The sequence below is a fragment of the Flavobacterium shii genome, assembly GCF_025847235.1.
Classification (GTDB): domain Bacteria; phylum Bacteroidota; class Bacteroidia; order Flavobacteriales; family Flavobacteriaceae; genus Flavobacterium; species Flavobacterium shii.
Genome location: NZ_JAOZEW010000028.1, coordinates 1 through 57671, shown reverse-complemented (window position 1 = coordinate 57671; position 57671 = coordinate 1). Strand labels below are relative to the sequence as shown.

Annotated in this window: 39 protein-coding genes (1 of these 39 running past the window's edge); 15 read left to right on the top strand and 24 right to left on the bottom strand. The window is 33.8% G+C overall.

Annotation, left to right across the window (positions count from 1 at the left end; genetic code table 11):
• From OIU83_RS21115 to OIU83_RS21090, 6 genes are all read right to left on the bottom strand, one after another.
• On the bottom strand, positions 1 to 611 hold the 5' portion of the coding sequence (locus OIU83_RS21115) for an RICIN domain-containing protein (protein ID WP_264208251.1). Its footprint begins 2155 nt before the window's first position; only the first 611 of its 2766 coding nucleotides appear in the window; it begins with the start codon at positions 609 to 611; its stop codon lies off the left edge, out of view.
• 232 nt (positions 612 to 843) lie between these two features.
• Positions 844 to 2487 carry a glycosyl hydrolase family 18 protein gene (locus OIU83_RS21110; RefSeq protein WP_264208250.1) on the bottom strand — a complete coding sequence of 548 codons (1644 nt, stop codon included), beginning with the start codon at positions 2485 to 2487 and terminating at the stop codon, positions 844 to 846.
• 88 nt (positions 2488 to 2575) lie between these two features.
• Positions 2576 to 4519, bottom strand: a complete 1944-nt coding sequence (locus OIU83_RS21105; RefSeq protein ID WP_264208249.1) for a beta-1,3-glucanase family protein — start codon at positions 4517 to 4519, stop codon at positions 2576 to 2578.
• Positions 4520 to 4632: 113 nt separating this feature from the next.
• A complete protein-coding gene (locus OIU83_RS21100; protein ID WP_264208248.1) occupies positions 4633 to 8526 on the bottom strand; it encodes a family 16 glycosylhydrolase in 3894 nt (1297 codons plus the stop codon).
• 289 nt (positions 8527 to 8815) lie between these two features.
• Positions 8816 to 11746 (bottom strand): helix-turn-helix and ligand-binding sensor domain-containing protein, encoded by a 2931-nt coding sequence (locus tag OIU83_RS21095; protein ID WP_264208247.1) that lies wholly within the window; start codon positions 11744 to 11746, stop codon positions 8816 to 8818.
• Positions 11747 to 12150: 404 nt separating this feature from the next.
• The gene (locus tag OIU83_RS21090) at positions 12151 to 12645 is read right to left on the bottom strand and encodes a TlpA family protein disulfide reductase (protein ID WP_264208246.1); all 495 of its coding nucleotides are present in this window, start codon (positions 12643 to 12645) and stop codon (positions 12151 to 12153) included.
• 370 nt (positions 12646 to 13015) lie between these two features.
• On the opposite strand from OIU83_RS21090, the gene OIU83_RS21085 reads away from it, so the two are divergent.
• Complete coding sequence (locus OIU83_RS21085; protein ID WP_264208245.1) at positions 13016 to 13612, top strand: class I SAM-dependent methyltransferase; 597 nt, start codon at positions 13016 to 13018, stop codon at positions 13610 to 13612.
• 5 nt (positions 13613 to 13617) lie between these two features.
• Here OIU83_RS21085 and OIU83_RS21080 read toward each other — a convergent pair whose 3' ends face one another.
• On the bottom strand, positions 13618 to 14484 hold the full coding sequence (locus OIU83_RS21080; RefSeq protein ID WP_264208244.1) for an AraC family transcriptional regulator: 867 nt from the start codon (positions 14482 to 14484) through the stop codon (positions 13618 to 13620).
• 174 nt (positions 14485 to 14658) lie between these two features.
• Here OIU83_RS21080 and OIU83_RS21075 point away from each other — a divergent pair, with 174 nt between their 5' ends.
• The 9 genes from OIU83_RS21075 (at position 14659) to OIU83_RS21035 (ending at position 31363) form a co-directional block, all read left to right on the top strand.
• A complete protein-coding gene (locus tag OIU83_RS21075) occupies positions 14659 to 15579 on the top strand; it encodes a dihydrodipicolinate synthase family protein (protein ID WP_264208243.1) in 921 nt (306 codons plus the stop codon).
• Positions 15580 to 15764: 185 nt separating this feature from the next.
• A complete protein-coding gene (locus OIU83_RS21070; RefSeq protein ID WP_264208242.1) occupies positions 15765 to 17348 on the top strand; it encodes an aldehyde dehydrogenase (NADP(+)) in 1584 nt (527 codons plus the stop codon).
• A gap of 3 nt (positions 17349 to 17351) precedes the next feature.
• Positions 17352 to 18362 carry a 4-hydroxyproline epimerase gene (locus OIU83_RS21065; protein WP_264208241.1) on the top strand — a complete coding sequence of 337 codons (1011 nt, stop codon included), beginning with the start codon at positions 17352 to 17354 and terminating at the stop codon, positions 18360 to 18362.
• A 77-nt stretch (positions 18363 to 18439) separates the two neighbouring features.
• Complete coding sequence (locus OIU83_RS21060; RefSeq protein ID WP_264208240.1) at positions 18440 to 19675, top strand: NAD(P)/FAD-dependent oxidoreductase; 1236 nt, start codon at positions 18440 to 18442, stop codon at positions 19673 to 19675.
• Positions 19676 to 19679: 4 nt separating this feature from the next.
• On the top strand, positions 19680 to 20975 hold the full coding sequence (locus OIU83_RS21055; protein ID WP_264208239.1) for an aminopeptidase P family protein: 1296 nt from the start codon (positions 19680 to 19682) through the stop codon (positions 20973 to 20975).
• A 501-nt stretch (positions 20976 to 21476) separates the two neighbouring features.
• Positions 21477 to 24671: a SusC/RagA family TonB-linked outer membrane protein gene (locus OIU83_RS21050; protein WP_264208238.1), complete on the top strand. Its 3195-nt coding sequence runs from the start codon at positions 21477 to 21479 to the stop codon at positions 24669 to 24671.
• 11 nt (positions 24672 to 24682) lie between these two features.
• The gene (locus tag OIU83_RS21045; RefSeq protein ID WP_264208237.1) at positions 24683 to 26140 is read left to right on the top strand and encodes a SusD/RagB family nutrient-binding outer membrane lipoprotein; all 1458 of its coding nucleotides are present in this window, start codon (positions 24683 to 24685) and stop codon (positions 26138 to 26140) included.
• A 778-nt stretch (positions 26141 to 26918) separates the two neighbouring features.
• Positions 26919 to 30890, top strand: a complete 3972-nt coding sequence (locus OIU83_RS21040; protein ID WP_264208236.1) for a M43 family zinc metalloprotease — start codon at positions 26919 to 26921, stop codon at positions 30888 to 30890.
• 95 nt (positions 30891 to 30985) lie between these two features.
• Complete coding sequence (locus OIU83_RS21035) at positions 30986 to 31363, top strand: hypothetical protein (protein ID WP_264208235.1); 378 nt, start codon at positions 30986 to 30988, stop codon at positions 31361 to 31363.
• Between the two features lie 111 nt (positions 31364 to 31474).
• On the opposite strand, the gene OIU83_RS21030 is transcribed toward OIU83_RS21035, so the two are convergent.
• The 3 genes from OIU83_RS21030 to OIU83_RS21020 form a co-directional block, all read right to left on the bottom strand.
• Positions 31475 to 32686 carry a M24 family metallopeptidase gene (locus OIU83_RS21030; protein ID WP_264208234.1) on the bottom strand — a complete coding sequence of 404 codons (1212 nt, stop codon included), beginning with the start codon at positions 32684 to 32686 and terminating at the stop codon, positions 31475 to 31477.
• Positions 32687 to 33200: 514 nt separating this feature from the next.
• Positions 33201 to 34268, bottom strand: coding sequence for a proline racemase family protein (locus tag OIU83_RS21025; protein ID WP_264208233.1), 1068 nt, complete (start codon positions 34266 to 34268; stop codon positions 33201 to 33203).
• Positions 34261 to 35235 carry an ornithine cyclodeaminase family protein gene (locus tag OIU83_RS21020; RefSeq protein WP_264208232.1) on the bottom strand — a complete coding sequence of 325 codons (975 nt, stop codon included), beginning with the start codon at positions 35233 to 35235 and terminating at the stop codon, positions 34261 to 34263. Before OIU83_RS21020 ends, OIU83_RS21025 begins: the two co-directional genes overlap by 8 nt.
• Before the next feature lie 154 nt (positions 35236 to 35389).
• Between OIU83_RS21020 and OIU83_RS21015 the strand changes: the two genes are divergently transcribed.
• Positions 35390 to 36682, top strand: a complete 1293-nt coding sequence (locus OIU83_RS21015) for a S28 family serine protease (protein ID WP_264208231.1) — start codon at positions 35390 to 35392, stop codon at positions 36680 to 36682.
• Between the two features lie 133 nt (positions 36683 to 36815).
• Here the strand turns inward: OIU83_RS21015 and OIU83_RS21010 are convergent, their stop codons facing one another.
• Positions 36816 to 38972, bottom strand: coding sequence for a TonB-dependent siderophore receptor (locus OIU83_RS21010; protein ID WP_264208230.1), 2157 nt, complete (start codon positions 38970 to 38972; stop codon positions 36816 to 36818).
• Between the two features lie 580 nt (positions 38973 to 39552).
• Here OIU83_RS21010 and OIU83_RS21005 point away from each other — a divergent pair.
• Positions 39553 to 39987 carry an META domain-containing protein gene (locus OIU83_RS21005; RefSeq protein WP_264208229.1) on the top strand — a complete coding sequence of 145 codons (435 nt, stop codon included), beginning with the start codon at positions 39553 to 39555 and terminating at the stop codon, positions 39985 to 39987.
• Positions 39988 to 40198: 211 nt separating this feature from the next.
• Here OIU83_RS21005 and OIU83_RS21000 read toward each other — a convergent pair whose 3' ends face one another.
• Positions 40199 to 40552, bottom strand: a complete 354-nt coding sequence (locus OIU83_RS21000) for a winged helix-turn-helix transcriptional regulator (protein WP_264208228.1) — start codon at positions 40550 to 40552, stop codon at positions 40199 to 40201.
• Positions 40553 to 40664: 112 nt separating this feature from the next.
• Here OIU83_RS21000 and OIU83_RS20995 point away from each other — a divergent pair, with 112 nt between their 5' ends.
• Positions 40665 to 41297 carry an NAD(P)H-dependent oxidoreductase gene (locus OIU83_RS20995; protein WP_264208227.1) on the top strand — a complete coding sequence of 211 codons (633 nt, stop codon included), beginning with the start codon at positions 40665 to 40667 and terminating at the stop codon, positions 41295 to 41297.
• A gap of 241 nt (positions 41298 to 41538) precedes the next feature.
• On the opposite strand, the gene OIU83_RS20990 is transcribed toward OIU83_RS20995, so the two are convergent.
• Positions 41539 to 42003 carry a hypothetical protein gene (locus OIU83_RS20990; RefSeq protein WP_264208226.1) on the bottom strand — a complete coding sequence of 155 codons (465 nt, stop codon included), beginning with the start codon at positions 42001 to 42003 and terminating at the stop codon, positions 41539 to 41541.
• A 356-nt stretch (positions 42004 to 42359) separates the two neighbouring features.
• Between OIU83_RS20990 and OIU83_RS20985 the strand changes: the two genes are divergently transcribed.
• Entirely contained in the window at positions 42360 to 43712 is a 1353-nt protein-coding gene (locus OIU83_RS20985; protein ID WP_264208225.1) for a GH1 family beta-glucosidase, read from the top strand.
• 155 nt (positions 43713 to 43867) lie between these two features.
• Here OIU83_RS20985 and OIU83_RS20980 read toward each other — a convergent pair whose 3' ends face one another.
• On the bottom strand, positions 43868 to 44401 hold the full coding sequence (locus OIU83_RS20980; protein ID WP_264208224.1) for a 5' nucleotidase, NT5C type: 534 nt from the start codon (positions 44399 to 44401) through the stop codon (positions 43868 to 43870).
• Between the two features lie 84 nt (positions 44402 to 44485).
• Here OIU83_RS20980 and OIU83_RS20975 point away from each other — a divergent pair, with 84 nt between their 5' ends.
• Positions 44486 to 45235, top strand: coding sequence for a DeoR/GlpR family DNA-binding transcription regulator (locus tag OIU83_RS20975; RefSeq protein ID WP_264208223.1), 750 nt, complete (start codon positions 44486 to 44488; stop codon positions 45233 to 45235).
• Between the two features lie 378 nt (positions 45236 to 45613).
• Here the strand turns inward: OIU83_RS20975 and OIU83_RS20970 are convergent, their stop codons facing one another.
• From OIU83_RS20970 to OIU83_RS20925, 10 genes are all read right to left on the bottom strand, one after another.
• Positions 45614 to 46228 (bottom strand): hypothetical protein, encoded by a 615-nt coding sequence (locus OIU83_RS20970; RefSeq protein WP_264208222.1) that lies wholly within the window; start codon positions 46226 to 46228, stop codon positions 45614 to 45616.
• Between the two features lie 25 nt (positions 46229 to 46253).
• Positions 46254 to 46868, bottom strand: a complete 615-nt coding sequence (locus OIU83_RS20965; RefSeq protein ID WP_264208221.1) for a hypothetical protein — start codon at positions 46866 to 46868, stop codon at positions 46254 to 46256.
• 2 nt (positions 46869 to 46870) lie between these two features.
• Entirely contained in the window at positions 46871 to 47917 is a 1047-nt protein-coding gene (locus tag OIU83_RS20960) for a PAAR-like protein (protein WP_264208220.1), read from the bottom strand.
• Positions 47917 to 48993 (bottom strand): LysM peptidoglycan-binding domain-containing protein, encoded by a 1077-nt coding sequence (locus tag OIU83_RS20955; protein ID WP_264208219.1) that lies wholly within the window; start codon positions 48991 to 48993, stop codon positions 47917 to 47919. Before OIU83_RS20955 ends, OIU83_RS20960 begins: the two co-directional genes overlap by 1 nt.
• A gap of 265 nt (positions 48994 to 49258) precedes the next feature.
• Positions 49259 to 50701 carry a TolC family protein gene (locus OIU83_RS20950; protein ID WP_264208218.1) on the bottom strand — a complete coding sequence of 481 codons (1443 nt, stop codon included), beginning with the start codon at positions 50699 to 50701 and terminating at the stop codon, positions 49259 to 49261.
• Between the two features lie 13 nt (positions 50702 to 50714).
• Entirely contained in the window at positions 50715 to 53861 is a 3147-nt protein-coding gene (locus tag OIU83_RS20945) for an efflux RND transporter permease subunit (protein WP_264208217.1), read from the bottom strand.
• Positions 53862 to 53991: 130 nt separating this feature from the next.
• Positions 53992 to 55074: an efflux RND transporter periplasmic adaptor subunit gene (locus OIU83_RS20940; protein ID WP_264208216.1), complete on the bottom strand. Its 1083-nt coding sequence runs from the start codon at positions 55072 to 55074 to the stop codon at positions 53992 to 53994.
• A 173-nt stretch (positions 55075 to 55247) separates the two neighbouring features.
• Positions 55248 to 55640 carry a hypothetical protein gene (locus tag OIU83_RS20935; protein WP_264208215.1) on the bottom strand — a complete coding sequence of 131 codons (393 nt, stop codon included), beginning with the start codon at positions 55638 to 55640 and terminating at the stop codon, positions 55248 to 55250.
• A gap of 418 nt (positions 55641 to 56058) precedes the next feature.
• Positions 56059 to 56829 carry an ABC transporter permease gene (locus OIU83_RS20930; protein WP_264208214.1) on the bottom strand — a complete coding sequence of 257 codons (771 nt, stop codon included), beginning with the start codon at positions 56827 to 56829 and terminating at the stop codon, positions 56059 to 56061.
• Positions 56830 to 56842: 13 nt separating this feature from the next.
• Complete coding sequence (locus OIU83_RS20925) at positions 56843 to 57646, bottom strand: ABC transporter ATP-binding protein (protein WP_264208213.1); 804 nt, start codon at positions 57644 to 57646, stop codon at positions 56843 to 56845.
• Positions 57647 to 57671 lie beyond the last annotated feature (25 nt).

Sequence of the window (57671 nt, the reverse complement as noted above, 5' to 3'; positions counted from 1 at the left end):
CTTGGATAAGAATTAAAAACTGCTTCACTTGTAGTGACATTTAAGTTGAAGGGTCTGTAATCTTCCGATACTACTTCCCAGTGTTGTTGCACATCTGCATCGCTCATTCCAGATGGTGCTGCATTAATAGCATTTCCGTTATTCCAAAGATTTCCTGCTGGCATATTATAGCCGTCAAAATCTAATAAAACACAACCAGCAGCGCCAGGTAAACTTTGTAAATTGAGTAAAGCCGGAGCAATTTCGGCAGCTACTTTACTGGTTATCTTATTTGTATTTTCAGGTACATTTTTATAATCGATACAAACCAATGTATTAATATCAACTTTGGAGACATAAGCATTTCCTTGTGAATCAGAATAATATTTATACGCTTCTTTGGTTTTCTTAAAGATAATATGTCCTTCCAGCGATTTATCCATCACTTTAATATAAAAAGAAGATTCTGCTATATTCTTGATTTCTCCAATCAAAAACTCGCTGGAAGCATTTGATTCTTTAAAATTGATCTTTCCGTTGAATTCTTTTGAATTTTCGACCTGTAATAAAACTGTTTTTTCTGTAGTTTTTGAAGTACTACCATTTACAAGTTCTTTTTTTAAATTATTCATAAACGTTTTACTCGTACCTAAAGAAGTTTGTGCTATTGCAAAAGTGCTAAAGGCAATAAATAAGAGTAGACTTATCCGAAATTTGTAATTATTTTTCATATTAGATTTGGGGTTGTTTTAAATTATGAGTTTATAATATTAACCGCAAAGGATGCAAGGTTCTATACAAGGTTCGCTAAGTTTTGGATAGACTTTGCGAACCTTTGTGGTTAAAAATCTTAGCAGTTAAAACTTATTTTTTAATAAAACGTCTTACTGTTTTTATGCCATCTTTATCAAAAACTACTAAGTAGATTCCGCTTTTTAAACCAGAAACATCTATACTATTGTTATTGATTTTTTGTACAGTAATAGGAAAACCGGATTGAGAATCGATGATACTTACATTTGTTCCTGTACTATTCGAAGTAAAGAAAAGCGTATTCTCTGCCGGATTTGGATATACGTTTAAAACTGTAGTTTCTTCTTCTTTTATTTCTTCTGATGAAACTACTCTTGCAGTCAAGCCAGCGCCAACTTTCGTGATTCTGAACCAATTGATATTCACGCCGCTACTTTGGATGTAAATCCCAAAATTATAGGTACCAGCATTCACATTTACTGTTTGTGAAACTGTTTGCCAGTTTTGCCATCCTCCAGTATTTGGAATATTAACAGCTCCTAACTGAATTGTTCCTGCATTTAAGTCTGATGATATTCTGGCGCCATTTACTGCACTTGCAACTCTATATTCTATTAAATAAGAACCTGTAGTTGGAAAATTAACATTGCTATACGCCATCCAATCTCCTGCATCGGCATAACCTACATTTAAGCCACCGCCTGTATCTGTAGTAGGTTCGGTTTGAATACCGCTCATGGATGAGTAATTTTCTGCTTGAATTAATGTACCTGTACCTACTGGTGGCTGACCTGCATTTACTACTTGATCAATTGCTGTTAACAATGACTTTGATCCAACAGCATCTTGCGATAGTTCCCAAATCATAACCCCTCCCGCATTTTGAATGGCGAATGTCGTTTTTTGTTTGATTGTTGGAATACCATTATAATAAATCGTATTGCCCACCTGATCAGTATTCTCGGCACCCGGATATTGGTTTACGATATTTGCATATGAGATTCCCTGATTGGCAGATGCTCCAAAACCATAACCATAAAAAGGAAGGCCGATTATAGCTTTGCTTGCAGGTAATCCCCTTCCTGTCCAATAATTAAACTGATTAACAGCCATACTATATGGAGAATGCTGCCCCGGACTGTTTGGCGCCCAAGGACCAGTTGCGTCATAAGCCATAATATTAATCCAATCAAAAGCTGCAAATGTAGATGATGGCACATTTGCCCCTCCATATCCTTCAGAAAGGGCTGCTGTAATTTGTTTGCCATTTGCATGTAATTTGTTTGCTAAATCAATTACAAAACCGCCGTAATCACCATTAATCGCAGGGCCTTCCAAATCCACATCTACTCCATCAAAATTATGAGCGACTACATAATCGTATATCTTCTGAATAAATGCGGCTCTATTGGCGCTCTTAATCAGGTTAAAGTAATTGTCGCGAATTGCACCTCCTTCGGATACAGAACCACCTCCAAGAGATACAAAAACTTTTACATTCTTGGCATGTGCTGCTTGTATTAGCGTATTGTTCGCAGAATTAAAAGATAAATATCCGCTGGCATCAGGATTTTCGAATGCAATATTAATATGTGTTAATTTAGTATACTGAATCCCACTGGAAAACGAATTAAGATCAATCCAATTGGGCACATAAGCAATTACTTTTTTTGCTTGAGCAAAAGATAAATTCATAATTCCCAATGCTAAAATGATAATGCACTTTAGTCTTATAGTTTTATATTTTTTTTCCATGATATATTTTTTAAAACAGTTTGTTAGAAAATAAAAGCCTTAAACTATTCTCATCATAACTGGAATGTTTAAGGCCTTTGATTGGGATCTATTTTTTTATAATTCGTTTAACGGTTTTTTTGCCATCTTTCTCAAACACAACAAAATAAATTCCTGTTTTTAAACGGGAAACATCCAGTGTATTGTTTTTGATTTTTTGAGAAGAAATAGCCGAACCACTTTGAGAATCTATAATACTAACATCTGTTCCTGTTAAATCTGTTGTAAAATAAAGTGTATTCTCCACCGGATTTGGATATGCAATTACAGTGGCAGATTCTTCTATTGCTGTTTCTGAAGATGCTATTCTTGCTGTAGAACCTGTTTTGGTAATTCGGATCCAGTTGATGTTCACGCCGCTACTTTGGATGTAAATCCCAAAATTGTAAGTCCCGGCATTTACATTTACTGTTTGTGATACTGTTTGCCAGTTTTGCCATCCTCCTGTATTTGGAATGTTAACAGTGCCTAACTGAATCGTTCCGGCATTCAAATCCGAAGATATTTTGGCACCATTTACAGCACTTGCAACTCTGTATTCTATTAAATAAGAACCTGTTGTTGGGAAATTGATGTTATTATAAGCCATCCAATCGCCTGTATCTGTATATCCTACATTCGAACCGCCGCCAACATCTGTAGTAGCCTCTACCTGAATTCCGCTCATGGCAGAATAATTTTCGGCTTGAATTAAGATTGAAGACGGATTTGTAGGTGTCGATCCTGCATATCCTCCAAAAACAGCAATTACTTTTGTAGGTTGGGTTGTATGAAGCGAAGGAGATTGATCGGCTACATCATCATAAGCAAATCCGTAAGCCAGATTATCGACGCTTATTCCTGGTAAATGCCAAAATTTAGAATAATGATTTGTTGGATTTACTTGGTAGAATTTTGATGCATCATACCAGTTTTGTTGTCCCGGATTGGTAGTTGTTACATTTACCACGTGCCTGTTTATAGCAGCAGTTAATTGGGCCTGAATTACGAGATCCAAATCTCCATCTACAAGCCTTCTATCCAAGACTCCTTTACCTTCAAGTGCTTCTTGAGTTGATGGTCTATATTGTACTCTACCTGTACGACCTATGAATCCTCCAGATTGCCCAACCATTTCTAATTGTTCACCAATTACTCTGCCTTTAAAAACTCCTGCATCACCTGCATAAAATATTAAATCTTCATTTTTATATTTATTCCAGATAGCATCAATATAGGGTTTTAAATAATTGGCTTGCGCACCAACGGTAGTTCCTCCTGTTCCATCTGCAAAAGCAGGTGTTTTTGATGGAGCTGTAATTTCGCCCGTTGCATTGTTTACACAACCCTGAAATTCTGATGGTACATTGGCTTTAAATGCTGCAACAATATCGGCGTGGTTTTTTAATTCTCCTACTCTCTTTTGATATCCGTTTGAGCCAAATAATTCAAGACCCATTGGATATTTATAAGAATCAACCCTGGAAGGATTTCCAAAAAATCCATATTGATTATTTGTAAGTTCGATAATTTCATACAAAATTCCCTGGTTAGGATCGGTTGCATTTAAAGGGTTTGGAGAAGTGTATCCAGAAGGAGCGCCACTAGCACCAAAAAAGTAAAAATACAATTGTTGTCCTTTGGCAATAAAAACTCTACATCCCGCAATAAGTGGCAATGTGAATGTTTTATTAGGAATCTCGCTTAGTTTAGTAAAGCAATTTGCATACTTTGAGTTTTGCCCAGGTCCTGTATTTCCTCCAATAGTAGGTCCTGTAACAGTATTATACGATGAACTCATTTGTAATACCTGACTCGTTTTGGCGTTAACCCAGACATGGTTTCCTGTTGTGTAATCAATACCCACAATTGCTACATATAATTCATTATCATTAAATGTAGAGGTATTGCTTATTGTAAATGGTATGGCTCCTTGTCCATAACTGTGATTTGAGAACAACGCAAATAGCATTGTTACAATTAATAAAATTCCTTTGGGTAAAAAATTTCTCATGTTTTTAAAGTGTTTGGGGTTAATAAAAAATATTAAAATAAATAAGTAGGCTTTAAGAAATAAATGTTGGGTGTAATAAATTCTAGTAATTACACCCAACAAATCCTATTAGATTATTCTTTAATAATCTTTTTAGTCCATGATTTTTGATCCGATTTAAAGTTCAAAATATAAAGACCTTTTGAGAGTTTACTAATATCAATAATACTTTCTGTAGCGCTTGAGTTAATATTATTATGCAATACTGGATTACCATTTATATCATAAATAGTAATTACTTTATTATCTAATTTTCCTGAAAGAGAAAGTTGTATAAAATTATTTGCAGGATTTGGATAGATACTCAAAGCTGCGATTTCGTCTTCAGCTATTTGATTTGTAACAGTAGCCGACATTTTTGCTGTAGATGCAGATCCGTATGCTTCTATCTCAAATAATGAATATCCATAAGGAGCCAAAGCTTTGGTAGTACACAAGATTCTAATATATCTTCCTGTTCCGCTCACTGCCAGATCATTAGTTCCGCCAGTATTTGCTGTTTGTGTATTCACAGTTTTACTTTCGGTAAAATTCAAGTCGGATGAGATTTGTACTTTATATTGAGTAGCATAAGCAGCTTCCCATTTAAGAACAACGCGATTTATATTGTAGTTACTTTGTAAATCAACGTAAATCCACTCGGTGGCATTTGCAAAACTACTCGCCCATCTTGTACCTGCATCCCCATCTGTGGCTTTTGCCGAAGAAAAAGTTGCGTTTTCTTCGCTTGAAGCTAATGCTGGTTTAGCCAAAGCCAAATTAACATTGTTATTACTAGTGATATTTCTAACTATTACATCGCTAAAAACTCCTGTTGCCAACGTTCCATTTGCATGAGATGTAACAGCCATACCAACATAAATTGTATTTGCCATCACGATAGTTCTTGCTGTACCAATTTGAGTCCATGTTGTTCCATTATCCGAAGAATAAGAAGTAAACACATTACCCAATCTTACAGTACGAAGCCATTTAGGGAACGTTCCTGCAGCTCCCTGAGCTATTGCTTGTGCCGAAACTGCATCTCTTGATAAAAATTCTACTCCTGCAGCGGCAGTAATATCTGTCATTGCATGTTTAGACGTTGGTGTAAGTGTTTCACGGAACATTACTCCAGCTTTGGCGTATGTATTTGTATTGGTTAGAGAATTAACTTTTACAATAATTTCGGCATCTCCTGTTATAGGTTGATTTACATATTGAAACTGGTCGCTTGTTTCCCAAATATCTGTTCCGGATCCTTTTATTGTAAATATACCATTAGAGAAAGTAGCTTCTCCGGCTGGAGTTACCGCACCCAAATCATTACTTACCCACGGTGCTGGTAATGTAGCAGGCGGAACATCTGTAGAAACCAAATTTACAGCTCTGATATTATCAAAATAATAAGTGTTTGCAGAACTCGTTCCTGGTTCAAATAAAAATACAAAACGATTTACTTCACTGTCCAATGTCGAAGCATCTGGAGCGCTTGCATAAGTAAATATTAGTGTGTGCCAAGTATTCGTTTGTTTTACAACAGCTTGATAAACACTATGTCTTCCTACAGGAAAATTTGATGGAATCGAAGCACTACTTTCTGCCTGCCATGAAATAACAGATCCCACAGGTGCAGATGTATATACATCTATAGCAAACTTTTTAGTTCCGCTTTTAAAATCTCCAATATTGGTTAAAGTCGTATTAAATGAAAAATTATCATATAATTCTGTTGCTTTTCTAACATATTTTCCAACATTTGAAGAGGTATTTATACCACTCGCATTAGGGTTGGCAATATTTGGAGTATAAGTTCCAATGGCGTCTCTAAATGTAATGTTATGCGTATTTTGATAATCTTCATAAACTACTCCCGGTGTAAAAGTATCTGGCAGTTTAGTAGAACCAATTCTTATGTTATCAAAATAATAAGTGTCATTGGTATATGAACCAGAATTAAATAATAACACCATCTGGTTTATAGCCAGATTTGATGTTCCTTCATCCGGACTGGAATTATAATAAAATGTTAGAGTTTCCCATTGGTTCAATTTTGTGGTTTTGGCTACATACGTACTGTTTCTGCCAGTTGGGAAATTTGCAGGAAGAGATGTCAGGCTATTTTCTAAATTCAAACTAACCACAGTTCCAATAGGTGCAGATGTATATACATCGATCATTATCTTATTGGTTTGGTTTTTTAATAAACCGGCATCCTCTATGGTATTTTGTGTATTAAAAAATAACACATCGTATTGTTCTGTCACATTACGAACATACTTTGCCACATTTGCAGAAGCATTAACCGAATTTGTCCCCGGATTTGCAACTACCGAATAAGTTCCGGTTGTAGTTCCTTTGATAATTTTATTAACACCATCATAGTTTTGCAAAACATCGGTCGCGATGATTGGTTTTTCGGGAGCCGCTTTTGTTAGTAAATTATCAAAATAATAGGTCGCTCCAGAATTTGAGTTAGACTCAAAAAGGAATACCACATTATTAATAGACAAAGCACTTGTGTTGGCATCTATTACTTTTTCAAATTCAAATTCGATAGTTTCCCATTTATTCTGTACAGTTGTCGTGGCTTTATAACCACTGTGTCTTCCCGATGGGAAATTAGTAGCCGTAGTTACCAAACTATTTTCCAGTTGCATGGATATTTTAGTTCCTACCGGTGCCGATGTATAAATATCGAATGAAAGTCTTTTTCGACCATATACATAATCATTTGCATTGCTTATTTCTATGTTTTTTATATTTAATACATCATATAATTCTGACGCATTACGAACATATTTTCCAACAAGCGCAGACGTATTTACTCCTGTAGCCGATGGATTTGCAACAGCTTCGGTTAAAACACCTGTTTTATTAAGATAAACTACATTTCTATTACTTTGAAAGTCTTCATATATTTTCTCAACCGGTATTGCAGGTTCTGTTGTTACCGCAATTTTATAAGTCTTGTTATCGCAGCCACCTACTGTTGCCAATACCGAAACATCTCCTCCAGTTGCTCCCCAGTTTACAGTAATTGTATTTGTACCTTGCCCGGAAGCAATTGTTGCTCCTGCAGGAACGGTCCAATTATAAGTTGCACCTGCAATAGCTCCTATAGAATACGTCTTACCAGTTGCATTGGCATATACTTTTGAAGTTCCAATTACACCATTGGCAAAACTACCATCGTAAACTCTTACATAATCCACTAATAATTTTGCTGGAAAATCAGCAGGATTAGGAGCCACTCCTGCCCCATTTACACTAGTATAAGGAGTTCCTAAACTCCCAACTGCTAAGTTTAAGATAATATAAAACTTATTATCATTAAATGGCCATCCACCACCTACAGTAGTATTAGGAGAAGCGGTATGAAATAAATTTCCATCAATAAACCATTTAATACTATTCGGTCCCCATTCTACAGCATATACGTGGAAATCCGAAGATAAATCGGTAGATGATGTATAACTTCTTCCTGTATAATGATATCCTCCAGCATCATAATGAATTGTTCCATCTACAGATTTTGGATTCTTATGTTTGGCTTCCATAATATCAATTTCGCCTGTAAAAGGCCATGATCCAGTTGCTCCTTCTGGCAACATCCAGAAAGCCGGCCATGCTCCCATCCCGGAAGATAGTTTCATACGAGCTTCTATTCTTCCGTATTTTAAGGAATATTTCCCTTCCGTAGTGAGCTTAGCAGAAGAATATGGCTGATCTGGAAATTGTGCGTTAGGCTCATATTTAGCTTCGATACTTAAATAACTGTTTGCTCCTTCCTTAACTATTGTAGCTTGGTTTGGATTGTACCTTTGTGCTTCGGCATTACCAAAACCGCAAAGTGATGGACAGCCGTTTCCAGTAATACTTTGCCATTTGCTACCATCTATCGCAGTTCCATTAAACTCATCTGCCCAAACGAGTGTATTGCATTGCGAATAAAGTTGTAGAAAAGGCGACAATACGAATATTACCATGAGTAAAAGCCTTTTCAGTGATTTGTAATTACTTTTCGGTGGTTGACCGAAGGAAATGTTTTTTTGTTTCATGTTTTTTTGTTTTTTTTTGGTTATAAATTATTAAAATCAAAAAAACTCTATCTGTAAAAAATAGATTCTTTTTTTATTAATAACTCACAATATTAACAAACAAACTATGATAAATACATATTAAGGAATACGGTTTGACTACGGTGTTAAAAAATTAATGTAATAAATACGCCTTTATTACATTAAAAAGAGAAAGATTATACTTTATAATTAAGTATTAGAAATTAAGAATAAACTCAGTAATATTTGCCTCCGATGAGAGCTGTAGTTTTTTACGAATACGGTATCGGGTATCTTCCACACCTCTTACCGAAATGCCTAAAAGTGGTGCTATTTCTTTAGTATTGAAATTCATTCTTAAATAAGCACATAATCGCATATCACGAGGAGTTAGTTCGGGATAGCTTGCTTTTAAACGTTGGATAAAATTATCATGAAGCTGATTAAAAATCTCTTCAAACTCATTCCAATGTTGGTCTCCCTGCAATTCATGGTCGATTATTCGGTTTATCTTAGTTAGCAAGCCAAAATTTGTACCCGAATCATTCTCCTTTTTAATCTGACTGATAAGTTCTTTTATAGCTAATAAAATCTCATTTAAATGGATGAGGTTTACAGTATTCGACGCTACTTTGGCATTCTTGAGATTAATCGTAGTTTCGAGATTCTCCCGAATAATATTCATATTTTCCTGTTCCAATACTAATTTTTGCTCATTGAGTTCGGCACGATTTAGCAAAAGTTCTTTTTCCTGACGAAGAATCAGTTGTTCCCGTTCCTGTACCCCAAGGTAACGTTGGTATTTTATGATTGCATAAATTAGCGCGCCAAATAATAAAAAGTACAATAAATATGCCCAGGTTGTTCTATACCAAGGCGCTAAAATTTCAAATTTGAATATTGCTTCCTCGCTCACCACGTCGTATATATTCTTGGCTCTTACATGAAAAACGTATTCATTTTCGGCTAAGTTTGTATATTCTTTCTCTGTTTGAAGATTCCAATCGGACCATTTGGGCTCAAAACCCTCCAGCCAATATTCGTATTTTGTTCCCTCAGCATCATCGTACCAAAGCGCTGCAAAAGAAAAATGTAATGCATTTTTGGAATAAGGTAAAATCGGATAAAAGTCTTTCTTGATTGATTCTTTTTTTGATGGAAGAACATCATATCTGCTCGAAAACAAAATACTATCCTTTGGAAAAATAGATTTAACTTCAGAAATAATTGATTTATATTTTAATTGATAGCTTTTGTTTTTTGTGCCATTATAATGAATCAATCCATCTTGAGTGCCAAAAAATACATCTCCATCCTTTGTAGTTTGTATGTTTTCGAAACCTGGAATATATAAATATCTTAATTTCCTAAAAGGCAGCTCCTCTATATGAAAACCACCTTCTTTTTTCCTGTTGATCTTTCCGGTATTATCTCCCGAAACGTACCATATATTATTTTCATTATCCGATTTAAGCAAACGAATATGACTATTCATTCCTAGATATTTTTTAAAAAAAGCATCGGGAACCATCCGTTTTGTAGAAGGATCTTGCTTATAAACTCCTTTGGTAGTCCCAAAAAGTATTTGATCATTTACTTTCACAGTATTCAAAAATATACTGGATGGAAAACCACTTTTCTTATCATAAAATTGTACACTCGAGATACCGTCAAAGCTATTATTTAATCTTACTTTAAAGATTCCCTTATATCCATGCGCGATCCAGATATTCTCCGAAGCATCAATTGTAATAACTCGACTGCTTTCATTAAATCCTTTTATTTTATGCTGATAAACCCAAGATTTATTGCTTTTTTTTAATAAATGTAATCCCGAATATCCGCCTACAATTAATAAATCCCGATGGTTGGTCATAACCACTCCTTGCCACGCTCCATCTGTTTTTGCAACTACTTTGGCAGAATTACCGTTAATCTCAAATATTCCGTTTTTTTCAAAAGCCAAAAGAACATTATCAAAAACCCCGATATTCCAAACCGTTTCACACATTCCGGATATCCGCTGAAAATGAACATTGGCATGTTGTCCCCTTTTATATGCTTCCCAATCAAGCCAGAACAATCCATTATCTGTACCTATATATAACTTGTTTTGATATATCTGACTGCAATATATTTTTGTCTCATAATTCATACTGTCGATTATTCGGGATAACGGTGACGAGATCTGAATAAAATCTATTCCATCCTTGAGAGTTACCCATAAATTACCTGCTGCATCAAGTCTAAAATTGGTCACATATTCATTTTGCAAACCCATTTGCTTATTGATATGCTGAATTAAATGACCTTCTTTATCAATAATTACAAATCCTGCTTCACGAGTTCCTATCGCATAATATCCTCCGGGAAGTGTAATCCCAACAGATACCTGACTCTTTTTAAGCAAATAATCGGCTTCTGTTTTCCAAGGTATTAATTCGTTTTTTTTATTGAGAAATAAACCCTCATTTTGTGTTAATACTATAAAGTCATCATCTGTTCCAAAGAGATTTATAATTTTCATCCCTATAAACTTTCTGCTACCAATTATAGGAATTAATGTGTCATCTTTTAGCTTTAATAATCCTTCTTTACTGTCTAATGCATAAATGGCATTGTTAAGCTCATAAAAATCTTGAAAATTGCCTTTGGATTTTACTACTTTAATTTCATTGTTCTTGTAGATAAATATCCCTTCATAAGAGAAAAAAAAGACTTCGTTTCCAAGAACAATTGTATGCCATATATCTCCAAAGTTTCTAAACGATTGAGGGATTAATTTTACCAGTGAAGTATAATGATATTGACCATTGGACAATTGGGCAACATATCCAAAATCGCCTTGTGCGCCAATATAAATTCTATCTTTTTTATCAATAGCAAGAGAGCGAACCATACTCTTGTTTTCCGGTTGCATGATTATTCCCCATCTTACACCATCAAATTGTAATAAACCAAAATGATTGGCAAAAAACATCATACCTTGAGAGTTTTGCAAAACATCCCAATTTTCGGATGCTGCCTGATACGTTTTCGGGCTATAGTTTGTTATAAACGGGACGCCAATTTTCTTAATTTGAGCATTAAGTGCAAGGCATACGAATAAAATCGAAGTACAAATAAATCTAATTATAAATTTGATCATTTTTATTTCTAGTAGGTTATTTCATTGCGCTTATTAATGATTTTGTTCCAAAAATTTCTGGGGCGTTGAAATTTTTAAAGCAAAAGGTCATTTTTATCATAACCTCAAATTACTAAAAATCAGCATTTTGAAAAATTACAAAAAAGCATACATAACCAAATATAGTAAAAAAAAACTTCTGGAATTAGAAATTGAAAAATTATGACTTACAATTTTAATCTGGTTTTATAATTACAAAACCATCTGATTTTGAGTGAGTTTTAATAGTTTTAAAAACAAAATATAAGCTAATCTATTAATGTGATTCGCAAAAAAGCTATTTAAACATAGTAATATAGACTTAAAATTAAGATTTAAGAAACTTACTAGAAATCATGATTTTTTGGCAACGAAATAAAGCAAATTTATTTATTTTCTACAAGAGTTTTTACTAACTCATTTAATTTTTCACCGTGAATATTCTTCGCCAAAATAATTCCGTTTTTGTCTATTAAAAGATTAAAAGGGATTGCTTGAATTTTATAATTTACAACAACTGGTGAATTCCAAAGTTTAAGATCACTTACTTGCGTCCATGGCTGTTTTAGCTTTGCCATTGCACCCAACCAGAGTGCTTTTTTGGAATCTAAAGAAACGCCATAAATCGAAAAATTCTTAGGATAATTTTGATACAGCTTTATTAACTCAGGTTGTTCTTTAAGGCATGGTCCACACCAGGATGCCCAAAAATCAACTAATATTACAGAACCTCTCAAAGAAGAAAGCGATACTTCATTTCCTTTTGAATCCGGTAAATCAATATCCGGAGTAATATCTCCTATTTCAAGGCCTTCAGTCTGCGCATTAGAACTCGTATAAAAACAAACCAAAAATGTTAAGCCAAAAAATATTCTTTTCATATTTACTATTAATTTAAAGCATGCTAATTTAGATAATTAATATTAAGGTGCAAAAGGTTCTGAGAAAGGTGCAAAGGTTTCCTGTAGAGGCGCACAGCAGTACGCCTTAAAGATTCAGAGGTTTTAACATATATTATTGTAGAGACGCAGTGCGTCTCTACAATAATATTGTGGTTAATTTGTACATTATCTGCATATTATTTTAAAATCTGAGAAAAATTAAAACAATAAATAAGATTTTATCATCATTTTAATCGTTATATTACATTTTTTTGACGGGTTATTTTTACATCAATCCTAAATATTAAAAGCTAATTGATGTATATTCCGGAAAACCCGCATTATTGAAGAATACCTAAAAACGAATTAAATGATTTTTAAATCCTTACGATTAAACATAGATATAGAAGATAGTGCGTTTAATGAAATATATCCAAGTCGTATTAAACGACTTTCAGAGCGACATTGGACTCCTGTTATGATTGCACGAATAGCGGCAGACTATCTGGTTGATAAACCCAATAGAAAAGTTTTGGATATTGGTGCCGGTGTAGGGAAATTTTGTCTTATAGGTGCAGCATCCACAAGAGGAATGTTTTATGGTGTTGAGCAGAGAGAATCTCTCATAAAATTATCCAATAAAATTGCACTAAAACATAATATCAAGAATGTTGAATTCATCCATTCTAATATTACCGAAATCACTTTTTCGGATTATGATGCGTTCTATTTTTATAACTCTTTTTTTGAAAACATAGATACTTCATGTCCTATTGATAAAGCAATACTTCCAAAAAATGAATTGTTTCTCTCCTATTCAAATTATGTGAGAGATCAGTTAAAAAAAACTCCAAAAGGCACAAAACTGGTTACTTACTGGAGCACTTGGGAAGAAATTCCTGAAAGTTTTGATTTAATAGATTCCGTATATGATGGAATATTGAACTTCTGGGAAAAAAAATCATAATAATTTTAGACTTTAGACTTCCATTTTATCATTTGGGATTTCCGATAAACTAACGGTGAAACGCCTTTAATTTCCTTGAATTTTCTATTGAAATTAGAGATATTATTAAACCCGCATAATTCTGAAACTTCCAGAACAGAAAGTTCCTGAGATTTGGATAATAATTTTGCCGCTCTCTCAATCCTTATTTCGATTAAGAACTGAAAAAAAGTTTTGTTTGTCCGGACTTTAAAATACTTGCAAAATGCATTTTTAGTCATATTCGATAAAGCAGCGATTTCTTCGAGAGTAATATTTTTTTGAAAATTAGTCATTACATATTCAAAAACCGTTTGCATTCGCTTCCCTTCATTATCTGTTATTTTTTTGTCATATATATAACTGGAAAGCGGAATCTTTTTTTCTTGAGAAAGCTTTTTTGTGATTTCTAAAAAAAGAATAAATCTATTAAATTCATTTACCGACTTTATTTTTTTGAAAGACTTAACCACCTTATTGGAAGGGTTGGTAACTATGAAACCATTTTTACTATTTTCCCAAAAAGGCTGAATCTCTTTTAGAGCAGAAAGTCCAAAGAAGTCTTTCCCAAAGGAGTTAGAGGTAAAAAAAAGTGTTAACATAACCGATAATTCATTGGTAGTAGTTTCACTCCTAAATACATGAGGCAGATTGCTACCTATAACTACAACATCACCTTTTTGATATGGAGAAATAGTATCGCCTACAAAAATGGTTCCTTCACCATTCTCAATATAGCTAATTTGTATTTCTTCATGTTGGTGTAATTTATCATAAAAAACAAATTCTATGTCTTCTTGATAAATTAACGAATCTTCTTTGGTTTTCGGAATCTTGAATGGAAATACTTTCATAATTAATAAATTAACCGGTATAAATATATTTTATTTATAAAAAAACAAACACATATTTGTCAATTATTTTTAAAATTAGCATTAAAAAGGATAATATAGTATCTTTTTATGATAACTTACCTAATTATATATTTACTCGTAATAAATATTTTTGAAAAAATTAAAAACGTAATTATGAGTATTCAATGGAAAGGCGTTATGCCAGCAGTTACAACAAAGTTTACTGCGGATGATAAATTAGACTTCAATATGTTTGAGGTAAATGTAAGGGCTCAGTTAGAAGCCGGTGTTTCAGGAATAATTTTAGGAGGAACACTTGGAGAAGCAAGCACATTACTTGAGGATGAAAAAAAAGAATTAATTAAAGAAACTATTAATATAGTCGACGGAAAAGTCCCTGTGATAATGAATATCGCCGAGCAAACTACGCGGGCAGCAATTCAGGCAGCTAATAAAGCCGAAGAAAATGGAGCAAAAGGATTAATGATATTGCCTCCTATGCGTTACAATGCAGCTCCTCATGAAACCGTTACTTATTTCTCGGAAGTTGCCAAAAGTACTTCCTTACCTATTATGATCTACAATAACCCTATTGATTACAAGATTGATGTAACATTGGATATGTTTGAAGAAATCTTGAAATATGATAATATTCAGGCAGTAAAAGAATCTACCAGAGATATATCGAATGTAACTCGAATTATAAACCGTTTTCAAGGACGTTTAAAAGTATTATCCGGTGTAGATACATTGGCATTAGAGAGTATTTTAATGGGATCTGATGGATGGGTATCTGGTCTTGTAGATGCTTTTCCGGCAGAAACGGTTGCTGTTTTTAAACTGGCAAAAGCAGGAAGAATAGACGAAGCTTTGGCTATTTACAGATGGTTCTTGCCGTTATTGGAACTAGATATTAATCCGCTTTTAGTACAAAACATAAAATTAGCCGAAGCCGCTACAGGACTGGGAACAGAATATGTTCGTGCGCCAAGATTACCATTACATGGAACTGAAAGAGAAAGAGTTTTGGGAATTATTACCGAAGGTTTACGTACCAGACCTACCCTTCCGGATTATAAATCGATAGTACTGTAAATATACAAGAAGCCGTTGAGTATAGTTTGTAAAAACTGTAGCGCGTCTCATAAGATATAATGCATTTAAGAATATGCTTTATTTAGTTTGGTTTGTTTTTAGAGTTGGTCATCTTATTGATGACCAGCTCGTAAACAATACTTTTTTTCAGTAAGGTTTAATTTAATTAAAGTCAAACACATAAAATGATAACAGGAAAAAATTATATAGGAAGCCAGCTTATTGCCAGTGGTAGCAAAACATACAAAACAATAAACCCACAATTGAACATTGAAAATCCTTGGACTTTTACAGAGGCAACTCCCCAGGAAATTGATCAGGCAGTTACCTTGGCAAACAATGCATTTAAAATTTATCGGAATTGTTCCGACCATCAAAAAGCTGCTTTTTTGAATACTATTGCAGAAGAAATTTTGACGCTTGGAGATGAATTACTGGATGTATATTGCACAGAATCTGGTTTCCCAAAAGGAAGAGCCGAAGGAGAACGAGGACGTACTATTTTTCAATTACGTTCATTTGCCAATATGCTTACCGAAGGAAGTTGGCTCGAGGCGACAATCGATACTGCTATCCCGAATAGATCACCGCTCCCAAAAGATGATTTACGTAAAATGCTTGTCCCTCTAGGTCCTGTTGTAGTTTTTGGGTCAAGTAATTTTCCATTTGCTTTTTCTACGGCTGGAGGAGATACTGTCTCGGCATTGGCTGCAGGTTGTACTGTAATTGTAAAAAGCCATTCTATGCATATTGGTACTGGCGAAATGGTTGCTTCGGCTGTTATTAAAGCTGCCCAAAAACACAAAATGCCCGAAGGTATTTTCTCAAACTTAATTGGTAGTGGTGTTACACTGGGAACCAGTTTAGTAAAACACCCTCTGGTAAAAGCTGTTGGTTTTACAGGAAGTATTAATGGAGGTAGAGCTTTATTCGATTTAGCATCACAACGTCCGGAACCAATTCCTGTTTTTGCCGAAATGGGTAGTATAAATCCCGTGGTTATTTTGCCTGGAGCACTAGAAAAAAATAGCCAAAAATGGGCAACTGCCTATGCAGGTTCTATTACTTTAGGTACGGGTCAGTTTTGTACTAATCCTGGATTATTATTAGGAATAAAAGGCGAAAATTTGAATCAATTTATTAGGCAATTAGCCGAAGAAATCGAAAAAATACAACCTTCATGTATGTTACACCCTTCTATAAAAGCTGATTTTAATAATGGAAGGGAAAAAATAAGAGCACAAAACGGAGTAACTACTGTGGCTGAATTTAAAGGAGAAATTGCCCCAAATTATGCTTCGCAAACAATACTTACTGTTGATGGCGAGACATTTTTGGAGAATCCAACACTGCGTCATGAAGTTTTTGGTCCATTTTCTATCATTGTTCAATGTGATAATAATGAGGAATTGGAAACAATTATTAATAAATTAGACGGACAATTAACAGGTACTATAATTGGCGAACCTATGGAGCTTAATAATTATAAAATGATCGTTGATGCATTACAAAACCGAGTGGGAAGATTAATTTTTAATGGAGTACCAACAGGAGTCGAGGTTTGCGCATCGATGATACATGGTGGTCCCTACCCTGCTTCGTCGGATTCTAGATTTACAGCCGTTGGAATCCATGCTGTTAAACGCTGGGTAAGACCATTTAGTTATCAAAATTGGCCAGACGAATTACTGCCTGAAGCCTTACAGGATAATAATCCATTAAACATTTACAGAACCATAAATGATATAATAACCAACAAAACTATTTAGCTTATGCCAAGAAAAACTTTTTTTTGTGTCGATGCACATACCTGCGGTAACCCAGTGAGAGTCGTTGCCGGTGGTGGTCCAGATTTGGTAGGGAATAACATGAGCGAAAAACGCCAACATTTTTTAAAAGAATATGATTGGATTCGTAAAGGGTTAATGTTTGAGCCACGCGGTCACGACATGATGAGCGGTAGTATACTTTACCCGCCTAGTAATCCTGATAATGATTTTGGAATTTTATTTATCGAGACATCTGGTTGTTTGCCAATGTGCGGACACGGAACAATTGGAACAATTACAATCGCTATAGAAGAAGGATTGGTTATACCTAAGGTTCCGGGAAAAATAAAGATGGAAGCTCCTGCTGGATTAGTTCAGATCGAATACCAACAAACTGGAAAAAAAGTAGATTGGGTACGATTGACCAATGTCAAGTCTTATCTTGCTGCAGAGGGACTTACAATAGATTGTCCTGAATTGGGAGAGATTACTTTTGATGTTGCTTATGGCGGGAATTATTATGCAATTGTAGATCCGCAAGCAAAATTTTCTGGAATACAAAACTTTACAGCTGGAAAAATTGTTCAATATAGTCAGGAAGTTCGTAAACGAATTAATGAAAAATACCCGAATCTTTTTATTCATCCCGAAAACGATACCATTCGTGATGTAAGTCATATGCTTTGGACAGGAGATCCTATAGATCCTACCTCTTCGGGAAGAAATGCCGTTTTTTACGGAGACAAAGCCATAGATCGTTCTCCATGTGGAACAGGGACTTCGGCTAGAATTGCTCAACTTCATGCAAAAGGCAAGCTTAAAAAAGGAGACGATTATATTCACGAAAGTTTTATCGGTAGCAAATTTATAGGAAGAGTCGAAGAAGAAACTTCTATTGGAGCTATTAAAGCCATTGTGCCAAGTATACAGGGATGGGCAAAAGTATATGGTTATAACAATATAATCATTGATCAAGATGATGACCCATATGCATTTGGTTTTCAAGTTATTTAGATAAAATATAATCAAAAAAAGAACATTGGTTTCCGGAATACTATTCTTGCCAATGATTTTTTAAATATATAATGATAATGAAAAAAGTAAGTATTATTGGTGGAGGAATCATAGGCTTATGTTCTGCTTATTATTTGGCAAAAGAAGGTCATGAAGTTGTAATTTTTGATAAATCAGACATGACAGATGGTTGTTCCTATGGGAATGCAGGAATGATTGTACCCTCACATATTATCCCATTGGCTCAACCGGGAATGATCGCTCAGGGAATAAAATGGATGTTTGATAGTCAAAGCCCGTTTTATGTAAAACCCCGTTTAAGTGCAGACCTAATGAATTGGGGCTTAAAATTCTATAAACATGCCAATAAACAGCATGTTGAGAAAGCAATGCCAGCACTTTGTAATTTATCACTTTTAAGTAAAGAATTATATCAGGATTTTGTTAAAGAAAATAATTCTTTTTTCTACGAAAATAAAGGCCTTTTAATGCTTTATAAAACAGATAAAACTGCCGAAGAAATTATTCATGAAGGAAAAGTCGCCGAATGTTTTGGATTAAAAGTTGATTTTCTTTCCAAAGAAGATGTAGCAAAACTGGAAACAGGGACAAGTACTAATGTTACAGGCGGAGTACATTATAAAAGCGATTCGCATATTTATCCTCAAAAATTTATGCAATTTATAAAAGAGGAATTAACCAAATTGAATGTAACAATTCACAATAAAACTCTGGTAGAAGATTTTGTTATGAAAAATAATATTGTTACCGAAATAATTACCGATATGGGGCCTTTTACAACTGATGAAGTAGTTTTGGCATCAGGATCATGGAGTCCAAATATTGCTAAAAAGTTAAATCGTGCAATTTCTATTTTACCAGGAAAAGGTTATAGCTTTACTTTAAATGACAGAAATCAAAAGCCTTCAATACCGTCAATTCTATGTGAAGGAAAAGTTGCAGTTACACCTATGAATAATGATATTCGCTTTGGTGGTACAATGGAAATTACGCATACAAACGATACGAAAATAAATAAGAATAGAGTTCAGGGAATTGTAAACAGTATCAATGATTTTTATCCCGATTTAAAGATAGAAATGCCAAAAGAAGAAGAAACATGGTTCGGGTTCAGACCATGCACACCGTCTGGAATGCCAATAATTACTAGGGATAAAAAAATTAAAAACTTAACTTTGGCGACTGGACATTCCATGATGGGATTAAGTCTGGCACCAGCAACCGGTAAAATTGTTTCCGAAATAATTTCGGGGAAAACAACAACCGTTAATACACAAATGTTTCAATTATAAAATTATGAGATACGAATCGATATCTTCTTCTTTATTTCTAGAAAATAGAAAACGTTTTTCGACAAGAATGCATGCAAATAGTATTGCTATTCTAGTTTCTAATGATGTAATGCCCAATAATGCCGATGATGTTATGGGGTTTGCACAAAATAATGATTTGTTTTATTTGTCAGGAATAAATCAGGATGAAACTATTTTACTTCTTTATCCAGATGCTTTTAAGGAAGAAAACAGAGCAATTTTATTTGTAAAAGAAGTAAATGAACATACTAAACTCTGGGATGGAGATTTCCTAACCAAAGAAGAAGTATCGGCTATTTCGGGAGTAAAAAATGTTAAGTGGATTCATGAGTTCGAAAAGGCATTACAACTATTTGCTTTTGAAGCAGATACTTTTTATTTAGGTCATAATGAACATATAAAAAGAATTACATCTGAAATGACCACCAGACAAGATCGAATGATTCAATGGTGTAAAGAAAAGTACCCATTGCATCAATATGATAGAGTTGCTAAAATAACCCGTGAATTACGACCTATAAAATCCGAAGAAGAAATTGTTCTTATCAAAAAGGCAGTTGAAATTAGCATTAAAGGATTTAAAGGACTTCTTAGTGCTGTTAAACCTAATATAAAAGAGTTCGAACTAGAAGCTGAACTTGTTTATGAGGCAATTAAAAATGGTGCAAGCCGTCATGCTTTTAAACCAATTATTGCTTCAGGCAAGAATGCCTGTGCTTTACATTACAATTCTAATGATGCCGTATGTAAAGAAAACGAAATGATATTGGTTGATTTTGGTGTATGTTATGCCAATTATAACTCGGATACTACACGATGTGTTCCTGTAAATGGCGTTTTTTCGGCTCGTCAACGCGAAGTATATTCATCTGTTTTACATTGTTTAAAAGAAGGATCTAAGCTCTTAAAACCAGGAATTTCACATAGCGATTATGAAAAAAATATGGCTAATTTAATCGAAAAAGAATTAGTTAAATTAGGATTAATTACTAATGAAGATATCGCAAATCAAAATCCAGATTCTCCTGCTTATAAAAAGTATTTCATGCATGGAACAGCACATCATTTAGGATTAGATGTTCACGATCTTGGATTGTATTCCCGTCCTCTGGAAAAAGGAATGGTTCTTACCTGCGAACCTGGGATTTATATCCTAGAAGAAGGAATAGGCTGCCGATTAGAAAATGATTATTTGCTTACAGATGATGGCAATATTAACCTCTCTGAAGCAATGCCGATAGAAATTAAAGATATAGAAAGGCTTATCGCAAATAAATAACCCTTCTCTCCTATTTTAGGTTATAGATATTAACAGCTACAGAATTATTTTTGTAGCTGTTTTTTTACGCAGAAACCTTTTTTTTGCCACAAATTACACAAATTTTCTCTAATTTATTCAGTAATCCTGTAAGGTCTTTTCTTGACCTTTTAGGTTTAATTTTCAGACTTCTAATTCATTTTTCACCTTTTTTTATGAATTTTCCCTAATTAATTTATGGCTTTTTATCAAAATTAAAAACTTTGATAAAGATAAAACCCGCCCTCATTATAAAAGATAAATTTGTGTCATCGCGTTCCAATTTCATAAACTTATTTCTTTAACAATCCTATATCAAAAAACGCTAAAATTCATTCGGGTAAATAAATACTTATAAATAAAATCCTCGTAAATGTATCATCCTTAAAACACGATAATATAATCTGTTTTTATGATAATATATTGGCATAAAAAAAGGCATAAATGCAAAATATTTGCACTTATTAATCATAAAACCAGTATATGAGAATTAAAGTTTATTTAAGGAAATTTGCAATACTCTTTTTTGTATTTGCAACACAAATGATCTTTTCGCAAGAAAGATTAGTCACAGGAATTGTTACCGATGATGCGGGATTACCGTTACCAGGTGTTAGTGTAATGATTAAGGGATCTAAAATAGGAACACAAACAGATTTTGATGGGGCTTACTCAATTCAGGCATCTGCAAATCAAATTCTTTCATTCAACTATATCGGAATGAAAACTCAGGATGTTGCTGCGAGTACAAATAAAGTAAATGTCAAAATGGCGGGTGGCTCTACTGCCTTACAAGAAGTTGTAGTAACTGCACTAGGCGTAAAAAGAGAAAAGAAATCTCTTGGTTACGCTACTCAGGAAGTCAAAGGCGAAGATTTAAACAAAATAAATAACGGTAATGTAGCCAATTCCATTTCGGGTAAAGTTGCCGGGGTTAACATAAGAAGAAACAACAATATTGGAGGATCTACAAATGTTATTATTCGTGGAACTAGTTCGTTAACACAAAGCAATCAGGCATTATGGGTTGTAGATGGAGTGCCATTAAACAACGACAATACCAATACTGATAATCAAAAAAGTGGTGGAAATACAGGAGGATATGATTACGGAAATGCTGCTTCAGACATTAATCCGGATGATATAGAAACTATAAATGTTTTAAAAGGTTCTGCTGCATCTGCGCTTTATGGCTCCAGAGCTGCCAATGGGGTTATTATTGTAACATTAAAAAAAGGAAGCAAATCCAAAGGAGGATTAGGAATTTCTTTTAACTCAGGAGTTACTATCGGAGTTGCAGATAAAGCAACATTACCTCAATATCAAAATCAATACGGTAGTGGTTATGGAGATTTTTATGGTACTGTAGATTTAGGAAGTGGTACACATCCTTATGCAGCGACAGACGATGCTTCTTGGGGGCCAAAATTCGATCCTAACCTATTAGTTTACAACTGGAATTCTTTTTATCCGGAACTGCCTACTTATGGAAAAGCAACCCCTTGGACACCTGTAAAAAAGAATCCAAATAGCTTTTATAAAACTAGTCTAACTTACACAAATAATATCGCAATTTCTGCAGCCAATGATAAAGGTGATTTTAGATTTGGTTACACAAATTACAATCAGGCACAAGGAATTTTACCAAATAGCAATAACAGAAAAGATAACTTTAATTTTTCTGCAAGTTATAAGCTTACTGATAAAACCAAAGTATCCGCTTCTGCAAATTACCTAAAAGCAAATGCTATAGGAATGAATGAAACTGGATATGGTGATGGTGGTAATAATTACTTAAGCAGTGTAAGACAATGGTATAATATGAGTGCTGATTTTCAGGATTTGGAAGATGCTTATAATATAACAGGGAAAAATACAACTTGGAGTGTTGGTGGGCCAAATGACTTATCAATTCAATTTCACGACAACCCGTATTTCCAACGTAATAACAATTATAATTCATTAAACAGAGATCGTTTCTTTGGTAATTTTGCTTTAAGCACAGACGTAAATAAATGGTTGAATATTGTTGGGAAGGGATCTATTGATTTTTACCAACAATTACAAGAAGAACGTATTGCTGTAGGATCAAAAAGAACGCCAAATACATTAGGGCAATACTCTAGATTTGATAAAACATTCCGTGAGATAAATTTAGATTTAATCTTAAACTTTAAAACTGATATTACAGAAAACATTAAGTTTTACGGACTTGCCGGAGCAAACTCCAGACGATCTGTAAATAGTAGTGTTTATGCGAAAACTAATGGTGGTTTAATTGTACCAGGGAAATATATGTTGAGTAATACTCTAATGCCAATTAATTTCCCTGACGAAAAATTGGCTACTTTAGGTACAAATAGTGTGTATGCCAATGCAACTTTCAATTTTAGTGAAACCTATTTTTTAGAAGGTTCTTACAGAGTAGATCAATCATCTACATTACCATCAAAAAATAACACATATACTTATCCATCTGTTACAGGAACTTATATTTTTAGCAATCACATTAAAGCTGATTGGTTATCATTTGGTAAACTACGTTTAAACTATGCCGAAACTGGAAATGATGCACCATTTGCAGTAATTCAATCTACGTATGATAAGAATAATAATTTTGGACCTGATGGAATACGTTTCTCTATGGAGGATTATAAAAGTAATTCTAATCTAAAAAGCGAACTTACCAAAGGTACTGAAGCCGGTATAGAGCTTAAATTTTTTAAAAACAGATTAGGATTGGATTTTACATATTATAAAACCAATACTACAAATCAGATTTTATCTATCGAGACACCTACACAAACGGGTTACAGTCGAGCTTGGATTAATGGTGGTGATGTACAAAATAAAGGTTTCGAACTTACTTTGACTGCTATTCCGTTTAAAACAAAAGACTTCTCTTGGGAAACCAAAATTAACTGGGCGTCAAATAGAAATGAAGTTATTGATCTTAATGGTGCCGACAGAATCTCTCTTGGATCATTTCAAGGTATAGGATATGTTGCCGAAGTTGGAAAACCAATTGGGCAGCTTGTAGGAAGAGGATTTAATTATCTTGATGGAGAAAAAGTGGTAAAAGCAAACGGAAGATATGATGTTGTAGCCGGAGCAACAATTGGTAATGTAAATCCTGATTGGACTGGTGGTATAAACAACGTTTTTAATTATAAAAACATAACATTCAACTTCTTAATTGATATTAAAAAAGGAGGTGATGTTTATTCCCTAGATCAACAATTTGGTAATACAACAGGTATTTATGAAAGTACTGTAGGTACAAATCATTTAGGAAACCCAGTAAGAAATTCTCTTGCCGATGGTGGAGGAATTATCCTTCCGGGTGTAAAAGCCGATGGTACTCCTAATACTAAAGTTGTTCTTGCGGATTATGATACGTATAACTCAATGCCACAACAAGCTTACGTTTATGATGCATCTTATGTAAAATTACGCGAAGTGGGATTGAGCTATAGATTCCCATCAAAATATCTGGAAAATACATTTATCAATAGTATTGTTTTTGCTGTAAACGGTAGCAATCTATGGATCATTAGCAAGAATCTTCCTTATGCAGATCCAGAGGCAGGATCGTCATCTGGTAATATGCAAGGTTTTCAAACAGGAGTATTGCCAACATCAAAAGAGTATAACTTTAACATGAAAGTTCAATTCTAAAAATAAATAAAATGAAAAAATTAAAAATAATTTTCTTCGCAAGCGCTTTTGTACTTTCAGTTGTTTCTTGTGATAATATAGATAGTTTAAATGAGAATCAAAAAGCATATACTAATGCTCTGGCAAGTAACTTAATGACTAGTTCTCAAGTAAATTATGCTTATTTCTTAACCAATGCATCTGTAAATGATAATAATTTTAGAGGATATGCTCAGTATTGGACTACGTCGACCTATACTGACGAAGTAAATTATAATCAAGCCAAAAGAAATTTAGGCAATTCTCATACTGTAATACTTTATAGAGATGTTTTGCAAGATTTAATAATTGCTAAAAATAAAATAAACGAAGAACAAGCGTTAGGACCTGTAGAAATTGCAGTTAAGAAAAATAGATTAGCAATTCTAGAAGTTCAAATTGTAATGGTTTATCAAACATTGGTAGATCTTTTTGGAAATATTGTTTATTCTCAAGCTTTGGATATAGCTAGTTTTCCAACTCCAAAATATGATGATGCAAAAACTGTTTACTTAGATTTAGCTACGCGACTAGATATTGCTATTGTTAATTTGGATAGTAATTATGATAGTTTCGGTTCGGCAGACCTCATTTTTAAAGGAAATGTTACCAAATGGAAAAAGTTAGCCAATAGTGTTAAGGTAAAAATGGGAATGCATCTTGCAGATGTAGATCCTGCTAAGGCTCAATCTATGGTTGAAACGGCTTTTAATTCCGGAGTAATGAGCGGTAATTCTGATGCCGCTTTATTTCAATATTATAAAACTACTATAGATGAAAATCCATTGTATAATAGTTTAGTAAATGAAAGTCAAATTTTGCCAACCGAATTTTTTGTAAATGAATTAAATGCAAAATCAGATCCTAGAAGAGATATATTTTTTAATCCTGCTTCAAAAATCTCAGGTGAATATAAAGGTGCTCCTTATGCACAACAAGTTAGTTACAAAAACTTCTCTAATGTAGGTTTAAAATTAAGAGATAGAACAAACCCTGGTGTAATATTCGATTATACCGAAACAAGCTTCTTACTGGCCGATGCTGCAAACAGAGGCTTTAATGTGGGTGGTACTGCTGCCGATTATTATGAGAAAGGAATTCGCTCAAGCATGAATTATTGGGGTATTTCCGGTATCGATGCAGATACTTATTTGGCAAGAACTGATGTTGCTTTTGCTACAGCAGCCGGAACCGATAAACAAAAAATCGCGTACCAACTTTGGATCGCGTATTACAATCGTGGATTTGAAGGTTGGACAGAATATAGAAGATTGGACTTCCCTATCTTGGTAGCTCCTGTTACTGCTGTGAGTGAAGCCGAAGGAAAAGTGCCTGTTAGAAATATATATTCTCTATTTGATTCTACTTTAAATAAAGATAATTATAACGCTGCAGCATCTGCAATAGGCGGTGATAAAATGACAACAAAAATATTCTGGGATAAATTTTAGTTGGATTAGTAGTCAAATCAGTATTTCCTTGAATTTAACAGGTACTCAATAGAGTGCCTGTTTTTTTATGTCTTATTTAAATTGCTATAGTTTGTTTGGATACAATTATTCTTAACACATAGAAACATAGATCTCATAAACTTAAAAAAAGGTATTTCACTTATTTAAAATGCATCCCGTCCTGTCCCGAAGCTCAATGTCATTAAGTTAAGCTTTTTAAACTATAATTTTTCTCAAAGATGCCTAATCGCCAAGTTATTACATTATCTCTTTGCGACTAGGCGCCTTTGCGAGAGATTTATTCGGCAAAGCATGCAGCTGTTTCCTTAACTTAATGACATTGCCCGAAGCTTCGGGATCGAGACTAGCTAAGTAATAATCACATTATAATGTCGTATTTTAAAATTAGATAAAATGAGCAATACTTTGATTTTGTGCAGTTTTAATTGATATCAATCCTTTTGACTTTACGACTTTAAAACTTACGACTTACTTATGTGAAAGAAATATATTCCTCTTTGCTTTCTTTTTTACACATAAATTCTATGTTTCTATGTGTTAAATCCCCTTTTCGTAGATTATATTCAATTAGTTATTATTATTCGATAGCAATATTCACGTATTGATAAAAATTTATTAAATTATAAGAATAATTACACATAACATAAACTTAATACTAATTTAAAGATAATTTCATATCATAACTGAATAAAATAGTATAACTAAATCATTGGCTATAAAAATATCTTTGGCTCTACACTAACAAAATCCAAAGAATATGAAAACAAAATTATTTTTATTTATGGCATTTATTTGCGTTCTAAAAATAGGTGCACAAAGTCTGCCTTGTCGGACTAGCGAAGAGAATGCAAAACTCTACAAATTAAATCCACATGCATTAAAAGAAAAGCAAGATTTTGATGCTTTTAGCAAAAAATTCAGATCCGAAAGAAAATCCAAAACTTCTAAACAATTACAAACAACGTATGTTATTCCGGTTGTGTTCCACATATATGGCGATGTACAAAACGGAAAAACTATTACTTATCAAAAAATCGTTAATCACTTAGCTCAAATTAATGACGATTTTAATGGTCGTAATGCCGATTATGCAACGGTGGATCCTTTTTTTCAAGCTAGAAGAGGAACATTAAATATCGAATTTAAGCTTGCCAAGATAGACCCAAACGGAGGTTGTACATCTGGAGTTATATTTCATCCTGCCAAGAATGGTTATGGAAATGGCGGCGGATATGATGACCAGATTGCTGTCGATGCTTGGGATAATAAAAAGTATATGAATGTTTATATTCAAGGCGACTTATATGCCGATGGTACTCCTAATAATTCAGGAGTTGCTTGGTATCCGGATTCTGGTATGACAGCCAGCAACACAGCCAGAGTTGTTTTTAATGGAGCTTATTTATATGACAACTCATACAGTAAGGAGTTTTCGGCTACACTAACACATGAATTTGGGCATTTCTTAAATTTAATCCACACCTTCGAAGGAGGATGTACGGGTACTGACGAGGTTGATGACACACCACTTGAAGACGGAAAACATACACTTGCCTGTACACAAGGAACAAACTGTTTTGGCGACAGGGTAAACAACGAAAATTACATGGGATATAATGGCGCACAAGGTTGTTATAAAATGTATACCCAAGGACAAATCGATCGAATGTTGGCAGCATTAGAACATCCTGCAAGAAAAACACTTTGGCAGGAAAGTAACCTAATTGCTACCGGAGTAAACAATACAGGAGGTTTACTAGCATCAAATTCAAACTTTTTTAAAGAGGCAGTTGTTAATGATGGATCCTTTGATGCTTCTTCTATGGTTACCTTATCTGGTGCTAAATCATTTGCTCTTGCATCTGGAACAATGGTTTCTGGAACGCACTTTAATCATAATTTTCCAGCAGGAATTATACCTGTACTTACTGTTAATTCAAATTCTCAATTAACTATTACTTTAACCGGAAAGGCCACAAGTCATCTACGAACTAATAATGTTCAAGGAAAAATTACATTTTTACCAGCGGCTTTCTCAGGTGGAGATTCAGGAATGACCTGTAAGGATTTGTATTATGATTTTAAATTTGTTGATCCATACCGAATTTACTTTGTCGATATGCCAGATGCTACAGCTAATGCTACTCTTACATGGAAAGCATTTAAAATAGAGAAAGGCGATGATCCTGCTTTCGGAGCTTGGAGATTTGCTTCCAAAGCATTAAAAATCGAAACGTACACTAAAAAATTAGTGTGTGAAACTGGAACAAGAAATATTTCATTGCTTCCTGCAAATACACCTGTAGGTTCTACCAGTAATTTTAAAGCTCCGGGAGCATATCCAGATGAATTGGATTTACGTACGGCAACATATACAAATTGGGATGGAAAAACAGGATACGTTGGTTTTGATTATCTTATTGATGGATTAACCTGTTATGGTTGGTTTAAAGTTACCGTTGATGCAAATGGCGATGGATATACTATCTCTGAATATGCCTATAATACACAGCCGGGAGCCTCCATTACAACAGGCGTAACAGCAAAAACCGGTGTGACTTTATCACCTAATACTTTATATGAATTTGATACTAATGATGGCACAATCACTTCAAATGCAGTAATTTCATTATCAACCAATAATGGAACTTTTACCAAGAGTACAGGAACATTAACAGCGGGTACAGATTATACAATTACAGGCGTTCCAACAGGTTTAAGCGCAGTTTTAACATTGCAAAACAGCTCTAATGTAGCCGTTACTTTTACAGGAAATGCAATTTCTCATTTACCAGCCAACAATTCTTCGGTTGTGATTACTTTTAAAGATGCAGCTATAACTGGTGGCGTAATAACACTTGATAATGCCTCGAAAACAATAAAAGTAGAATTTGAAGCTCCTTATGGTGTCTATTATGTTGATAATCCCGACTATGAAGTTTCCCCTGCATCAAACTGGAAATGGTTTAGTTTAGCTGTTGGAGATGATACCGATTACGGTGCGTGGCAATATGCCGCAAATGCACTAAAAATAGAAACTTATGGTAAAAGATTGGTTTGCGAACCGGGAACAAGAAATATTACTAAAGTTGCCGCAGGTGCTACAATAGGCGCTTCAAGTAATTTTACAGCTCCGGGTGCATATCCTAATCAATTGGATTTACGCACAGCAACATACAATGTTTGGGATAATCAAAGTAGTTATGTAGGTTTTGAATACACTAGTCGAGGAAGAACTTGCTATGGATGGATGAAGGTTAAAGTAACTGCGAATGGAGATGGATATACCATTACAAATTTTGCCTATAATACCAAACCATTCGAATCTATAACGACTCCAATCATCAATGCGCCGGGGAATCTTGTTGCAACTGTAAATGTAACTGCTCTTTCGGTTGCCTTAACATGGGCAGATAACTCCGATAATGAAACAGGGTTCTCTATAGAAAGAGCATTAGGAAACGGAACTTACAGCGTTATTGCAACGCTACCTGTAAACGCAACTTCTTATACAGATACGGGATTAATAAAGGGAAATAATTATTCTTATAAAGTAAGAGCTGCTATGAATGTGGTAAATTCAGATTACTCCAATATTGCATCGGTAACCATCGAGGAAACAAATACTCCAACTCTGCCTACACCAGTAATTAATAGTGGAGATACTGGGATTTATGCCAATGGATTTTATGTAACATGGGGGTTAATAAATAAAGCAACAAGTTATGATGTTCAGATATACAATGAAACAACAGGATGGACAGATCAGGGAACATCAACTGCTCACTTCTTATATATAAATAAACAAGGAACCGAAAGAAATTATAAAGTAAGAATAAGAGCTGTAAATACATTCGGAACAAGTGACTGGAGTATTCCGCGAGATTTCACACTTCCTGCGACATTAGATAAACCTACTAATTTAGCTGCAACTGCAAACTCAACTGCTCTTACTATAGCATTGACATGGGAAGATAACTCAGATATTGAAACTGGATTTTCACTAGAAAGAGCCGAAGGAAATGGAGCTTATAGCGTTATTGCAACTCTTGATCCAGGTGTAACTTCTTATATTGATACAGGACTAATAAAAGGAAGTACTTATTCTTACAAAGTGAGAGCAAGTATGAACGCTACATATTCTGATTATTCGAATATTGTAACTGTAACCGTTGATGATACGACTCCAAACCCGGCTTTGGCTACTCCTATAATTAATGAGGGAGATACAGGAATTTATACCGAAGGATTCTATACAACATGGAACCTTATTAATAATGCTACAAACTATGAGATTCAGTTATATAGCGAAGCAACAGGATGGACTACATTTGGAACATCAACAGTACATTTTATATATATTGTTAAGCAAGGAGTTGAGAAAAATTACAGAGTAAGAATGAGAGCAATAAACGATAATGCAGTAAGTGATTGGAGTAACTATAGAGATTACACGCTTACTCCTACGTTAGGAATTCCAAATGTGGATTTGGAAAATAAATCTTTCACAATCTTCCCAAATCCGGCATCAGATATTGTAAATTTCTCATTTAAAAATATCAATACCGATGATGCAATGGTAATTACTATTTACAACAATAATGGAGCTTTAATAGATACAGTTCGCAATACATTCAATTATGATGTGAAAAAATTACCAACAGGTATTTACTATGTATTATTTACTAATGGCTCTATCAAGCAAACCAAAAAATTAGTGGTGAAATAAAAAATTCTTATTTTAAAAAGTAAATAGTTAAACAGTTGCAAGAACGTTCTTGCAACTGTTTTTGTTTTTATATTAGCGTTAATTTGAAAAAAAACATGAGAAAACAATATAATTTACGTCCAAGCAAAAAAGGATTAAAGGCTTGGGATGTACATCGCTTGATAGAATTATCCAGAGACTTCCCTATTAAACGCGTTTTACTTAGTGCTATTAGTGAAGTAAATGAGGCTTACTGGTTCCAGGACCCGAGCCAGATACCAACTTGTGCAGCTATCCTCGAGCACATGAAACTCATGGAAGAAGCAAGCTTAGATTATCCCATTATATTATGTGCAAATGGGCGTTTAATGGATGGTATGCATCGCATAATGAAAGCTTTGGCACAAGGCTATACTGATATTGCAGTTGTGCAGTTTGAGACCACGCCTGAGCCCGATTTTATAGGTGTTCCAGCAGATAAGTTACCTTATTAAAATTAAACTATTCTCATTTCCTGCAAGGTCAAAAAAAGACCTTGCAGGATAATCTACAAGAATGCGCTTAAATCTGCGTGAAACTTTAAACTTTAGAAACTTCAATCAATATTAATATCCAAAAGGATTATCAACACTATTCATCGGTTCTGTAAACCATTTTGGACCATTGGCAGTCATATAAAAATGATCTTCATGACGAATACCAAATTTCTCAGGAATGCAAATCATTGGTTCATTACTTACTACCATTCCTTCGCGAAGTTCGATTTCACTTCCTCTTACTAAATAAGGATATTCATGAATGTCCAAACCAGTTCCATGCCCAACTCTATGTGGTAACCCCGGTAAATTATAATCTGGACTTAATCCTGCTTCCGCTAATGTTTTTCTGGCAGCATCATCTACTGAGCCACAAGTTGATCCTATTTTGGCGGCTTCAAAAGCAGCATGTTGCGTTGCTTTTTCAAGATTCCAAATTGTTTTGTATTCTTCAGATGGAGTTCCATAAGAATAAGACCTTGTAATATCCGAGAGGTATCCTTCCAGTCTACAGCCTGTATCGATAATAACTGCTCCATTTTCTTTTAAATCCTGTGGAATAGATACGCCATGAGGATATTGTGTATCATCGGCAAACAAAACAATACAAAAATAAGATCCCGAACCAACACCAGCTTTTATGTGCGCATTGTTTATAAAACTCGTAACTTCATTAACACTAATTCCGGGTCTTAATATCTTGGCAGCAGCACGTTGTACTACCATTGTAATATCTTTGGCTTGCTGAATAATAGCAATTTCATTCGGAGATTTTTGCATTCGACACCCCGAAGTAATAGGTAAAGCATTAATTACTGTATAAGATTGATTTGTTTTTGTCACTCCATCTACAAGAAAATAAGGAGCCGACTCATCTATAGCAATCGTATCTCCAACTATATTCTTGTTCTTTAATAGTTCGCCCATTAAAACATATGGAGATTCATGCTCTTCCCAACAATTAATTTTTCCGTTTAATTGCATGTATTTTTTAAAAGTACCTTCTTCAAATTTTGGAACAATATAATCCAGCGTTCCATCATCATATAATAAAGCACCAACCATTCTCTCAGATGGATTCCACTTTGTACCTGTAAAATAATAAAGGTTCGTTCCAGCATTTATATACGCTACTTTTACCTTTATATCTTTCATTATAGCAACTGCTTTTTTAATGCGATCTTGATATTCTTCTATCTGAATTGGTTTTACATTCAGAGTCATGTTTTTAATTTTTTCTAACTCAATAGCTGCAGTTGAGCCTCCTATTCCAATTGTCATTTTTTATGTTTTAAGTTATTTTATTTATTTGTTTAAGCTTTTTTAATCTGTGACGGAAAAAGTATTCAGTTTCAATTTCTTGGTATCTCTGAATCTTAAAAAATTTAACAGCTAAGTTTGCAAAGATTTAGATATATTTAACGCAAAGTTCGCAAAGTTTTTCTCCAATATTGTCATTTCGACACAGGAGAAATCTCCGCGAGAAACTCCATAATCTTTTTCGAACTTCTTAATGAGACTCTTCCTGCGTCAGGGTGACAAGATTGTGGTTTAAAGCCGAAAATTAACCACAAAATCCACAAAGATTTACGCGATGCTCGCAAAGTTTCTCCTCAATCTTGTCATCCTGAGCGGAGTCGAAGGACCACAAAAACTCCACAATCTTTGCAGAGCTACTAATGGAGACCCTTCGTTCCTCAGGGTGACAAGATTCTGGTTACGTCGTGGCTAAAAGTTTTCATTCTCAGTTTCTTAGTCACTCAGAACCTTAGCGCCTTTGAACCTCAAAAAAAACCTATCTCAAAATAAACCCATTTCTCATTGGATCTTTTAGATCTATAAGAAAAGTATTTATACCTGTTACATAAGCAGTTCCTTCGACTTGCGGAATCACCGCTTTAAATCTACCAAAATCTTTTTCCTTAATAAGAGAACCGTTAAATGTGCTTCCTGTAATACTTTCTATCGTAATAGACTCATTTGGTTTTATGGCATTTCTTGCATTCTCAATAGCGATTCTGCCAGAGACGCCCGAACCTGTTGGAGAGCGATCTACTTCGCCATCAGCAAAAATACAAACGTTCCTGCTATGATTCGCAATTTCTTGTGGCTCATCAATAAAAATTGTTCCGTAAAGAAAACTTAAATCATCTTCAAATGGATGCAAAATTTCTTTATCTTGATCCATTACAGCATGCTTTATATCTATACCACTCTGAATAATAGTGCGATAATCTTCTTCGGTTAAACCAAAATTCAAATTTGTATTCTTTCTTAAATCGACATAAGCATAAAAAGCGCCGCCATAAGCCAAATCATAAACAATGTTTCCTATACCCGAAACATTTACAACACGGTCTAAGCCTACTACAAAGCTTGGTACACAATGAAATCTCACTCCTGTTACTTCTTCATTTTTAATGTTAACATAAGAAAATATTCGTCCACATGGAGCGTCAATTTTAAGTGCATTTTCTCCTTCCTTTACAGTAATCCAATTCATCTTGGCAGCCAGGGTACTTATGGCAATAATCGCATGACCACACATGCTACTATATCCTTCATTGTGCATAAATAAAATACCAAAATCGGCATCATCGTCATTTGGCGGAAGCAAAACACAACCATACATATCAGCGTGGCCTCGAGGTTCAAACATTAATGACGTTCTTAAATAATCGTAATTTTCCTTTATATCTCTGCGATATTCTAGCACACTATTTCCTTTAAGTTCTGGAAAACCCGAAACAATAACACGTAGCGGTTCTCCTCCCGTATGCATATCGATGGTTTTTATTTGTAGCATATCCGATGCTATTTTATACTCTATATTAGTACAAATATTATTGTAAACTTTAGACATTTATTAATGATTTTAAATTAAACTCTTTATAAAAATAAGCGGCTGCAACAAGGTCTTCTAAGGCATGACCCACAGATTTAAAAAAAGTAATTTCAGTATCAGTTGTTCTGCCTTCTTTTATATTACTACATAATTCAAATAAGTCTGCTTTGATGGATTCTTTTGTAATAATTCCATTGGTTAACGGAATTAAAATATCGCCACTTTCTTTTAGCCCACCTTGGTACGTATCAAGGAATACGCTTGATTTTAGGATTGCTTCATCATCAGCTTCTCGCATATCTTTTTTATAGGCACCTACTAAATCCAGATGTTGACCTTCTTTAAGCCATTTGCCAAATACAAGTGGAATTGGTGATAATGTAGCCGAAGAAATAATAGCAACATCTGATATTACTTCTTCGATAGTTGAAACTATTCTACAAGTAAAAGGAAAGTCTCTTAATGCATCACAAACCAATTGTGCTTTTTGTATGGTTCTTCCCCACACATACACTTGTTTTATGGGGCGTACCCTCGCATGTGCCTGTATTAAATTAATTGCCAATGCACCAGTTCCTATCATTAACATAGACGAAGCATCTTTGCGCGAAAGATAACTACTTGCCAATGCCGATGTTGCTGCAGTTCTTTTGCTTGTTAAGGATTTTGCGTCAAGAATTGCTTTGATATTCCCTTTATGTGCATCCAGATAAATGTAGGTTCCTTGTATAGAAGGCAAATCATATTTGCCATTATTAGGACTTACAGTAACAATTTTTACACCTAAATCTTTACCGGGTTGAAATGCGGGCATTAGTAATAATGTTGAATCTTTGTTTTCTTCAGGATTAGAAAAATCATGATGATGCCGAAGTGGTACTTCTATTTTCTCTGTCGAAAATCCCTCTCGAAGTCCTTCTATTAGTTTTTTAAAATCACAATTTTCTTCAATAAAATTGTCCGAAATAAGTTGAATAGGTTCCATATATTTAGTTGAAATTTCACTAAAAATAGCAGATTATTTTTTCAAAATCCTATTTCACAAAGAACTAGTTAACATAAGGCAACTTAAGGTTAATATAGTATAAATTGATTAGTTTTGAAGGGTATATTTTTATAAAAAAATCAATTTAAAAATAATGAGAAAGTTAAAACACATTTTATTACTTCTGCTTGTTTCCCTTACTTCACACTTGAGTTTTGCTCAAACAGAAACTACCATTAAAACCGATTTAGAGAATAAATTAACCCAATTATTCTCTGGTGTAGAAATTACCAAAATGAAAGATCTTGAAGGTTTTAAAGAATCATATCAATTGGTTCTTAATGAGCCATTGGATCATAAAAACCCTAAAAAGGGAACATTTAAACATTACATTTATTTATCGCATCTCGATTACAATAGCCCGATGGTGATTGAAACCGAAGGATATGCTGCCAGATATACAAAAACCGAATTAAGTTCTTTATTAAATGCTAATCAGGTTATTGTAGAATATCGTTTTTACGGAAAATCCAGACCGAACCCAGTTCCTTGGGAGTACTTGACCAATGATCAGGCTATAGCTGATTATCATGCTATTGTTACCAAATTAAAACAATTATACACAGGAAAATGGATCTCAACAGGAATTAGTAAAGGCGGAGAAACTACCTTAATTTACAAATCCAAATATCCAAATGATGTTGCTATTGCTGTTCCTTACGTAGCGCCATTAATTAATACACAGGAAGATCCCAGAATACAACAACATCTTGCAACTGTGGGCACTACAGAATGTCGTGAAAAAATAATTGAATTTCAACGTGCATTACTGCAAAATAAAACTGCTCTTCTTAACGAAATAAAAGAATATGCCGAGGAGAAAAAAATGACTTTTACAGAGGTTTCAATGGATGAAGCGCTAGAATATAGTGCGCTGGAATTTCCTTTTTCTTTCTGGCAATGGGGAGGAAAATGTGAAGACATTCCAGCCAATACTGCTTCTGCCAAAGAATTGTTTACCTATATGAATAAAATCGTCGGAATTAGCTTTTATAATGATAAAAGCTATTATGATTTACTCCCATCTTATTACCAACACATGAGCGAATTGGGGTACTATGGTTTTGATTTTACTCCTGTAAGAGATTTATTAACAGCGGTAAAAAGTACTTCAAATTCTAGATTTGCTCCAAAAGATGTTTCAATAAATTACAATCCAAAATACATTAAAACAGTTAGAGAATATATCGAAAATAAAGGTTCAGAAATACTTTTTATTTATGGCGGTTACGATACTTGGGGTGCTTGTTCTCCAACACCTAATCCTAAACTTGATGCTTTAAAAATGGTTTTACCCGGAGGTAGTCATGCCACAAGAATCAAAAACTTCCCACAACAGGATCAGGAAAAAATAATGAAAACTCTCAAGAGTTGGTTGGCCAAATAGATTTATAAAAAAGGAGAAAAGTAAACCACTTTTCTCCTTTTTTTATTCCCAATGATATAAAACAATTTTTATACTTTGAAGGACTTCTCTCGAAGTTTCGGGACGCACAGTCAAACAAGTAGGTACCCAATAACTAAAATACAAACCCCAGATTTAATCTAATATTTTGAGGGGTTCCGGTAAATAAAGATGTTGTACCGTATGCGCCTGGAAAATAGAGTTTATTGGTAATATTATTGGCAGTTAAACCTACAAAGTAATTTTTGTATCTATAATTTGCCGACATATCGATATAGGAATAAGCGGGTAATAAAATAGAATCATCGCGATAACTACCTCCTAAAGTGTTTCCTTGAAACTTAATTCCTGCTCCTAATTTTAGATTTTTAAAAATAGTCTCTGTAAAGTTGTATTCCAACCAAACATTAGCAACATATTTTGGTGCATTCAAAGGTCTGTCGCCCACATTTCCAATTGATGTTTTAGCCAAATATTTTACTTCGTTATAAGAATAACTTCCTATTACAGACCAGTTTTGAGATATAATACCTTGCGCAGATACTTCTATTCCTTTACTGTTTAAACCCGGAATTGCAATTCTTCTTTTCTTATTTGGATCACTAGGATCGGCAACAAGTAAGTTTACATAATCAATATCATATAGTGCCAGCGTAGTACTTAATCTATTGGACAAAAAGTCGCCTTTGTATCCTACTTCGTATTGTTTTCCTTTTTTTGGAGGAAAAGGACCGCCAGCACCTACGTTATTATTATTTTGTGGTTCAAATGATTCTGTGTACGAAGCATATAAAGCTATATTCTTTTTAAGTTCATAAACGACTCCAACTCTTGGGACCCACGCCTTTGCATCCGATGTTATTTCTACTCCGGTTGCATCAAGTTCGTCTACCGGTTTTTGCTTGTAGTGATATGTATTATAACGCATTGCTAAATTTAGTTTCCATTTTTCTCCTATCGAAATTTGGTCTTGAATAAATCCAGCATAATTATTGGTAACCTTAGTATTATTATCAATTCCCTCATCTCCCAATGGTACATTTGGATCATTAATCACAATTGCATCCTGAGAATAATCAGGATTGTCAATGCTTAACGAAGGATATACTTTGCTAACATATAAGTTTTTAAGAACGCGATCCTGAATGATATCTGCACCTAATATCAATTCATGAGAAATAAATTTAGATGTTTTAAAATTGTACTTTAAAAAAGCTGTATTCGAAATCCATTGTGTGTTAAATTTCCAGGTAGTTCCCTCTCTCGGAATACTATCTTGTGTAGCATTTAAAGGACCAAATCCATAAACATCAAGCATATCCAAATTTCTTTTTACATATCGGCTCATTACTATAAGGCTAAGCTTTTCATCAAATTTATGTTTGAATGTTAGCGAAGCCGAAGAATTTTTATCTCTACCAAATGAAGGATTTCCCTGAGTTGTAAAATTTGGATCAACATTATCAAAATCATAACTTCCATCGTTCTTTTTCTTAATGTAAGTTCCTCTGTCATATTGAAAACGCGAATTCATTTTTAAGTACGTATAATCTATATTCAACGAGGTCTTATCCGAAAAATCATATTGCAAAGTAGGTGTAATAAGCAGGTTTTTCATGTACTGAAAGTTTCTGTAACTATCACTATCCTCACCTCCTACTACCAATCTGTATTTAAGCTTTTTATCTTTGGTCAATGGACCCGTTGCATCGGCAAAACCAGTAAATAAATTCCAACTTCCAGTGGTAAAATTCACTTCATATCTTGCTTTGTCAAGTGGTTGTTTCGTATTTAAATTAATAACTCCTCCCGGATTACCAACTGAATACATTACAGAGGCTGGTCCCCGCATTATTTCGACCTGATCGAGATTATAAAGCAACACTTTCTGGCTATAATGATATAAAGTACCCCGCATACCATTTGTCAATAAATAAGCATCTCCATAATTATTAAACCCTCTCATAGAAAATGAACTATATGGTGTTGTGTTGGCAACTCCAACCATATTTCTTGAAACTTCATTAAGATTTAAACCACCCTGATCTTGCCAAATATCTTTGGAGATTACCTGTATAGATTGCGGAATATCAATAAGTTTTGTAGCTGTTCTTGTGGCAATAGAAGAAATTGTATCGTTATAACGTTTTTCTTTTTTTCCATAAATGGTAATATTATCCAGTTCTTCGGTTTTGGCGTTGTCCTTGGTGGTTTTATGCTGTGCAAAAGCAATATGCCCAATTATTAATAGGGCAAAAAGTATTTTTTTCATTTAGACTTATATAAATTTTAAACAATAACAAGAATTTCACTGGCAGAAAACCATGAAAGTTCATTTCAATAAAGATTGAAAATTGGAATTAGAATTTATATAAGATAAGCTGGGGGTCGAAATGTTGCTACAGAAACTGAGATTGGTTTCTTTGAAAAATAAAAAAACGAAATTAAATTATTCTCGACATATTTATTATTAGGAATGCTTTCGATAACAGAATTCTGAATGTAAACAAGTTCTTGCTTTTCTTTAAGGATGTTTTGCATCTCTTTTTCATTAGAGTCTAACTTTAGCAAGTTTTTTTTAAGTTCGCATCTTCCATTACAAGTATTGAATTCTAACTTTCTTTGCACACAAATAGTTTTCGCAATTTTATCTTGGTTTACTTTAAACATTGCGTAAACCAATACATTTCCAAAAGATGGAAACAATAAAATAGAGGAAAGTAATATGAGGAAGAATTGCTTCAGACTTATTTATTTTCTGCAAAAGTAACTTATATAAATAAAAATAATCATACTTTCTTTAAGTAAATTCGATTAAAAACCTTTAAATTTATGTTCAAAAATATCTTTTTATGAAAAATTACGTATTATTATTCGTCTCTATTTTGGCCCTATCTTTTAATTCTTGTACAACGATGAAAGACACGACAAACACTGCCGATCTTTACAATACATCTTGGGAACTGGAGTATATTTCTGGTCCCCGTATTGCTTTTGAAGGTTTATATCCTGATAAAAAACCGTTCCTTAAATTCGATAAAGCTACAAGTCAAGTCTCTGGTAATGCAGGCTGTAATGGATTTAGCGCTCCATATACATTAAAAGGTAAAGCACTTACATTTGGAGAGCAAGGTCCAACTACTATGATGTTTTGCGAAGGTGGTGGAGAACAAACGTTTTTGCAAATAATCAAAAAAATTAATGGCTACTCAATTGATAAAGATGGCAAATTAAATTTATTATTAGGTGATGTGCCAATGATGAGGTTTAAAAAAGTAAATAAATAGTTTTTAAGCTTCAAAGGTTCTGAGGTACTGAGTCTCTAAGGAACAAAGGTTTAAAATGAATACTTTTTAGTCACAGATTAAAAAGACTAAAAGGATTTTACCCCCGTCCTGAAGCTTCGGGACGGGATTGTGAATATTTGCCGTTAATTTCTTGGCAATTGAGAGTAAATACCATTTTACTGTTACTGACACTGAATACTGAAACCGAAAACTATTTCTCGATTATTCTCTGGCGGTGTTTAAGTCCCCATTCGGCAATTACATTCGTTACTTTTTTTAATGTTGCACCATATTCTGTAATTTCATATTCTACCATAATTGGTGGAGTACTCGAAACAGTTCTCGTTATAAGAAAATTTGCTTCTAGTTCTTTCAAATCTCTACTAAGCATTTTACCAGATATACCTTTAACCTCTTTTAATAAATCCGAATAGCGCATTTTTTTATAGCACAAACAAGCAATAATAGATATTTTCCATTTACCGTTTAATATATCCATCACGTCGTGAATTGCTATTACAGCATTATGACATTCTTTTACTTGGGTTTCATTTTCTTTTAACATACTGTGTTAGTTAGTTAGTTACTCTTTTGTCACTATTACTTTTCGTTACAAAGTTACCAAAAGTAACAAGTATTTTATAATTTTGCATTCACTAATTAAAAATGATATAAAAATGAATTTAATAGAGACATTAAACTGGCGATATGCTACTAAAAAAATGAATGGTAATAAAATACCGCAAGAAAAATTGGATTATATACTGGAAGCTGCCAGACTTGCTCCTTCTTCTTCGGGACTACAACCGTATAAAGTTTTTGTAATCACTAATGCTGATTTATTAGAAAAAATTAAAGCTATCGGTTGGAATCAAAGCCAAATCACCGATTGTTCACATTTGTTGGTTTTTGCTTCTTGGGATAGTTATTCCCTTGAAAGAATAACAGCAGTTTTTAACAAAACTCTTGCCGAAAGAGGGTTACCAGCTGATACAATGGATGATTACAAAAAAACGCTTTGGGGATTATACGAACCGCTTTCTACAGAAGCTCACGCAAATCACGCAGCTCACCAAGCTTATATATCTATGGGAATAGCAATTGTAGCTGCAGCCGAACAAAAAGTTGATGCAACACCAATGGAAGGCTTTATTCCTGCAGAAATGGATAAACTTTTGGGACTAAAAGAACAAGGACTGAAAAGTGTATTAATGTTACCTCTTGGCTACAGAGATGAAGCCAATGACTGGTTAGTCAACATGAAAAAAGTTAGAACTCCTAAAGAGGAATTTATTACTGAAATTAAGTAAATTTTACTTGAGGTTCAACGGTTTTTTATAAAGGTCCAAAGATGCAAAGATTTTATCCCGTCTCGTCCCGAAGCTTCGGGATCGGGATTGAAAAACTGAGACTGAATACTTTTTTAACTATAAAATCCCCTCAATATGCTCTTCCTTATAAAGGATGATAATATTGAGGGGATTTTTTTATTGAGAGTAAATACTATATTACTGCTACTGAATACTGAAACTGAAAACTGAACACTAAAAGCTACTTTTTAATCTCTTCAAATACAAACTCGGCATCGCTGTAGCTTATAGGGACATCGGTGGCGAAACAAGGTAATCCCAGGAAAGTGGTTACTACTCCGTTTCCTAAAAATAATTTATTATCTTTTCTTAATAAAGCAATTGGAACCCTTTTTAAGTTGCCTCCATAAGGTCTACAATAATATTCCCCAAGAAAGACATTGTCTTTAATATTTCCTTTTATGCTTCCGGAATCTTTTGTGGTTCTGCCGTATTTTATTTCATACTGCCCGTAGAAACGAGTTTTGTTTACCACTATAGATAAAAGTGCAGTGTCTTTATTGGCATTTACTGCCTGATAAAAAGTTTGTTTTTCTTTAAATTGGTTTTCTTTAGAATTACAACTGTATAACAACAACAATAAGGTAATTACAAATAAAGAAATTGATTGGGTTACCACATGCTTTTTTATTATTTCCAGGTTCATAGTTTGATTTTTAAGTTGGTTGGTTTCCTCAAAAATAAGAAATAGTTGATTAGTTTAGTTATTTTTTAAAGATATTAAGGCTTAAAGGCACTTAGGTACTAAGAAACTGAGACTAAATAATTATCTGCACGAAGTACCAACAGCTAATTCACTGGAAGATTGAGTTTTTTTTTAATGATTTGATAATAATCATTTTACAGTTAATTCATGTTGTTTTTTTTAATTTGTATAAAACTAAAAGTTATGAAATTCTTTAATCTAAATTTCCTGGTCTCATTCAAAGAATGGCTTTTTCTAAGAGCTATGCAATCATCTTTCCTTCATTAATAAATTAAAAAAAGGAAAAATTTATTTGAATGAATAAAACTGATAATTCTTTTTTAAATAAAAGCCAATTTGGAGATGATTTCTTGTGGGGTGTATCAACCGCTGCATTCCAAATTGAAGGAGCTCATAATACAGATGGAAAAGGTTCTTCTATTTGGGATGTTTTTACGTCTCAAAAAGGAAAAATAAAAAATGGAGATCATGCCATGACCGCCTGCGATTTCTATAATTCTTACCAAAATGATATTGACTTAATTCGCGAATTAAATATTCCTAATTTTAGATTTTCTATCAGCTGGACAAGAATTATGCCTACAGGGATTCAACCTGTAAATCAAGGTGGCATAGATTATTACAACAAAATCATCGATTCTTTATTAGCAGCTGGAATAGAGCCTTGGATCACACTCTATCACTGGGATCTTCCTAATGATTTAGAAATAAAAGGAGGCTGGACAAATCGTGAATCTATCTCATGGTTTTCCGACTATGTTACCATATGTGCCCAATATTTTGGTGATCGTGTAAAAAATTGGATGATTATAAACGAACCTTCAATTTTTACTGGTGCAGGATATTTTCTGGGTATTCATGCTCCAGGAAAAAAAGGCATTACCAATTATCTTAAAGCCATGCATCACGTGACATTGGCTACAGTAGCTGGTGCAGGTATAGTACGAAATCAAGTACCACAAGCCAATATTGGAACTACTTTTTCATGTACACATATTGAGCCGGCAACTCAAAACCAAAAAGATATTGAAGCTGCAAAACGTGTTGATACTTTATTAAACAGAACTTTTATAGAACCTATTTTAGGATTGGGTTATCCTCAAGCCGATTTGCCTGTTCTTAAAAAGCTTAATAATTATATTTTGGAAAACGATCTAAATAATCTATCGTTTGATTTCGATTTTATAGGTCTGCAATGTTACACTCGGGAAGTTGTAAAATCATCATTATTAATTCCATATATTGGAGCTGAATTAATAAGTGCCGAAAAACGAAATGTGATAACAACAGATATGGGATGGGAAGTTTATCCTCCTGCAATTTATCATGTTTTGAAAAAGTTTAATGAATATAAAGGAATAAAAAAAATTATAATAACCGAAAATGGTGCTGCGTTTCCAGACATTTTAACGAACGGAAAAGTATACGATATTAAGCGCACTCATTATATTCAAGACCATCTGGAGCAAATTCTAAAAGCGAAAAAAGAGGGTCTAAATGTCGAAGGTTATTTTGTTTGGAGTCTTATAGACAACTTTGAGTGGGCAGAAGGTTACAATGCCAGATTCGGGTTAATACACGTTGATTTTAAAACGCAAGAAAGAACCATTAAACATTCTGGATTGTGGTTTAAAGATTTTTTATCTTGAATTTAACCACCTCAATTTATTAATTTTTTACCGCAAAGTTCACAATGAAATAAAACACAAAGTTCGCAAAGCTGTAATTGATAAAGCTTTGCGAACTTTGTATTTTCTCAATATAATATTAGATAAATCTTAGTGCCTTTTACGGTTAAACTAACTTATAATGTTTTCTCTAAAACATCAACCACTTCTTTCCAGTTGTTTACTCTTAAATGATGTGTTTGGTTTATATTATGAAACGCCGTAAACATAATAGGTTTACCCATGCAATAATCTAGATTCTTACTATGATCATCAATCATATAATCTGTATTAATAATATTTTTACTTCCACATAAGATGATATTTTCCCATTTAATAAAAGGAAAATGTTCGCCAAGCCAAGCTACTTTTTCAGAAAGAGATATAGGAAACTGCGTAGCGGCAGAAACGATAAAAAGCTCATAATTTTCTTGTAGCACAAGTAAACTTTCCACTGCATCAGCCATTACAGGTAATGTCCTAAAAAAATTCTCTTGGTTTAAAATTCCATGTAAAATAGCTTTTTCCTTAAAAGCCTCTTCCTCACTAAACCCCTGAATGCTATCTTTTGTAATAGCAGTTCCATGTTCTTTATTATAATACGCAATTAAATGTGCCTCAATGTCGGCAAGCACGCCATCCATGTCAATGGCAATAGTTTTCTTTTTCATCATAATTAATTTTGCTACAAATTTACGCAAATATTGCAATATATTGCAATATTAACCTATATTTGCAACATAAAATTGCAATACATGAAAAAAGAAGAACGTCAAAAAGTAATTTTAGAGTACCTCTCAAAAGAACATAGAGTCACTTTAATGGAACTTAGCGAGTACTTAAATGTATCCGAAGACACGATAAGACGCGATGTAAAAGAACTTTCGGATCAAGGCTTGTTAAAGGCTGTTCGAGGTGGTGCAGTAGCTCCATCGCCAATCCCGTTGCATTATAGAAATAGAGAAAAACATGATCTCGAAAACAAAAAAATCATTGCCGAAAAAGCAATTTCATATTTAAAAGATGGTCAGGTAGTATTTATTGATGGAGGAACAACATCACTCGCATTAGTGGCAAGTTTTCCTTATGATTTAAAAATAACAGTTATAACAAATAGTTTTCCTGTAGCAGCATTAATAGAAGATTTACCAAATATCGAATTGATTTTTGCAGGAGGAAAAATGTGCAAAACATCTTTTACAACAGCTAGTATTGAAACAATCGATTTCTTTAGAAATTTTAGAGCCGACGTCTGTATATTAGGAATCTGTAGTATTCATCATGAACGTGGCGTTACTGGTATTATACATGACGATTCGCAGGTTAAGAAGAACATGATTCAGAATTCGAATTTCATTATTGCATTAAGTTCAATTGAAAAAGTAGGAACTGCCGAAGCCTATTTTGTTTGTCCAATAAAAGATATTAATATATTAGTAACCAATATTTCTCCAGAAGATGAAGCTTTAAAACCTTATAAAAGTGCTGGCGTAATAATTGTTTAATTCTCAAGTATACTTAAAAATACATATACTATTTACAAGAAGCTATTCCAGCCATCCACTAAATCTTTGCTTGCCTAAAGAAGGCAAACAAAGGATACCGTTCCTGTCTGGGCTAAAAATAAAAAAGCCTTTCAAGAATAAATTTCCGAAAGGCTTTAAAGTCATAGTTGCAGCAATAAGCTGTACTATATTTGTTTTTTGACCAAATCTAGCAGGTTTTAAATCCTGCTAGATTTATTTTAAATATATTCTAAACAGCATTATTTCCCCTTTTCAAAATGCGCTGTAAACTCTTCTTTAGGCATAACATAAATTACTAAAGCACTTATAACATAGTTAAGTGTTTTTTTCATAATTACTTTGTTTTTGCTATTATACTTACTGCTTCCCGAACCTTTGTTCAAACTCTTCTTTGGGCATGATATAGGTTAAATATGTAATTACATTGTGTTTATATTCTTGTTGGGTAGGTTCTAATAATAGATAACCATCATTCCCTACACCTACCATAATAGTCTTTTCAACTCCTTTATAGTTAAAAACCAGAACAGGATTTTCTTTTGTTCCATATTTAGGATTTGATAAATCTTCTTGGTTAACAGTAATAAATAATTCTTTATCATTTATTACTGTTTTTATTAGGTTAATTTTTGTCTGTCCATATTTCATTAAAAAATCAAATACAGTTATGGCAAAATATTTTTTATACTCTGCATTATAAAAAATTAATTTATCCATCGTTCCATTATTAGAACCTGAGCGATTATAGGATGTTAAGTAGTAGTCAGGTTTAAAGATAATTGTACGGATTTTATCTTTTCGTATATTGTTAGGTATTTTAATTTTAATAGCTACTGAATTATTGATATAGCTTTGATAATGTCTTTTCCCATCATTTTTATTAATTGAATATGTACTGTAAAAATGAAGCAATAGCGGAAATAAGACAAAACTACCGATTAACCAACCTATATAATTTTTATAATTACTCATATTTATGCATTTTTTGCTATTACACTTACTGCTTCCCAAACCTTTGTTCAAACTCTTCTTTGGGCATTACATACGTTAAATAAGTAATTACATTGTGTTTATATTCTTGTTGGGTAGGTTCTAATAATAGATAACCATCATTCCCTACACCTACCATAATAGTCTTTTCAACTCCTTTATAATTAAATACCGGAACTGGATTTTCTTTTGTTCCATATTTAGGACTTGTTAAGTCTTCCTGGTTAGCAGTAATAAAAATTTCTTTATCGTTTATTACTGTTTCTACTATATTAATCTTTCTTTGTCCATACTCCATTAAAAAATCAAATACTGTTATTGCAAAATATTTTTTATATTCTGCATTATAAAAAATTAATTTATCCATTACTCCATTATTAGAGCCTGAGCGATTGTAGGATGATAAATAGTTACCCGGTTTATAATCAATTGCGCCTCGATTACTTTTTCCCATAGAATTTGGCATCTTAACTTTTACTTCAATGGAGTTATTAATATAACTTTTATAGTGTTTTTTTCCATCATTTTTATTAATTGAATATGTACTGTAAAAATGAAGCAATAGCGGAAATAAGACAAAACTGCCTAGTAACCAACCTATATAATTTTTATAATTACTCATATTTATGCGTTTTTTGCTATTACACTTATTCCATTTGATGCATCATCATTATTAAATTCTTTACTAAGATATTCAGTTTCTACAGCTAATTCATTTTCTTGTCGGTCAGATTCTTCATTAATAACAAAGTTCGCTATGGCGCCTAATAAACCCCAACCCATGGCAGGGCTTGGCTTAATGTCTTTTATCAATTTACCTTTGCTTACAGCAGCTATAATACCACCCTCTAGTTGTGTCGCAAAACTTCCTGTAGCTCTTCCTACAGTATTTACTGCATAACCTATTACTACGCCTCCAGATCCGGGAAGTACAGTTACGGCAACGACACCAGTAACATTTTCGGCTGCACTGCCTATGTAAGACTTGTCTTTTAATTCGGGATTTATAGCTTCTGTTATTGGTTTTTCTTCCCCAAACCAATACATTGGCGTTGCTAAAATTGCTGCAGTAGTAATACCAACTACTCCTGCCGGAAGGGCTGCAATAATAGAAATAGCACCTACCAAAAATTGTGATCCCATTTGGGCTAATACTTCTTTAGCATTATTATTACTTATTTGCTCTGCAGCATCCTGAGCTATAACAGGATCCATTATAATATTTACAAGCCCTCCTTTGGTACAACTTATATTGGAGCCATTTAGCAATGCTTTGGCTTTATCAATCCTCACAGTATCATGCGGAAATAACCATGTTGATGTTTCAATAATATCACAATCATGTGCCATTTTATACAGTGCCGCTACGCCAGATACGGCACCCACTGCACAGGCTGCTACTATTACTACCAAGGCTGCTCCACCAGTTAATACCACTGCGGCAGCGAGTGCTATGCCCAGACACAACGCCTGTAATCCTCCCCAAAATTTTGCAGGATTCTTACAGCCAAAAGGGCCCGATAATTTTTTATCGTTAATATTAAGTAAGGGTTGTCCTTTGGCTTTATGCACGATAGTAGCCGCTCTGGAAATACCTAGTTTTTGAGGACTGCTATTAGTCATCATAGTGCAAATTACCGTTGTTCCTTGTGGTACATATGATTGAGCCATTATATATCTATTTTTTTTAGTTTATACTCTACAAGTATTTGGATGTTGTTTTTTACTTGTTCTATCATCGTTACTTCGGCACTTTCTATCCATCGGTCTTTGGTATTTATAACACTTCGTTCTCTATAACTAAAACTAAATTCCGAAAATTGATACTTTATTAATGGTTTAAACTTCCTGTTATACATTTCTTCCAGTTCTTCGTCGTCATAACTATCAGGATTTATGGTACCCACTTTTCGTACTACAATTCCATCTTCATATTCGGACAGGATATCTTGTTTAAAATCTAAACCTAATTTAGTTCCTGTAAATAATTGCGAATAGAAAGGACGTCTATAGGAGGCAAACAAATCTTTGTTTGTGACCAGATATTTATCAAAAAACAATTGATAAAAGAGTTTGCTCTCCAGATCTATAATTAATTTATCTTCTTGAACAATCTGATTTCCTGCCAGAATCATAAATTGGTTATAACTTTCTCTATTCTGTTCCAATCGAATAAAATCATATTTAGCATTTAAATATTCTTTGTGTTTTCTCCATTTTTCGATAATTTCATTATGATTCATTACTTTAATTATCTTTCCTGTATGGGGATTTATCATAAATGTAGCATCACTCTTTACATTTTCGACTCCGTTTAAAAGTGTAATGGTTTCACCTAATTGCGCCGGTTGCATTTGCAGAATATTGTCAATCATTTGCACTTTTACAAAAAGTCCTTCTTGGGTTGCTTGTTTGCCTATTAAAAATTCAGTTTTGGTATTGGCGTGATTCTGTGTAATGCCATTAATTTTTGTAATAACGGTTTGTTCACATCTATATCGGGCTTCTTGATCAAAGGTTAAATTATCTAATACTTTTTTATCTGTTAGAATATCTTTATTACTTACTATTTCTCTCACAGGAACTTGTATATGTTGCAGTGCAGCAACATATTCAGGACCAAAGAAGGCTTTAAAAAAACGTGTATTAGGGTTTAACCGTTTAATTTCCTCGGGAGTTATATTAAATTTGGCTGCCAGCTCTACTAACTTTTCCTCGGCTACTACTTTATATGTTTCTAGTATCATAAAATTTCAAATTTAATTTTTACATCCTTACCTGTTTTAGTAAAAATAAGAACTATACTACTAAACAATCAAGAACAATCAGACATAAAAGCAATAGAATAGGTTTAATTTTATGCTTATTTTTTATAATTAAATAAAGATAATCTGAGTAATCTTTACATCCATTTATCTGTATGATTGGAATTGGACACAAAAAAACCTCTTGAAATTTTACTTTCAAGAGGTTCTGATAGTGCGGAAATTCTTTCCGTACATAAATTATATTCTATTTCCACCCGCCGCCTAAGTCTCTATAAACATGGACTGCAGCATTAAGTTGTTCTTTCTTGGTATCAACCAATTCTAATTTGGCTTCTAATGCATCACGTTGCGTCATTAAAACTTCAAAATAGTCAATTCTAGCCGATTTAAACAAGTCATTCGAAATATCAATAGATCTGTTTAAAGCATCTACTTGTTGCGATTTAAGATCGTATCCTTTTTGTAAGTTATCAATCTTAGAAAGCTGGTTCGATACTTCCAGATAAGCATTTAAAACCGTACGATCATAGTTATACAACGCTTGAAGTTGTCTTGCATTTGCACTGGCAAACTCCGCTTTGATAGCATTTCTGTTAATCAATGGAGCTGCAAGATCTCCCGCTAATGAATAGATTAGAGATTCTGGAAATGTAAACAAATAAGAAGGCTTAAAAGCACTTACTCCTACTGCTGCCGAAATATTTAATGAAGGATAAAACTCAGCACGAGCTATTTTCACATCTAATTTTGAAGCTACCAATTCTAATTCTGCTTGTTTTACATCTGGACGATTTGCCAATAATTGAGAAGGAATCCCAGAACTCACTGCTGCTGGTAACAAACTTAAGAAGTTGTTATTATTCGTTCTTTTTATTTCCTGTGGATATCTACCCAACAAAAAGTTGATTTTATTCTCAGCTTCTTTTATTTGCTGAAGAATTCCAAACTCCAAACTTTTTGAAGTTAAAACTTCAGCCTGAAATTTCTGAACTCCTAATTCAGTTGCTCTTGCAGCTTGTTTCTGAACTTTTACAATTTCCAAAGCATTAGATTGCAATAGGATCGTTTGCTTCACGATATCCAATTGATTATCCAAAGCCATCAATTCATAATAAGAATCGGCAACTTCGGCAATAAGATTTGTGATTACAAAGTTTTTACCTTCTACAGTAGCTAAATATCTGCTCACTGCTGCTTTTTTAGAATTACGCAGTTTTTTCCAGATATCAACTTCCCAATTTGCATAAGCAGAAACAGTAAAATCACCAAGCGGATCAGGAGTTTCTACCCCTGGTTTAATCTCTGTAGAAGCATCACCCGCACCTTGACTAGTATATCTTCCTACTTTCTCAACTCCAGCTCCGGCACGAACACCAACTGTAGGTAATAAAAGTCCTTTCTTTACACGAATATCATTCTTTGCGATTTCAATTTCCTGTAAAGTAATATTTAATTCCTGATTGTTTTTTAAAGCAACATCAATCAAATCTACAAGGTTTTGATCCTTAAAATAATCTTTCCATTGTAGAGCCGATGTATTGTTATCCTGAGTTTGAGTTGTTGCACCAAATGACTCAGGAACTGGCGTGCTTGGAGTTATAGTCTCAGGCGCAGGGGCTTTACACCCTGCAACCGTAAGACATATACCTAATGCAATACCATATTGATATGATTTGAATTTATACATGATTGTTATCAATTTATTCTGTTAATGGATTTTCTTCTTCATTTTTCACCAACTTGTGTTTCTCTGAGATTTTAGCAAATATGTAATATAATCCCGGAATCACAAATACACCACAAATAGTTCCTATAAGCATACCTCCAGCGGCAGCAGTACCAATAGTTCTGTTACCAATTTTACCTGGACCAGTAGCAAAAGCAAGCGGAAGTAATCCTGCAATAAAAGCAAATGAAGTCATCAAAATTGGACGGAACCTCGCTTTCGCTCCCTCCATTGCAGCTTCAAGAACTGTTTTACCTGCTGCATGTCGCTGTATCGCAAACTCTACAATCAGTACGGCATTTTTACCTAATAAACCAATAAGCATTACCATTGCTACCTGAGCATAAATGTTATTTTCTAATCCAGTTAATTTTAACAAAAGGAATGCTCCAAAAATACCCGCAGGTAAAGAAAGAATTACTGATAATGGCAGAATAAAGCTTTCGTATTGAGCTGCCAAAACCAAGTACACAAATCCTAAACAAATCAAGAATACCCAAATTGCCTGATTACCTTGTGCAACTTCATCGGCAGAGATACCCGCCCAATCAATATCATATCCACGAGGTAATTTTTTGGCTGCAACATCCTGAATCACTTTAATAGCTGTACCAGAACTATATCCTGGAGCAGCACCACCACTAATTTCAGTCGAAGTATACATATTATGTCTTGTAATTTCCGAAAGACCATATACTTTTTCTAATTTCATAAAGGCCGAAAAAGGTACCATTTCATCACGGTTATTTTTCACATAAAGCTTTAAGATATCATCTGGTTGTGCACGATATTCCGGAGCTGCCTGAACGATTACTTTATAGTTAATCCCGTATTTAATAAAACTAATTTCGTAGTTACTTCCCACAAGAGTCGACAAAGTATTCATCGCATTTTCGATAGAAACTCCTTTTTGTTGAGCCAAATCGTTATCGACTTTCATCATATACTGAGGGAAACTCGCACTAAAGAAGGTAAACACGTTAGATAATTCTGGTTGCTTGTTCAATTCTTTTACGAAATCATTGTTAATAGCTTCCATTTTTTTATAATCACCCGAACCTGTTTTATCCAGTAAACGAAGTTCGAATCCTCCTGCTGCTCCATATCCTGGTACTGCTGGCGGTTGGAAAAACTCAATATTGGCACCTGCAATATCTTTTGATTTTTCTTCCAGTTCGGTCATAATTTCAACTACAGATCCTTTACGATCATTCCAGTCTTTTAAGTTAATCAAACAAGTTCCTGAGTTCGATCCTGTACCTTCTGTTAAGATTTCATAACCTGCCAATGCCGAAACTGATTTTACTCCATCTACCTTTTCGGCAATCTTTTGCAATTTCAATGCAATATCATTTGTTCTTTCTAATGATGAACCCGGAGGCGTTTGAATAACTGCATAAAACATACCTTGATCCTCATTTGGAATAAATCCGGAAGGAACTGTACTACTTACCAACCACGTTCCGGCGCAAAATACAAGAAGTGCTATAATAGTAACGGCTCTTCTGTTTACAATTTTTGCTAGTACATTTTGATATTTGCCTTGAGCAAGATTAAACTTGTTATTAAATCCATCTATAAATATATTTACAGGAGTTCTCTTTTTAGGTTTACCGTGATTATTTTTTAACATCATCGCACAAAGTGCCGGTGTCAAAGTCAAAGCCACAATACCTGAAAGGATAATAGCAGTTGCCATTGTAATCGAGAACTGTCTATAAAACACCCCAACTGGACCAGACATAAACGCTACCGGAATAAATACCGCAGCCATTAAGAATGTAATTGCTATAATTGCTCCTGCAATCTCATGCATCGCTTTTTTAGTTGCTTTTAATGCCGATAAATGCTCTTCTTCCATCTTGGCATGAACGGCTTCGATTACCACAATCGCATCATCGACGACGACTCCAATTGCCAGAACCAAAGCAAATAATGTAATTAAGTTCAACGAAATATCGAAGAATGTCATAAAAATAAAAGTTCCAATAAGAGAAACTGGTACTGCAATTGCTGGAATAACCGTAGAACGCCAGTCACCTAAGAAAAGGAAAACCACTAATCCTACCAGAATAAAAGCTTCAATCAAAGTGTGAATTACTTTTTCGATAGAAGCATCAAGGAATTTAGAAACGTCATAAGAAATTTCATAGTCCATTCCTTTAGGGAATTTTTGTTTGATTTTCTCTAATTTAGCTTTTACATCTTCAATAACCTGATTGGCATTACTACCAAAAGATTGTTTCAATACAATCGCCGCCGAAGGTCTTCCGTTTAAGTTTGAATAAATATCGTACATCGAACTACCAAATTCGATTTTGGCAACATCTTTTAAACGTAAAAGTTCCCCGTTAGCGTTTGATTTTACAACAATATTCTCATATTGCTCTTTCGTTGTAAAACGTCCTGAATATTTTAATACATATTCAAATGCCTGAGAACGTTTACCAGAACTTTCACCGGTTTTACCAGGTGAAGCTTCTAAACTCTGGCTTGATAATGCATCCATTATCTCATCGGCAGAAATTTTGTAAGCCAACATACGATCTGGTTTTAACCAAATACGCATCGCATATTCACGTGTTCCTAAGATATCTCCTGATCCAATACCATTTACCCTTTTTAACTCAGACAATACATTGATATCTGCATAGTTGTACAAGAACTTCATGTCGGTATTTTTATCCGTACTATAAAGATTCACATACATCAACATACTCGGAACTTCACGGGTAATTTTTACCCCTTCTCTAATTACCAAAGGAGGTAATTTATTGGTTACCGAAGCTACACGGTTTTGAACGTTAATCGCAGCCTGATTAGGATCTGTTCCTAAATTAAATACAATTCTTAAACTCGCTTCACCATCATTTCCGGCATCAGAAGTCATGTATTTCATTCCGGGAACTCCATTTAAAGCTCTTTCCAAAGGAATAACAACCGATTTGATCATAAGCTCTCCATTCGATCCCGGGTAATCTGCCGTAACGTTTACCACAGGAGGAGAAATAGAAGGGAATTGTGTAATAGGTAAATTCAATACCGACAATACCCCTAAAAAGACAATTATAAGCGATATTACTATCGACAATACAGGTCTTTGAATAAATTTATTAAACATTTTTATATTTTTTTAATGATTAAACCAAATTGGAGTTTAATATTGTGAAATGTAAACTGTGAAAATGTAAACAGCAATTATCAACTGTTACTACCATTGCCACCGAATACTATCACTGCATACTTTAAACTTACTCCGCTTTTACGCGCAAATGACTCATTACCTCTTTTGGAGATTGGAATTCATATTTAATTTTGTCATTTTCTTTTACTTTCTGAACTCCTTCAAGCAAAATTCTGTCATTTTCGGTAATTCCGGTTTTAATCACATATAAATCAGGAATTTCACCTGTAATCGTAATTTCTTTTGAACTCACTTTATTGTTTTTATCGATAACAAAAACATACTTTTTATCCTGAACTTCATAAGTTGCTTTTTGCGGAATTACAATAGCATTTTTAAGAGGTACAAGCATTTGAACTTGTCCGGTTTCACCATTTCTAAGTAATTTTCCTGAATTTGGGAACCTTGCTCTAAAAGCTATATTTCCGGTTTCGTTGTTAAATTCACTTTCGATAAGCTCAACTTTTCCTTTTTCTTTGAAAGTATCGCCATTTGCCAAAACCAAACTTACTTTATCATCGGCACGGTCTTTTACATTCGTTTGATATTGTATATATTCAGGTTCTGAAACATTGAAATAAGCAAACATCTGACTGTTGTCTGATAAACTCGTTAACAATGCACCTTCGTCGATAAGACTTCCTAATTTTAATGGGATACGGTCGATAGTCCCGTCAAACGGAGCTCTGATTTCTGTAAATGATAAGTGAAGTTTTGCTAATGCAACCTCTGCTTTTGCTGATTGCAGTTTTGCCTGAGCAACACTTAATTCGTTTTTGGAAACGATATTTTTATCTGCTAATAATTTAGAATTTTGTAATTCAATTTCTACTGATTTTTGTTCAGATTGTGCTTTAAGTAATTCTGCCTGATACATATTTGGCATAATTCTAAACAATAATTGTCCTGCTTTTACAAACTGTCCCTCATCGACATAAATATTTTGTAGAAACCCTTTTTCCTGAGCACGGATTTCGATGTTACGCACAGATTTAATCTGAGAAACATACTCTTTTACAAACGAAGTGTCGATTAGTACCGGATTGGTAGCGGTAAATTTCTCGGCTTCTTCTTTTTCTTCTTTTTTAGTTGAACAACTAGTAAGGCACACTAGGGCAATTAAGCCTGTGAACAAGATAATTCTTTTCATGATTTAGTTTGGAAATTAAGCGATTGAATGCTTGGAATACAAAGATTCCTTTAGACGAAAAATTGCATCAGTTGCCTAAATGAAAACCAAATGTTATACATGAAGTAGTAAAGTTTTTATACAGCTACAAGGATAGACAAGGTTACAAATTAGTTAACCGATGTTTATCATTATCAGATTCTTAAAACTCTATGAGTAATATAAATAGGATTGGACTGGCCACAGAATGGCGCGAAGATTTTAAAATTCTTTTGACAATAATCTAAAATTGATTGACAAGAGAACGTAAGATACCAATTATCTAATAAACTGTAATTTTCTGTGAAAAGCTTATTGGAAATCCCGTCTTTAATATCGTCACCGTTAAGGTGTTCTTCATCGATATCTAAGTCGGCATCCTCAATAATAGAATTACCCGAATCTTGATTCGTAAATTTTATTTTATGCTTTTTTTCTAAACTCTGACTTGAAGAATTATGGTTTTGATGCATACCGGCATTAAGATATTGACCTCCGCCTAACAGAAGTAAACATAAGTACACAAAAACCACAAATAGTCTTTTCATTTGGCGCCAAAAGTAATGAAAGTATTGATAGAAAAAAATAAATTATATTAGGTTTAACAAGTAAAAGTGAACGAAAACGTTTTCATTTACTAACCAACTACTTATGCATGAGAAATTTCAATCGGTTTCTATAAAATAGCGCGATTCTTTAAAATTTTTAAGAAATAAAATGATAAATAAATAGTTGCAAAGGTTCTGAGGAGTAAGGAACTTTGTGGTTAATTTTATCTTTAAGTACGCTTAGATTGACGAATGCTGCGATGAGTTTTACCGCAAAGTGCACTAAGATTTAAGCAAAGAACACAAAGCCTAGCGAATGCTGCGCTAAAAATCTTAGACCTTTAGCAACTTAGAATCTTTTCTCTGCGACCTTTGCGTAAATCTCAGCCCCCCTTTGCGATTAGTTTTCTTCATGTTTTTAAGTAATAACCTTACTGTAAAGAGATCCTCCTATCGCTACAAAAAGTGTTGAAATAAGTAACAATATAACAAAATCAAGGGTGAGGCTAAAACCAGAAACATTCCCAATCATTAAAGTGCGAAGTGCATCGACCATATAGGTTAATGGGTTTACCTGAGCAATCATCTTTAACCAATTGGGCATAATTTCAATAGGATAAATGGCATTACTGGCAAAGAATAAAGGCATCGTTAATAATTGCCCTATTCCCATGAATCGTTCTCTGGTTTTAACCAAACAAGCAATAATTAATGAGAATGTAGAGAAAAATATTGCTCCCAGCATAACAATTATCAGAACGCCTAATAGATTCAATGGGTTCCAAATAATTTGAACTTTTAGCAGTACTGCCAATATATAAATGATAACAGCAATAGGTAATGTACGTAATCCTGCAGATATAGCCTTTCCTAAAACAATTGCTGCACGTGGTGTAGGTGTTGCTAGTAATTTATGGATTAGCCCTAAATCACGTTCCCAAATAACTGCAATACCCGAAAAAATAGAAACAAATAAAACACTTTGCGCTAATATCCCGGGAGTCATAAAATCGATATAATTTGTTTGTCCCGGAATGGCATGCATTTTGGCAAATACCTGTCCGAATATAAGTAACCATAAAGCAGGCTGAACGGAACGCATTATTATCTCTGTTGGATCATGAAAAATCTTTCTAATTTCCAACTCAGCTATTACAAAAGCTTTTCGTATAAAATTGATTATCTTCATAGTTATAGATTGTTTAGCCTAAACGTCCGGTTGTTTTACGTTCTATGGAAACATTATGAAAATTATTTCCCGATTCGGTTAGATTATCTGTTGTATAATGAATAAATACATCTTCGAGCGTTGCATTTTCTTTTTTTAGAGAATCTTTTAAATCTTTTGGAGAACCTATAATTGCTAGTTTTCCGCGTGTCATTAAAGCAATTCGGTCACAACCATCTGCTTCTTCCATTAAATGTGTTGTCATGATAATTGTTGTTCCGTATTGCTTTCTCAAAGCTGAAACATGCTCCCAAACTACATTTCTTCCTATAGGATCGAGACCAGTTGTAGGTTCATCAAGAAATAATATCAAAGGACGATGTATAGTAGATTGTGCAATTTCTAATCTTCTTATCATTCCGCCCGAGTATTCTTTTACCAGTTTATACATAACTTCTTCTAATCCCATAAATTTCAAGGCCTCCTCTACTCTTTGCTTGCGTTCTCTTCGCGGAATATCAAATAGTTTGGCAAATAACATTAAGTTCTCATAGGCTGTTAGTGAGCCATCGGCAGAAATCATTTGGGGGACATAACCTATTATTCTACGAATATCATCTGTACGGGTTTTAATATTATAACCATTAATAAATGCTTCCCCACTTGTGGGTGTCAATAACGTAGTAAGCATTTTTATAGTAGTGCTTTTTCCTGACCCATTTGGTCCTAATAAAGCAAATATTTCGCCTGCTTCGATATTTAGATCAAGACCATCTACAGCTTTAAAAGTTCCATAAGAACGAGATAGCTTTTTTGTTTCAAGAATACTCATAATCATCAAATGAATTAATTTAAATTAAGTA

Excerpts from the sequence above, each read along its gene's own strand:
- OIU83_RS21110 (WP_264208250.1), bottom strand. The coding sequence starts at position 2,487 with ATGGAAAAAAAATATAAAACTATAAGACTAAAGTGCATTATCATTTTA.
- OIU83_RS21105 (WP_264208249.1), bottom strand. The coding sequence starts at position 4,519 with ATGAGAAATTTTTTACCCAAAGGAATTTTATTAATTGTAACAATGCTA.
- OIU83_RS21100 (WP_264208248.1), bottom strand. The coding sequence starts at position 8,526 with ATGGTAATATTCGTATTGTCGCCTTTTCTACAACTTTATTCGCAATGC.
- OIU83_RS21095 (WP_264208247.1), bottom strand. The coding sequence starts at position 11,746 with ATGATCAAATTTATAATTAGATTTATTTGTACTTCGATTTTATTCGTA.
- OIU83_RS21090 (WP_264208246.1), bottom strand. The coding sequence starts at position 12,645 with ATGAAAAGAATATTTTTTGGCTTAACATTTTTGGTTTGTTTTTATACG.
- OIU83_RS21085 (WP_264208245.1), top strand. The coding sequence starts at position 13,016 with ATGATTTTTAAATCCTTACGATTAAACATAGATATAGAAGATAGTGCG.
- OIU83_RS21080 (WP_264208244.1), bottom strand. The coding sequence starts at position 14,484 with ATGAAAGTATTTCCATTCAAGATTCCGAAAACCAAAGAAGATTCGTTA.
- OIU83_RS21075 (WP_264208243.1), top strand. The coding sequence starts at position 14,659 with ATGAGTATTCAATGGAAAGGCGTTATGCCAGCAGTTACAACAAAGTTT.
- OIU83_RS21070 (WP_264208242.1), top strand. The coding sequence starts at position 15,765 with ATGATAACAGGAAAAAATTATATAGGAAGCCAGCTTATTGCCAGTGGT.
- OIU83_RS21065 (WP_264208241.1), top strand. The coding sequence starts at position 17,352 with ATGCCAAGAAAAACTTTTTTTTGTGTCGATGCACATACCTGCGGTAAC.
- OIU83_RS21060 (WP_264208240.1), top strand. The coding sequence starts at position 18,440 with ATGAAAAAAGTAAGTATTATTGGTGGAGGAATCATAGGCTTATGTTCT.
- OIU83_RS21055 (WP_264208239.1), top strand. The coding sequence starts at position 19,680 with ATGAGATACGAATCGATATCTTCTTCTTTATTTCTAGAAAATAGAAAA.
- OIU83_RS21050 (WP_264208238.1), top strand. The coding sequence starts at position 21,477 with ATGAGAATTAAAGTTTATTTAAGGAAATTTGCAATACTCTTTTTTGTA.
- OIU83_RS21045 (WP_264208237.1), top strand. The coding sequence starts at position 24,683 with ATGAAAAAATTAAAAATAATTTTCTTCGCAAGCGCTTTTGTACTTTCA.
- OIU83_RS21040 (WP_264208236.1), top strand. The coding sequence starts at position 26,919 with ATGAAAACAAAATTATTTTTATTTATGGCATTTATTTGCGTTCTAAAA.
- OIU83_RS21035 (WP_264208235.1), top strand. The coding sequence starts at position 30,986 with ATGAGAAAACAATATAATTTACGTCCAAGCAAAAAAGGATTAAAGGCT.
- OIU83_RS21030 (WP_264208234.1), bottom strand. The coding sequence starts at position 32,686 with ATGACAATTGGAATAGGAGGCTCAACTGCAGCTATTGAGTTAGAAAAA.
- OIU83_RS21025 (WP_264208233.1), bottom strand. The coding sequence starts at position 34,268 with ATGTCTAAAGTTTACAATAATATTTGTACTAATATAGAGTATAAAATA.
- OIU83_RS21020 (WP_264208232.1), bottom strand. The coding sequence starts at position 35,235 with ATGGAACCTATTCAACTTATTTCGGACAATTTTATTGAAGAAAATTGT.
- OIU83_RS21015 (WP_264208231.1), top strand. The coding sequence starts at position 35,390 with ATGAGAAAGTTAAAACACATTTTATTACTTCTGCTTGTTTCCCTTACT.
- OIU83_RS21010 (WP_264208230.1), bottom strand. The coding sequence starts at position 38,972 with ATGAAAAAAATACTTTTTGCCCTATTAATAATTGGGCATATTGCTTTT.
- OIU83_RS21005 (WP_264208229.1), top strand. The coding sequence starts at position 39,553 with ATGAAAAATTACGTATTATTATTCGTCTCTATTTTGGCCCTATCTTTT.
- OIU83_RS21000 (WP_264208228.1), bottom strand. The coding sequence starts at position 40,552 with ATGTTAAAAGAAAATGAAACCCAAGTAAAAGAATGTCATAATGCTGTA.
- OIU83_RS20995 (WP_264208227.1), top strand. The coding sequence starts at position 40,665 with ATGAATTTAATAGAGACATTAAACTGGCGATATGCTACTAAAAAAATG.
- OIU83_RS20990 (WP_264208226.1), bottom strand. The coding sequence starts at position 42,003 with ATGAACCTGGAAATAATAAAAAAGCATGTGGTAACCCAATCAATTTCT.
- OIU83_RS20985 (WP_264208225.1), top strand. The coding sequence starts at position 42,360 with ATGAATAAAACTGATAATTCTTTTTTAAATAAAAGCCAATTTGGAGAT.
- OIU83_RS20980 (WP_264208224.1), bottom strand. The coding sequence starts at position 44,401 with ATGAAAAAGAAAACTATTGCCATTGACATGGATGGCGTGCTTGCCGAC.
- OIU83_RS20975 (WP_264208223.1), top strand. The coding sequence starts at position 44,486 with ATGAAAAAAGAAGAACGTCAAAAAGTAATTTTAGAGTACCTCTCAAAA.
- OIU83_RS20970 (WP_264208222.1), bottom strand. The coding sequence starts at position 46,228 with ATGAGTAATTATAAAAATTATATAGGTTGGTTAATCGGTAGTTTTGTC.
- OIU83_RS20965 (WP_264208221.1), bottom strand. The coding sequence starts at position 46,868 with ATGAGTAATTATAAAAATTATATAGGTTGGTTACTAGGCAGTTTTGTC.
- OIU83_RS20960 (WP_264208220.1), bottom strand. The coding sequence starts at position 47,917 with ATGGCTCAATCATATGTACCACAAGGAACAACGGTAATTTGCACTATG.
- OIU83_RS20955 (WP_264208219.1), bottom strand. The coding sequence starts at position 48,993 with ATGATACTAGAAACATATAAAGTAGTAGCCGAGGAAAAGTTAGTAGAG.
- OIU83_RS20950 (WP_264208218.1), bottom strand. The coding sequence starts at position 50,701 with ATGTATAAATTCAAATCATATCAATATGGTATTGCATTAGGTATATGT.
- OIU83_RS20945 (WP_264208217.1), bottom strand. The coding sequence starts at position 53,861 with ATGTTTAATAAATTTATTCAAAGACCTGTATTGTCGATAGTAATATCG.
- OIU83_RS20940 (WP_264208216.1), bottom strand. The coding sequence starts at position 55,074 with ATGAAAAGAATTATCTTGTTCACAGGCTTAATTGCCCTAGTGTGCCTT.
- OIU83_RS20935 (WP_264208215.1), bottom strand. The coding sequence starts at position 55,640 with ATGAAAAGACTATTTGTGGTTTTTGTGTACTTATGTTTACTTCTGTTA.
- OIU83_RS20930 (WP_264208214.1), bottom strand. The coding sequence starts at position 56,829 with ATGAAGATAATCAATTTTATACGAAAAGCTTTTGTAATAGCTGAGTTG.
- OIU83_RS20925 (WP_264208213.1), bottom strand. The coding sequence starts at position 57,646 with ATGATTATGAGTATTCTTGAAACAAAAAAGCTATCTCGTTCTTATGGA.